The organism is Halospina denitrificans (genome assembly GCF_004364635.1).
GTDB classification, from domain to species: Bacteria; Pseudomonadota; Gammaproteobacteria; order Pseudomonadales; family Oleiphilaceae; genus Halospina; species Halospina denitrificans.
Genome location: NZ_SOAX01000007.1, coordinates 172,439 through 228,901, shown reverse-complemented (window position 1 = coordinate 228,901; position 56,463 = coordinate 172,439). Strand labels below are relative to the sequence as shown.

Annotated in this window: 57 protein-coding genes (1 of these 57 running past the window's edge); 48 read left to right on the top strand and 9 right to left on the bottom strand. The window is 61.2% G+C overall.

Translation table 11 applies throughout. The features are described from left to right. The first annotated feature begins 305 nt into the window (after positions 1-305). The 16 genes from mraZ to lpxC all read left to right on the top strand — a co-directional run bounded on the left by mraZ (position 306) and on the right by lpxC (position 18,141). Positions 306-755 (top strand): division/cell wall cluster transcriptional repressor MraZ, encoded by a 450-nt coding sequence (gene mraZ / locus DES49_RS14110; RefSeq protein WP_133737076.1) that lies wholly within the window; start codon positions 306-308, stop codon positions 753-755. Positions 756-777: 22 nt separating this feature from the next. Then, a complete protein-coding gene (gene rsmH / locus DES49_RS14105) occupies positions 778-1,698 on the top strand; it encodes a 16S rRNA (cytosine(1402)-N(4))-methyltransferase RsmH (protein ID WP_133737075.1) in 921 nt (306 codons plus the stop codon). 9 nt (positions 1,699-1,707) lie between these two features. Then, positions 1,708-2,085 carry a cell division protein FtsL gene (gene ftsL / locus DES49_RS14100; RefSeq protein WP_133737074.1) on the top strand — a complete coding sequence of 126 codons (378 nt, stop codon included), beginning with the start codon at positions 1,708-1,710 and terminating at the stop codon, positions 2,083-2,085. 22 nt (positions 2,086-2,107) lie between these two features. Continuing rightward, positions 2,108-3,850, top strand: coding sequence for a peptidoglycan D,D-transpeptidase FtsI family protein (locus DES49_RS14095; protein WP_133737073.1), 1,743 nt, complete (start codon positions 2,108-2,110; stop codon positions 3,848-3,850). Continuing rightward, entirely contained in the window at positions 3,847-5,337 is a 1,491-nt protein-coding gene (locus DES49_RS14090; RefSeq protein ID WP_133737072.1) for a UDP-N-acetylmuramoyl-L-alanyl-D-glutamate--2,6-diaminopimelate ligase, read from the top strand. Before DES49_RS14095 ends, DES49_RS14090 begins: the two co-directional genes overlap by 4 nt. Then, a complete protein-coding gene (locus DES49_RS14085) occupies positions 5,334-6,713 on the top strand; it encodes a UDP-N-acetylmuramoyl-tripeptide--D-alanyl-D-alanine ligase (protein ID WP_133737071.1) in 1,380 nt (459 codons plus the stop codon). Before DES49_RS14090 ends, DES49_RS14085 begins: the two co-directional genes overlap by 4 nt. Next, positions 6,698-7,783: a phospho-N-acetylmuramoyl-pentapeptide-transferase gene (mraY, locus tag DES49_RS14080; RefSeq protein ID WP_133737070.1), complete on the top strand. Its 1,086-nt coding sequence runs from the start codon at positions 6,698-6,700 to the stop codon at positions 7,781-7,783. Before DES49_RS14085 ends, mraY begins: the two co-directional genes overlap by 16 nt. A 10-nt stretch (positions 7,784-7,793) precedes the next feature. Then, the gene (gene murD, locus DES49_RS14075; RefSeq protein WP_133737069.1) at positions 7,794-9,134 is read left to right on the top strand and encodes a UDP-N-acetylmuramoyl-L-alanine--D-glutamate ligase; all 1,341 of its coding nucleotides are present in this window, start codon (positions 7,794-7,796) and stop codon (positions 9,132-9,134) included. Beyond that, positions 9,131-10,291 carry a putative lipid II flippase FtsW gene (ftsW, locus tag DES49_RS14070; RefSeq protein WP_133737068.1) on the top strand — a complete coding sequence of 387 codons (1,161 nt, stop codon included), beginning with the start codon at positions 9,131-9,133 and terminating at the stop codon, positions 10,289-10,291. The genes murD and ftsW overlap by 4 nt, the downstream gene beginning before the upstream one ends. Continuing rightward, the gene (gene murG, locus DES49_RS14065) at positions 10,281-11,360 is read left to right on the top strand and encodes an undecaprenyldiphospho-muramoylpentapeptide beta-N-acetylglucosaminyltransferase (RefSeq protein WP_133737067.1); all 1,080 of its coding nucleotides are present in this window, start codon (positions 10,281-10,283) and stop codon (positions 11,358-11,360) included. The genes ftsW and murG overlap by 11 nt, the downstream gene beginning before the upstream one ends. Next, on the top strand, positions 11,353-12,804 hold the full coding sequence (murC, locus tag DES49_RS14060; protein WP_133737066.1) for a UDP-N-acetylmuramate--L-alanine ligase: 1,452 nt from the start codon (positions 11,353-11,355) through the stop codon (positions 12,802-12,804). Before murG ends, murC begins: the two co-directional genes overlap by 8 nt. After that, a complete protein-coding gene (locus DES49_RS14055) occupies positions 12,794-13,753 on the top strand; it encodes a D-alanine--D-alanine ligase (protein WP_133737065.1) in 960 nt (319 codons plus the stop codon). Before murC ends, DES49_RS14055 begins: the two co-directional genes overlap by 11 nt. Then, positions 13,750-14,583, top strand: a complete 834-nt coding sequence (locus DES49_RS14050; RefSeq protein ID WP_133737064.1) for a cell division protein FtsQ/DivIB — start codon at positions 13,750-13,752, stop codon at positions 14,581-14,583. The genes DES49_RS14055 and DES49_RS14050 overlap by 4 nt, the downstream gene beginning before the upstream one ends. 17 nt (positions 14,584-14,600) lie before the next feature. Next, positions 14,601-15,836: a cell division protein FtsA gene (ftsA, locus tag DES49_RS14045; RefSeq protein WP_133737063.1), complete on the top strand. Its 1,236-nt coding sequence runs from the start codon at positions 14,601-14,603 to the stop codon at positions 15,834-15,836. 66 nt (positions 15,837-15,902) lie between these two features. Next, entirely contained in the window at positions 15,903-17,066 is a 1,164-nt protein-coding gene (ftsZ, locus tag DES49_RS14040) for a cell division protein FtsZ (RefSeq protein WP_133737062.1), read from the top strand. A gap of 157 nt (positions 17,067-17,223) precedes the next feature. Further along, positions 17,224-18,141, top strand: coding sequence for a UDP-3-O-acyl-N-acetylglucosamine deacetylase (gene lpxC, locus DES49_RS14035; protein WP_133737061.1), 918 nt, complete (start codon positions 17,224-17,226; stop codon positions 18,139-18,141). A gap of 9 nt (positions 18,142-18,150) precedes the next feature. Here lpxC and DES49_RS14030 read toward each other — a convergent pair whose 3' ends face one another. Then, positions 18,151-18,594 (bottom strand): DciA family protein, encoded by a 444-nt coding sequence (locus DES49_RS14030; protein ID WP_133737060.1) that lies wholly within the window; start codon positions 18,592-18,594, stop codon positions 18,151-18,153. 160 nt (positions 18,595-18,754) lie between these two features. Between DES49_RS14030 and DES49_RS15725 the strand changes: the two genes are divergently transcribed. The 6 genes from DES49_RS15725 (at position 18,755) to ribA (ending at position 25,998) form a co-directional block, all read left to right on the top strand. After that, entirely contained in the window at positions 18,755-19,678 is a 924-nt protein-coding gene (locus DES49_RS15725; protein WP_133737059.1) for a M23 family metallopeptidase, read from the top strand. A gap of 191 nt (positions 19,679-19,869) precedes the next feature. Next, on the top strand, positions 19,870-22,620 hold the full coding sequence (secA, locus tag DES49_RS14020) for a preprotein translocase subunit SecA (RefSeq protein ID WP_133737058.1): 2,751 nt from the start codon (positions 19,870-19,872) through the stop codon (positions 22,618-22,620). A 5-nt stretch (positions 22,621-22,625) separates the two neighbouring features. Continuing rightward, entirely contained in the window at positions 22,626-23,843 is a 1,218-nt protein-coding gene (argJ, locus tag DES49_RS14015) for a bifunctional glutamate N-acetyltransferase/amino-acid acetyltransferase ArgJ (protein WP_133737057.1), read from the top strand. 3 nt (positions 23,844-23,846) lie between these two features. Further along, on the top strand, positions 23,847-24,824 hold the full coding sequence (locus tag DES49_RS14010) for a Nudix family hydrolase (protein WP_133737056.1): 978 nt from the start codon (positions 23,847-23,849) through the stop codon (positions 24,822-24,824). Continuing rightward, positions 24,821-25,306: a cyclic pyranopterin monophosphate synthase MoaC gene (moaC, locus tag DES49_RS14005; RefSeq protein WP_133737055.1), complete on the top strand. Its 486-nt coding sequence runs from the start codon at positions 24,821-24,823 to the stop codon at positions 25,304-25,306. Before DES49_RS14010 ends, moaC begins: the two co-directional genes overlap by 4 nt. Positions 25,307-25,377: 71 nt before the next feature. Then, positions 25,378-25,998: a GTP cyclohydrolase II gene (ribA, locus tag DES49_RS14000; RefSeq protein WP_133737054.1), complete on the top strand. Its 621-nt coding sequence runs from the start codon at positions 25,378-25,380 to the stop codon at positions 25,996-25,998. 9 nt (positions 25,999-26,007) lie between these two features. Here ribA and dxs read toward each other — a convergent pair whose 3' ends face one another. The 4 genes from dxs to DES49_RS13980 form a co-directional block, all read right to left on the bottom strand. Further along, positions 26,008-27,939 (bottom strand): 1-deoxy-D-xylulose-5-phosphate synthase, encoded by a 1,932-nt coding sequence (dxs, locus tag DES49_RS13995; RefSeq protein WP_133737053.1) that lies wholly within the window; start codon positions 27,937-27,939, stop codon positions 26,008-26,010. Between the two features lie 128 nt (positions 27,940-28,067). Next, positions 28,068-28,946: a polyprenyl synthetase family protein gene (locus tag DES49_RS13990; RefSeq protein ID WP_133737052.1), complete on the bottom strand. Its 879-nt coding sequence runs from the start codon at positions 28,944-28,946 to the stop codon at positions 28,068-28,070. Beyond that, positions 28,943-29,203, bottom strand: a complete 261-nt coding sequence (locus DES49_RS13985; protein ID WP_133737051.1) for an exodeoxyribonuclease VII small subunit — start codon at positions 29,201-29,203, stop codon at positions 28,943-28,945. The genes DES49_RS13990 and DES49_RS13985 overlap by 4 nt, the downstream gene beginning before the upstream one ends. 38 nt (positions 29,204-29,241) lie before the next feature. Next, positions 29,242-30,036 carry an NRDE family protein gene (locus tag DES49_RS13980; RefSeq protein ID WP_166646096.1) on the bottom strand — a complete coding sequence of 265 codons (795 nt, stop codon included), beginning with the start codon at positions 30,034-30,036 and terminating at the stop codon, positions 29,242-29,244. A gap of 36 nt (positions 30,037-30,072) precedes the next feature. Here DES49_RS13980 and DES49_RS13975 point away from each other — a divergent pair, with 36 nt between their 5' ends. Genes DES49_RS13975 through DES49_RS13950 form a run of 6 tightly spaced genes read left to right on the top strand, consistent with a single transcriptional unit; the run spans position 30,073 to position 34,725 of the window. Beyond that, the gene (locus tag DES49_RS13975) at positions 30,073-30,873 is read left to right on the top strand and encodes a sulfite exporter TauE/SafE family protein (RefSeq protein WP_133737049.1); all 801 of its coding nucleotides are present in this window, start codon (positions 30,073-30,075) and stop codon (positions 30,871-30,873) included. 15 nt (positions 30,874-30,888) lie between these two features. Beyond that, complete coding sequence (gene lgt, locus DES49_RS13970) at positions 30,889-31,683, top strand: prolipoprotein diacylglyceryl transferase (protein ID WP_133737048.1); 795 nt, start codon at positions 30,889-30,891, stop codon at positions 31,681-31,683. Then, complete coding sequence (locus tag DES49_RS13965; protein ID WP_133737047.1) at positions 31,684-32,523, top strand: thymidylate synthase; 840 nt, start codon at positions 31,684-31,686, stop codon at positions 32,521-32,523. 9 nt (positions 32,524-32,532) lie between these two features. Beyond that, positions 32,533-33,045 carry a dihydrofolate reductase gene (locus DES49_RS13960; protein ID WP_133737046.1) on the top strand — a complete coding sequence of 171 codons (513 nt, stop codon included), beginning with the start codon at positions 32,533-32,535 and terminating at the stop codon, positions 33,043-33,045. Continuing rightward, positions 33,046-33,834: an acyl-CoA thioesterase gene (locus DES49_RS13955; RefSeq protein ID WP_133737045.1), complete on the top strand. Its 789-nt coding sequence runs from the start codon at positions 33,046-33,048 to the stop codon at positions 33,832-33,834. Between the two features lie 3 nt (positions 33,835-33,837). Then, entirely contained in the window at positions 33,838-34,725 is an 888-nt protein-coding gene (locus tag DES49_RS13950; RefSeq protein ID WP_133737044.1) for a DMT family transporter, read from the top strand. Here DES49_RS13950 and DES49_RS13945 read toward each other — a convergent pair. Beyond that, complete coding sequence (locus DES49_RS13945) at positions 34,719-35,057, bottom strand: hypothetical protein (protein ID WP_243865057.1); 339 nt, start codon at positions 35,055-35,057, stop codon at positions 34,719-34,721. The two genes, DES49_RS13950 and DES49_RS13945, sit on opposite strands and share 7 nt — an antisense overlap. Positions 35,058-35,198: 141 nt before the next feature. Here DES49_RS13945 and DES49_RS13940 point away from each other — a divergent pair, with 141 nt between their 5' ends. The 4 genes from DES49_RS13940 (at position 35,199) to DES49_RS13925 (ending at position 39,321) form a co-directional block, all read left to right on the top strand. Next, a complete protein-coding gene (locus DES49_RS13940) occupies positions 35,199-35,663 on the top strand; it encodes a (2Fe-2S)-binding protein (protein WP_133737043.1) in 465 nt (154 codons plus the stop codon). Further along, positions 35,660-38,005 (top strand): xanthine dehydrogenase family protein molybdopterin-binding subunit, encoded by a 2,346-nt coding sequence (locus DES49_RS13935; RefSeq protein WP_133737042.1) that lies wholly within the window; start codon positions 35,660-35,662, stop codon positions 38,003-38,005. The genes DES49_RS13940 and DES49_RS13935 overlap by 4 nt, the downstream gene beginning before the upstream one ends. A gap of 92 nt (positions 38,006-38,097) precedes the next feature. Then, positions 38,098-38,721, top strand: a complete 624-nt coding sequence (locus DES49_RS13930) for a class I SAM-dependent methyltransferase (RefSeq protein WP_133737041.1) — start codon at positions 38,098-38,100, stop codon at positions 38,719-38,721. A 24-nt stretch (positions 38,722-38,745) separates the two neighbouring features. Continuing rightward, positions 38,746-39,321: an LON peptidase substrate-binding domain-containing protein gene (locus DES49_RS13925; protein WP_133737040.1), complete on the top strand. Its 576-nt coding sequence runs from the start codon at positions 38,746-38,748 to the stop codon at positions 39,319-39,321. On the opposite strand, the gene DES49_RS13920 is transcribed toward DES49_RS13925, so the two are convergent. Together DES49_RS13920 and DES49_RS13915 are read right to left on the bottom strand one after the other, a co-directional pair. Next, positions 39,246-40,304, bottom strand: a complete 1,059-nt coding sequence (locus tag DES49_RS13920) for a GGDEF domain-containing protein (RefSeq protein WP_166646095.1) — start codon at positions 40,302-40,304, stop codon at positions 39,246-39,248. The genes DES49_RS13925 and DES49_RS13920 overlap by 76 nt on opposite strands. Beyond that, the gene (locus DES49_RS13915) at positions 40,297-41,280 is read right to left on the bottom strand and encodes a GGDEF domain-containing protein (RefSeq protein ID WP_133737038.1); all 984 of its coding nucleotides are present in this window, start codon (positions 41,278-41,280) and stop codon (positions 40,297-40,299) included. The genes DES49_RS13920 and DES49_RS13915 overlap by 8 nt, the downstream gene beginning before the upstream one ends. 118 nt (positions 41,281-41,398) lie before the next feature. Here DES49_RS13915 and DES49_RS13910 point away from each other — a divergent pair, with 118 nt between their 5' ends. The 14 genes from DES49_RS13910 to DES49_RS13845 are packed head-to-tail and all read left to right on the top strand — an operon-like array spanning position 41,399 to position 53,041. Further along, positions 41,399-42,655, top strand: a complete 1,257-nt coding sequence (locus tag DES49_RS13910) for a glutamate-5-semialdehyde dehydrogenase (protein ID WP_133737037.1) — start codon at positions 41,399-41,401, stop codon at positions 42,653-42,655. Positions 42,656-42,668: 13 nt separating this feature from the next. Further along, the gene (nadD, locus tag DES49_RS13905; RefSeq protein ID WP_133737036.1) at positions 42,669-43,313 is read left to right on the top strand and encodes a nicotinate-nucleotide adenylyltransferase; all 645 of its coding nucleotides are present in this window, start codon (positions 42,669-42,671) and stop codon (positions 43,311-43,313) included. Between the two features lie 2 nt (positions 43,314-43,315). Next, positions 43,316-43,669, top strand: a complete 354-nt coding sequence (gene rsfS / locus DES49_RS13900; protein ID WP_133737035.1) for a ribosome silencing factor — start codon at positions 43,316-43,318, stop codon at positions 43,667-43,669. Positions 43,670-43,671: 2 nt separating this feature from the next. Continuing rightward, positions 43,672-44,145 (top strand): 23S rRNA (pseudouridine(1915)-N(3))-methyltransferase RlmH, encoded by a 474-nt coding sequence (gene rlmH, locus DES49_RS13895; protein ID WP_133737034.1) that lies wholly within the window; start codon positions 43,672-43,674, stop codon positions 44,143-44,145. A gap of 3 nt (positions 44,146-44,148) precedes the next feature. Beyond that, positions 44,149-46,050 (top strand): penicillin-binding protein 2, encoded by a 1,902-nt coding sequence (gene mrdA / locus DES49_RS13890; protein WP_133737033.1) that lies wholly within the window; start codon positions 44,149-44,151, stop codon positions 46,048-46,050. Continuing rightward, positions 46,043-47,188 carry a rod shape-determining protein RodA gene (gene rodA / locus DES49_RS13885; protein WP_133737032.1) on the top strand — a complete coding sequence of 382 codons (1,146 nt, stop codon included), beginning with the start codon at positions 46,043-46,045 and terminating at the stop codon, positions 47,186-47,188. Before mrdA ends, rodA begins: the two co-directional genes overlap by 8 nt. Before the next feature lie 7 nt (positions 47,189-47,195). Continuing rightward, the gene (gene mltB, locus DES49_RS13880) at positions 47,196-48,089 is read left to right on the top strand and encodes a lytic murein transglycosylase B (RefSeq protein WP_133737031.1); all 894 of its coding nucleotides are present in this window, start codon (positions 47,196-47,198) and stop codon (positions 48,087-48,089) included. Between the two features lie 43 nt (positions 48,090-48,132). After that, complete coding sequence (locus DES49_RS13875; protein ID WP_243865060.1) at positions 48,133-48,984, top strand: septal ring lytic transglycosylase RlpA family protein; 852 nt, start codon at positions 48,133-48,135, stop codon at positions 48,982-48,984. Positions 48,985-49,011: 27 nt separating this feature from the next. Further along, complete coding sequence (locus DES49_RS13870; protein ID WP_133737029.1) at positions 49,012-50,166, top strand: D-alanyl-D-alanine carboxypeptidase family protein; 1,155 nt, start codon at positions 49,012-49,014, stop codon at positions 50,164-50,166. 10 nt (positions 50,167-50,176) lie between these two features. Then, on the top strand, positions 50,177-50,446 hold the full coding sequence (locus DES49_RS13865; protein ID WP_133737028.1) for an HP0495 family protein: 270 nt from the start codon (positions 50,177-50,179) through the stop codon (positions 50,444-50,446). Further along, positions 50,446-51,090 (top strand): lipoyl(octanoyl) transferase LipB, encoded by a 645-nt coding sequence (lipB, locus tag DES49_RS13860; RefSeq protein ID WP_133737027.1) that lies wholly within the window; start codon positions 50,446-50,448, stop codon positions 51,088-51,090. Before DES49_RS13865 ends, lipB begins: the two co-directional genes overlap by 1 nt. A gap of 11 nt (positions 51,091-51,101) precedes the next feature. Continuing rightward, complete coding sequence (locus DES49_RS13855) at positions 51,102-52,538, top strand: ABC1 kinase family protein (protein WP_133737026.1); 1,437 nt, start codon at positions 51,102-51,104, stop codon at positions 52,536-52,538. Between the two features lie 39 nt (positions 52,539-52,577). Further along, positions 52,578-52,832: a GrxA family glutaredoxin gene (locus DES49_RS13850; protein ID WP_133737025.1), complete on the top strand. Its 255-nt coding sequence runs from the start codon at positions 52,578-52,580 to the stop codon at positions 52,830-52,832. Between the two features lie 17 nt (positions 52,833-52,849). Beyond that, positions 52,850-53,041, top strand: coding sequence for a hypothetical protein (locus DES49_RS13845; protein WP_133737024.1), 192 nt, complete (start codon positions 52,850-52,852; stop codon positions 53,039-53,041). 11 nt (positions 53,042-53,052) lie between these two features. Here the strand turns inward: DES49_RS13845 and DES49_RS13840 are convergent, their stop codons facing one another. After that, the gene (locus DES49_RS13840; protein ID WP_133737023.1) at positions 53,053-54,315 is read right to left on the bottom strand and encodes a 6-phosphofructokinase; all 1,263 of its coding nucleotides are present in this window, start codon (positions 54,313-54,315) and stop codon (positions 53,053-53,055) included. Positions 54,316-54,470: 155 nt separating this feature from the next. On the opposite strand from DES49_RS13840, the gene mpl reads away from it, so the two are divergent. Continuing rightward, entirely contained in the window at positions 54,471-55,844 is a 1,374-nt protein-coding gene (gene mpl / locus DES49_RS13835) for a UDP-N-acetylmuramate:L-alanyl-gamma-D-glutamyl-meso-diaminopimelate ligase (protein ID WP_133737022.1), read from the top strand. 22 nt (positions 55,845-55,866) lie between these two features. Further along, a protein-coding gene (locus DES49_RS13830; protein WP_133737100.1) for a flavin prenyltransferase UbiX crosses the window boundary here: on the top strand, positions 55,867-56,463 show its 5' portion. It continues 36 nt past the right edge of the window; the window shows 597 of its 633 coding nt (coding positions 1-597); the start codon lies at positions 55,867-55,869; its stop codon lies beyond the right edge, outside the window.

Below are 56,463 nucleotides of genomic sequence, written 5' to 3'. Positions count from 1 at the left end.
GACGTTTTTATAACAAAAAAATCTTGACCTTCATGTGACTTATTGAATTTGTTTGCAGTTTCTTGATCTTGCTCGATTTGTGTATGCCCGCCTTTTCCCTTTTCTGATATCTGGTCGCTAAATCCCTGTCTGAGCGGCAATTTTAATGGTTCCCGGTCACCAGTCCTTCCTTGCATTGGCATGGGACTCTTCTTATAGTGTCGGCAAGTGGTAAAAAGTGGCATCAAGTGGTGTTTTGTGGTTTTCAAGTGGGGTGAGTGGCAGAAAGTGGTAGTGCCACCACAAATCGGGGTAGCGAATCGGACATGACAAATTTTCTCGGTAGTCATGCGATCAATATGGACGCCAAGGGGCGCCTGGCGATTCCTGCCCGTGTGCGGGAAGACCTGGAAACCCTCTGTGATGGCCGTATTGTGCTGACTGCCCACACCGAGGAGCGCTGCCTCCTGGTCTATCCCGAACCCCAGTGGGAAGAACTCCTGCCGAAGGTTGAGGAGCTGCCAAGCATCAACAAAGCGGTCCGCCGCATGCAGCGGCTGCTCATCGGGCATGCGACGCCGCTGGAACTCGATGGCGCCGGGCGCATTCTTGTGCCACAGACGCTGCGCGATTATGCCGGTCTTGAGAAGAAGCTCTACCTGATCGGCCAGGGTCGGAAACTTGAGCTCTGGAGCGAGGATCGCTGGCTGCAGTGGCTTGAGGAAGATGATGGCGACGAGGAAATTCCCGAGGAAATGAAGTCCCTGTCGCTTTAGCGCGGGGCACGGGAGAAGCGTGATGGTGCACGAATCAGTGTTACAGCATGAAGCGGTGGAGGCGCTGGTCACGACGCCATCGGGGCACTACGTGGATGCCACCTTTGGGCGTGGCGGACACAGCCGCGCGCTGCTTTCCGCGCTGGATTCGGACGCACGGCTGCTGGTGATTGACCGCGATCCGGAAGCAATCCGTGTGGCCAGGGAGCTCGCCGACGAGGATGAACGGGTATCCGTAGTTTATGCGCCCTTTGCTCAGCTCCATGCGGCGCTGGCCTCAGTTGGGTGGGAGCAGGTGCACGGCATCCTGCTCGATCTGGGGGTTTCCTCGCCCCAGCTTGATGAGCCGGAGCGGGGCTTCAGTTTCAGGAACGACGGCCCCCTTGATATGCGGATGGACCCGGAATCCGGTGAGAGTGCCGCCCAGTGGCTTGCACGCGCCGAGGAGGGTGAGATCCGCCGTGTGCTCAAGGAGTACGGCGAGGAGCGCTTTGCCAAACGCATCGCTCACAGCATTGTGACGACACGTGCCGAAGAGCCCCTCACCCGTACTGTCCAGCTCGCGGATTTGATTGACCATGCCGTGCCCTTCAGGGACAAGCACAAGCATCCGGCGACCCGCAGTTTTCAGGCGATCCGGATCCATATCAACGAGGAGCTGCAGGAACTGGACTCAGTCCTGGAGCAGGCGGTGGACGCCCTGGCGCCGGGCGGTCGGCTGGTGGTGATCAGTTTCCACTCGCTGGAAGATCGGCGTGTCAAACGGTTCATGCGGGACCAGAGCCGTGGACCGGCTATTCCGAAAGGCGTACCCGTGACGGCGGAGCAGGAGCAGTCACGGTTTCGGGTTGTCGGCAAGGCATCCCAGGCGACCGCCAGGGAGCGGGACGAAAACGTGCGTTCGCGCAGCGCGGTCATGCGGATTCTGGAGTGTCTTCACTGAGGGGGCGTCATGGGTGCGGTACGGATTGAGGGTGAAACAGGGAATCGGGCGCTGCGCTGGCGGATGGTGCTGGACAGCGCGGCTCGCGTTTCGAGGCGGATCTTTCGCAACCTGTGGCGATCGGATGTCCTGCTCACACTGGCGATGGTTGGCCTGCTTCTGGGTTCCGCGTTGGCCGTTGCCTACTCGTCCCATCTCAACCGATCGCTGTACAGCGATCTCGCCAGTCTTCAGGAGGAGCGGGACGGTTATCAGCGACAGTGGACGCAGCTTCTGCTGGAACAGAGTGCACTGAGTGCACACAGTCATGTGGAAAGCCGGGCAGCACGGGAACTCGATATGCAGGTTCCCTCCCGGGAAGACATAGTCGTTCTTCAAACGCAGTAAAACGGTAAGCCGGGTACAGGCAATGGCAGCAAAAAAACAACAATCAGCCGAAGAACGCCGTTTCCTGGGCTCGCTGCAGGAGAAATGGCGGTACCTGGCCGTTACCGGGGGTGTTTTCCTGGTGGCGGCCACGATCGGTGTGCGCCTGGTTGAGCTGCATGTCCTGGATCAGGAGTTTCTGCGCAGTCAGGGTGAACAGCGCACCCTTCGTACCGAGCCCATTGACGCCAATCGGGGTGTAATCCGTGATCGCAATGGCGAACCCCTTGCCGTAAGTACACCGGTTGCGACGCTCTGGGCCAATCCATCCACGCTGTCTCCGGACCATCCGCGGCTTGACGAACTGGCCAATCTGCTCGACAGGGATCCAGGGAAGCTTCAAAAGCGCCTCGCTGACAATCAGGAGCGCCAATTCCTGTACCTGCGCCGCAAGGTGCAGCCATCGCTGGCAGAGCAGGCGCTGAGTCTGAATATTCCCGGCATTCACAGTCGTCGCGAATATCGGCGCTATTACCCGGCGGGGGAGGTTGCCTCCCACGTGGTTGGTTTTACCAATATCGATGAAGCCGGGCAGGAAGGTCTGGAGCTGTCCTTCAATCATTGGTTGAGTGGTGAGAATGGGAGCAAACGGGTACTTCGGGACAACCATGGGCGCACCGTCCGCGATATTGCTCTGGTCAAGGAAGCCAAGCCTGGCAGCGACCTGCAGCTGAGCCTTGATCTAAGGCTTCAGTATCTGGCTTACCGCGAACTCAAGGCCGCCGTTGAAGCCCACGATGCGCGCGGTGGAACAATTGTCATGCTGGATACACGCAATGGCGAAATTCTGGCCATGGCCAACCAGCCTTCGTTCAATCCCAATGACCGCGACCAGTTTGATCCGTCGCGCCTGAGGAACCGGGCCATTACCGATCTCTTTGAACCAGGGTCCACCATCAAGCCGTTCTCGGCGGCCGCAGCGCTTGAGTCCGGTGATTTCCGCCCTGGCACCAAGGTCAATACCAGCCCGGGTTATCGGCGCATGGGTGATTACACCATTCGTGACAACCACGACTACGGAGAGCTCTCCCTTTCCGAAATTGTGACCTACTCAAGCAATGTGGGAATCAGCAAGGTTGCGTCGGCACTATCCGGTGAACGCCTGCAGGATCTGTTCTATCGCGTGGGCTTTGGTCAGTCCACCGGCATTGGCTTCCCCGGGGAGGCGGTCGGCATCCTGCCCGCGAACGTGAGCTGGCGTCCAGTTGAAGTCGCGGCATTGTCCTACGGCTACGGCATGAGCGTGAACGCGCTCCAGCTTGCCCAGGCCTATATGGTACTGGCGAACGGTGGAACGCATTACCCGGTGAGCCTGCTCACGAACAATGAAAAGCCCCGGGGGCGGCGTGTGATGTCCTCTGAAACGGCGGCCAAGGTTCGCAGGATGCTGGTGTCAGTGGTTGAGGACGGCACGGGTACTCGGGCCAACAGTGATATCTACAGGTTGGCCGGCAAAACCGGGACGGTCCACCTGGTGGGCGCAAACGGTTATGAAAAGGATCAGTACAAGGCGCTTTTCGCTGGAATGGCGCCCGCCGATGATCCGCGGATTGTAACGGTTGTGACGGTTGATGCGCCTTCGAGGAGCGAATATTACGGGGGAGAGGTGGCGGCGCCGGTGTTTGGCCGCGTCATGTCCGACGCGTTGCGACTCCTCAACGTGGAGCCTTCCGGCAGGCCGGAGATGGTCGATGGCACTGCGCAGCAGCAGGGAGGTCGGGGATGACGTCAGTCTGCCACAGCCTCAAGGGCCTGCTTCGCGATCTGGTGGATGTGCCCTCGGTGCTCGATACATGGCTTTACGGATTGACCGCCGACAGTCGCCGGGTAAGGCCGGGTATGGCGTTTCTGGCACTTGCCGGTGAAACGGCGGGGTCCTGGACCCATGTTCCCGATGCCGTGGCGCGAGGCGCTTCCGCGGTGCTTCTGGATTCCGACAGGACGGAACAGGCCTACGAGTACGGCAACTCTGTTGTCGTCCCGGTTCAGTCACTGCGCACCCGCGCGGCCGAACTTGCCGACCATTTCTATGATCACCCCTCATCCCGCCTGTCGGTAGTGGGGGTGACGGGAACCAACGGCAAGAGTTCGGTAACCACCTTTCTTGCGCAGCTGCTCAATCGTTGCGGCGTTCCGGCCGCGACCATCGGCACGCTCGGCTACGGTTTTGCGCCCACGCTGGAGGAAGCCAGCCATACCACACCGGATGTGGTCCGCGTGCATGAGCTGCTTGGTCGCTTTTGTTCCGAAGGGGCCAGGGCCGTGGTGATGGAGGTTTCCTCCCATGCCCTGGATCAGGGCAGGGTGAATCGGGTGCGTTTTGCTGGTGGTATCTTCACCAACCTGTCCAGTGAGCACCTGGATTATCACGGAACCATGGAGCATTACGGCAACGCCAAGGCTCAGCTCTTCGAAATCTTTGAGCCGGAATTTGCCGTGATCAATGTGGATGATGCGTTCGGTGTTGAGCTCTCGGAGCGCCTGAGCGCGGATGTGCGACTTCTGCGCTATGGCATGACCGCGCGTTCACCCGAGCTCTTTATCCACGAACCAAACGCCGGAAGTAACGGTATGGAAGCCACGGTGGATACGCCATTGGGCAAGCTTGAATTGAATACCCGCCTGATGGGTGCTTTCAATATCAGCAACATGACGGCAGCGGCGGGTGCGGCCCTGGCCATGGGTATTCCCGTCGCTGATATCCAGGCGGCTGCGCCCACGGTTACGGCACCGCCCGGAAGGCTCGAAGCTTATCGGGCTCCCAGCGGTCTTCGGGTTGTTATCGATTATGCCCACACCGAGCATGCGCTGGAGACGGCGCTGACGGCGTTGCGACCCCATGCCGAGGAGGCGGTCTGGTGTGTCTTCGGATGCGGCGGCAACCGTGATACCGCCAAACGCCCCGCAATGGGAGGCGTGGCGGAGCGCCTGGCGGACCGGGTGGTGGTGACTGATGATAATCCACGGGATGAGGCTCCGGCGGCGATTGTTGAACAGATTCTGGCGGGCATGAATCGGCCGGATGAGGTGCGTGTTATCCATGACCGCCTTGAAGCCATTACCACCGTTATTGCCGAAGCCGGGGGCCAGGACCTGATCCTGATTGCCGGCAAGGGGCATGAACGCGTTCAGGAACGGGCTGGTGAACGCATCCCGTTCAGTGACGTGGACGTGGTCCGGGAACTTCTTGGGTACGAGGGGGACGCAGCATGATGCACGCCATGTCTCTCGCCGGTGTAACGCCGCTGATCCGGGGCACGCTGAAGGGGAACGACGTCTTCTTCAGCCGCGTCAGCATTGATACGCGGACCCTGGAACCGGGTGATCTCTATATTGCGCTGGCTGGAGAGCGGTTCGATGGCCACGATTTCATTCCGGATGCCGTGCGCGCCGGCGCCTGTGCCGTCATTGCCGAACGCCCCATGGAGCTTGAGGTTCCCCTGGTCCAGGTCGAGAACAGCCGCCGCGCACTGGGACTGCTGGCCGCCGTCAATCGGGAGGCATTCGAGGGCCGCGTTATTGCCGTAACCGGAAGCTCCGGCAAGACCACGACGCGGTCCATGCTGGCGACAGTATTCGCCGGTGCAGGGCCGGTTGTTTCGAGTCAGGGTAATCTGAACAACGAGATCGGCGCACCGCTGACGCTGTTCCGCCTATCACCGGGCGCGGATTTCGCGATCATTGAACTGGGCGCCAGCGGCCTGGGCGAGATCGCCTGGACCGGCAGCCTGACCGCTCCCGATGTCGGAATTATCACCAATGCCAGCGAAGCCCATCTTTCAGGCTTTGGCAGCCTCGAGAATATCGTCATCGCCAAGGGCGAGTTGATTGACGCTGTGGTACCGGGTGGAACCGTTGTACTGAACCAGGATGACCCCGCCTTTGATCGTTGGCGGGCGAGGGCGGGGAATCGCCGTGTGCTCAGTATCTCTGCCGAGGGCGACGGGAATGCGGCTTTCCATGCCCATGACATACAGGAAGACGCCGATGGCGTTAGGTTCCGGATGGAGTCGGGTGTCTGGGAGCCGGTGCAGGCGCGTATCCCCTTGCCCGGCAGGCATAACGTATCCAACGCCCTGTTAACAGCGGCGGCCGCGTATGCGCAGGGCCTTGGTCCCGAGACGGTGGTCGCCGGGTTGGCCCGGATGACTTCCGTGGCTGGCCGTCTCGAGCCAATTGCGCTTCGACCGGACGTGACGGTTCTCAATGACAGTTACAACGCCAACCCTGCCTCCATGAGCTCGGCCTTGCACACGCTTTCCCGCATGCCGGGTCGGCGTGTCGCCATGCTGGGCGACATGGCGGAGCTTGGCGATGACGCCGAAGACCGGCATGAAGCCGTGGGGGCGCGAGCGAGGGAACTGGGGATTGATCTTTTGATGGCCACGGGGAGTTACGCCCGGGCCTATGGCCGTGGTTTTGGTGAACCGACCATGATTGCCGATACACCCGAGATGCTGGCGGATCAGCTCTGGGACCAGCTGGATGGAGCAACCTCCATCCTCGTGAAGGGATCCCGGAGTGCCGGTATGGACCGTGCCGTTGCGCACCTCAGGAAAAGGAACGATAACGAATGCTTCTCTGGCTGACAGAATTTCTGGCCCAATACATTGGCGGGTTTACTGTATTCCAGTACCTGACCCTGCGCGGCATCCTCGGGGTGCTCACGGCGCTGGTGCTCTCCCTTTTGATCGGCCCCGCGATGATCCGCCATCTGGCCCAGTACCAGATCGGCCAGGCGGTTCGGGATGATGGCCCTGAAACCCACCTGAGCAAGGCAGGAACCCCGACCATGGGCGGCGCCCTGATTCTGGTCTCGGTGGCGGTCAGCACACTGCTCTGGGCGGATCTCACCAATCGTTATGTCTGGGTCGCGGTGGGGGTCACCCTGGCTTTCGGCGCCATTGGCTGGGTGGATGATTACCGCAAGGTTGTGGAACGCGACGCGCGCGGTCTTCCGGCACGCTGGAAATACTTCTGGCAGTCCCTGATCGGCGTGGTGGCTGCGGCCATTCTCTATTACAGCGCCAGCCTCCCCGAAGAGACCACCATGATCGTTCCGTTTTTCAAGGATGTCGGCATCATGCTCGGGCCGATCAGCTTTATTCTCCTGTCCTACTTCGTGGTGGTGGGCAGCAGCAATGCCGTGAATCTCACCGATGGTCTCGACGGGCTTGCCATCATGCCGACCGTGATGGTCGGCGGTGCCCTCGGCATCTTTGCCTACGCCTCGGGGCACGCAAATTTCGCGGAGTATCTCCAGATTCCGAATCTGCCGGGCACCGGTGAGTTGATCGTGTTCTGCGGGGCCATCGTCGGCTCGGGCCTGGGCTTTCTCTGGTTCAATACCTACCCCGCCCAGGTGTTCATGGGCGACGTCGGCGCGCTCGCGCTCGGCGCTGCCCTGGGCATCGTGGCCGTGATTGTCCGCCAGGAAATCGTGCTTTTCATCATGGGTGGCATCTTCGTTGTGGAGACCCTGTCGGTGATGATTCAGGTGGCCTCATTCCGGCTTACGGGGCGTCGGGTTTTTCGCATGGCGCCGCTGCATCATCACTTTGAACTCAAGGGGTGGCCTGAACCGCGGGTGATTGTCCGGTTCTGGGTGATCACCGTCATTCTTGTTCTGGTGGGTCTCGCGACCCTCAAGCTGAGGTAGGAAAGGCCGTATGGCACTGATTGCATCGGATCGTCGCACACTGATCGTAGGGCTGGGTGAAACCGGCCTTGCCTGCGTGCGTCACTGCCACGGCCTCGGGCGCTCCGTGTCCGTAGTGGACAGCCGCAATCAGCCGCCGGCGCTGGCACGGCTGGAACAGGAATTCCCGGACGTTGCGGTGCGCACCGGCGCCTTTGATCCGGATTACTTCCGCGGTTTTGATGAATTGATCGTCAGCCCCGGCGTCAGCCTTGAGGAACCAGCCATCACGGCGGCAGCTGAAGCCGGCGCAGTCATCTCCGGGGATATCGACCTGTTCCGGGAAGCGGCGAATGCACCGATCGTTGCTATTACCGGCTCCAACGGCAAGAGTACGGTGACCACACTGGTGGGGCTGATGGCCGCTGAAGCTGGCGTCAACGTGGCCGTCGGCGGCAATCTTGGAACGCCGGCGCTGGAACTCCTTTCCCCGGAGGTCGAGCTCTATGTCCTCGAGCTGTCGAGCTTCCAGTTAGAGGCCGCGACGGACCTGCGGCCCGAGGTGGCAACCGTGCTCAATATCTCGGATGACCATATGGATCGCTATCCGGATCGGATGAGCTATTTCCGTGCCAAGCACCGAATCTTCCAGGGGGCACGTCACGCGGTCATCAATCTTGATGATCCTCTCAGTCAGCCCCTCTTGAACGAGGGCATGGTGCCCCATTTCTTTGGCGCTCATCGGGTGGATCTGGACGTCTTCAGCACACGGGAGGATGAAACCGGCCTCTGGCTTACCCATGGGCTGGATAACCTGATGCATGCGTCTGAGCTCCAGGTCGCCGGAGATCACAACATTGCCAATGTGCTCGCGGCGCTGGCCATCGGCCAGGCAGCTGGACTCCCCATGGAGCCCATGCTCGAGGCCGCGCGTCATTTCACGGGGCTGCCGCATCGTTCCCAGACGGTGCGCGTTCATGAAGGGGTCGCCTGGATCAATGACTCCAAGGCGACCAACGTCGGCGCGACCCGTGCGGCGATCGAGAGCCTGGCGCCCCGTGAGGGTCGGATTGTGTTGATCGCCGGTGGCGATGGTAAGGGCGCGGACTTCAGCGAACTCCGCAGCGTGATCTCCGGCAGGGTTCGGTGCCTGGTGGTGCTTGGTAAAGACGGACAGCGCCTGATCGACGAACTGGGCTCCGAGGTGGAGGCCGTTAAGGCCAGCGATATGAGCGAGGCGGTAAAAACAGCTGCCGCGATCGCCGAGCCTGGCGACCGGGTGTTGCTGTCGCCCGCCTGCTCGAGTCTGGACCAGTATGCCAACTATGAAGCGCGCGGCGATGCCTTTATCCAGGCAGTGGAGGCGTTATGACGGCGGCTGCGATGCAACTTCAGGGAACCAGGGGGCGGGAGCTTCCGGTGCTGCTGTTGAGCGCGGGGCTGCTCCTTGTCGTCGGACTCGTGCTGATCGCCTCCGCCTCAATGGAGGTGGCCGCAGACCATTATGGCAATCCCTTCCATTTCGTGCTGCGTCAGATGGTTTTTGCGGTTGCCGCCAGCCTGGCCGGAGTGGCGGTCGCCAATGTGCCCCTGGCCTGGTGGCTCAGGGGGGCCTGGGTATGGCTCTTCACCGCTTTCGCCCTGTTGATTATCGTGCTTTCGCCGCTCGGCATTACCGTGAACGGCAGTACCCGCTGGGTATCGCTTGGCGTGGTCAATCTCCAGGTTTCGGAAATCGCCAAGTGGCTGCTGATCATCTACCTGGCGGGTTACGTAGTGCGCCGTCGTGCCGAGCTTATCGGTACCTGGATGGGTTTCCTGAAGCCGGTTCTGGTGCTCGCCGCGGCGGCACTGTTGCTGCTCATACAGCCCGACTTCGGCGCGATCGTCGTGCTCATGACGGCAGCGCTGGGCATGATTTTTCTCAGTGGTGTGCGCCTCACCCGGTTCACACCCCTGATCCTTCTTTGCACCGTACTTGGGGCTCTTCTTATCGTAACCCAGCCGTACCGGCTCAAGCGGGTGGTGGCGTATCTCGATCCCTGGAACGATCAGTTTGATACCGGTTACCAGCTGACCCAGTCGCTGATTGCATTTGGGCGTGGTGAGTGGATTGGGGAAGGTCTGGGTAACTCCGTTCAGAAGCTCTTCTACCTTCCGGAGGCGCACACTGATTTTATCTATGCCATTGCCGCGGAAGAGTTTGGCCTGATGGGCGCGCTTCTCATCCTGCTGGCGTTTACAACATTGATCTGGATGGGGCTGCGTATTGCGCGCAGAGCGGAACAGGATGGACTGGAATTCGGCGCCTGCCTGGCATACGGCATGACACTGCTGATCGCACTCCAGGCATTCATCAACATGGCGGTCAATACCGGGCTTCTGCCCACCAAGGGACTGACGCTGCCCCTCGTCAGTTACGGGGGCTCCAGCCTGATCGTGACCTGCGTTTCGATTGGTGTCATCGCACGGGTGGAAATGGAGCGCCAGGATCAGTTGGAACAGGGAGGAGCAGCCAATGGCGGGTAAGCGCTTTATGATCATGGCGGGCGGAACCGGCGGGCACGTCTTCCCCGCCCTTGCCACGGCGCGCCAGCTTCAGTCGATGGGCCATGAAGTGAGCTGGCTTGGTTCCCGTGGCGGGATGGAAGTTGACCTGATTGGGGGGACGGATATCCCGCTCGAGCTGATTGCGGTATCGGGTCTGCGGGGTAAGGGAGGCCTGACACGGTTCCTGGCTCCGCTGAGACTGGCGCGGGCCCTTCTTCAGGCCTGGCAGGTGCTGCGTCGGGTTCAGCCGGATTGCGTTGTTGGAATGGGTGGCTTTGTTTCCGGGCCGGGCGGGGTCGTGGCCTGGTTGATGCGCAGGCCACTGGTTATTCATGAACAGAACGCCATTGCCGGTATGACCAACCGTTGGCTGTCCCGCTTCGCACAGATCACGCTGGAAGCCTTCCCGGGTGCTTTCGGACCGGAGACCGTTACCCGCTGCACTGGCAACCCCGTCCGGCAGGATCTTTTGGAGCTCCCCGACCCGTCACAGCGCATTGGCGTGGAGCAGCGGATGCGGATACTGGTGCTCGGTGGCAGTCGGGGAGCCAGGGTTATCAATGAACGTGTTGCGGTGGCGATCGCCGCGCTACCGGGGAGCAACCGTCCGTCGGTCACTCATCAATGCGGTCGTGATCACCTTGAGTCCACCCGGGAGGCCTACCGGTCGGCGGGAGTTGAGGCGGAGGTGGTGCCGTTCATCGAGGATATGGCGCAGGCCTACCGGAATGCGGACCTTGTGATCTGTCGCGCGGGCGCGCTGACGCTCGCGGAACTCTGCGTAGTGGGGGTTGGCGCCATCCTGGTGCCGTTCCCCTACGCCGTGGATGACCATCAGACCGCCAATGCCCGCCATTTGAGTGAGAACGGCGCGGCGAGGCTTATCCCCCAGCCGGAGTTTGAGGCAGCAGGTCTGGCGGCCCAGATCCAGGCGTTGGATGAGGATCGGGGCGCGCTGCTGAAAATGGCGCAGGCCGCCCGTTCGCTGGCGGTTCCCGACGCCACGGAGCGGGTTGTGAATTATTGTGTGGAGGCTGCTCATGGCTGAGCGAAACGACAAGCCCCTGGTTTACGAAGTCCCGGAGATGCGCCGGATTCGACGGATCCATTTCGTCGGTATCGGGGGCGCCGGTATGAGTGGTATCGCGGAAGTGCTGTATAACCAGGGCTATGAAGTCGTGGGCTCGGATATTCGCGACAGCGCCACCACGGAGCATCTCAGGGCGTTAGGGATTGCTGTTGCCATAGGGCACCGGCGCGAGAATGCCGAAGCCGCGGATGTGGTCGTCACATCCAGTGCCGTGGACGAGAGTAACCCGGAGGTGGCTGCTGCCCGGGAGAACCGCATTCCCGTGGTCCCACGGGCTGAAATGCTCGCGGAAATAATGCGCTACCGCCATGGTATTGCGGTTGCCGGTACCCATGGCAAGACAACGACAACCAGCCTGATTGCCTCGATCCTTGGCGAGGCCGGGCTGGATCCGACCTTCGTGATCGGCGGCAAGCTCAACAGTGCCGGAACCAATGCCCAACTGGGCGGATCCCGCTATCTGGTCGCGGAAGCTGATGAAAGCGATGCGTCTTTTCTGCATCTGACACCGGTGGTCAGCGTGGTCACCAATATCGATGCGGACCACATGCACACCTACGGCGGTGACTTCGAGAAACTCAAGCAGACGTTCGTCGAGTTCCTGCACAGCCTTCCGTTCTACGGGGTGGCGATCATGTGCTGTGACGACGAACGGGTTCGGGAGGTGGCGTTGACGATCTCCCGGGCGGTGATTACCTACGGGTTCAGTTCCGATGCCGACTATCGGGGTCACGATGTAACCACGGACGGGATGAGCACGCATTTCCGTGTCTCCCGCCCGGAAGGCCACAAGGAACTGGAGATCCGGCTTGCCATGCCCGGTCGACACAACGTGCTCAATGCCCTGGCTGCCATTGCGGTGGCAACGGATGAGGGCGTCGAGGACGAGGATATCGTCAGGGCCCTGAGCGGATTTACCGGCGTTGGTCGCCGTTTCCAGGTTTATGGCGATTATCCGGTCAATGGTGGGGTGGTAACCCTGGTCGATGACTACGGGCACCACCCGAGAGAGGTGGAGGCGGTGATTAACGGCATTCGTGATGCCTGGCCGGGCCGCCGTCTTGTCATGATCTATCAGCCGCACCGGTACAGCCGCACCAGCGATCTGTACGACGATTTTGTGCCCGTCCTGTCGGAGGTCGACGTACTTCTGATGCTGGATGTGTATTCCGCCGGGGAGCAGCCGATCCCGGGGGCGGACAGCCGGAGCCTGTGCCGCAGTATCAGGCAGAGGGGCAGGCTTGATCCGGTGTTTGTCGAGGATCAAACCAAGGTTGAGTCCCTGCTGGGGAACATCCTCCAGGACGGAGATCTACTGATTACTCAGGGAGCGGGAGACATCGGCGGACTGGCCGCGCGCCTGGCCGCCAATGGCCTGACAGGAGGTGGTTATGAATCCTGATGCCGATTACCGGGTTGATGCCTCCGAGGCCAGGGCCTTTGGTCGCGTTGCCGTGCTGATGGGCGGTGATTCCGCCGAAAGGCCCATTTCCCTGAAGAGCGGCGCGGCCGTGGCCGAGGCGCTTCAGCAGGCGGGTGTTGATGCAGAGGCTGTGGATGTCCAGGGCAAGGACCTGCTCCGCGTTGCCGCCGAAAACCGTTATGACCGTTGCTTTATCGCGCTGCATGGGCGCGGGGGCGAGGATGGCACGGCTCAGGCGATCCTGGACCAGGCGGGCATTCCCTACACGGGCAGCGGCGTGCTGGCCTCGGCGCTGGCCATGGACAAGTTGCGCACCAAGTACGTGTTTGCCGGCGCCGGTCTGCCGACGCCGGCGTTCCGGATGATGACCGATGCGTCCCAGGCTGAGGCCATTATTGCATCACTCCGGGCACCGCTTGGCGTCAAGCCGGCCCGGGAAGGTTCCAGTATCGGGATCTACAAGGTCGCCGATGAGGCTGAGCTGCGCGATGCCTATCACAAGGCCTGCGAGCACGATCCGCTGGTGCTGGTCGAGGAATGGGTATCCGGCGGGGAATACACGGTCAGTGTCCTGGGCGATGACACCCTCCCGGTGATTGGTCTGTCCACCGAACACACGTTTTACGATTTCGAGGCCAAGTACCTCTCGGATGATACGAATTACCTGCTCCCGAGCGGGCTTTCATCCGAAGAGGAGGACTACCTCAAGGCATTGTCGCTGGATGCGTTCCGGGTTCTGGATGCACGCCACTGGGGGCGTGTTGACATCATGCAGGACGCGGATGGCCATTTCTGGCTGCTGGAGGTCAACACCATACCGGGGATGACCGATCACAGCCTGGTGCCGATGGCGGCCAAAGCCGTGGGAATCGGCTTCCAGGAGCTTTCGGTGCGGATACTGCGCGAGTCACTGGAGGTGGCGTCATGATGCGGTTGCCCCTCATCCCCGTGCCTTCAGTGCGCGATACACGCACTGCCAATGGGCGGGCCCGTGGCGCCAGTCGACGGCAGGCGGAGCCGAGCGCGCTGGCGTTGGCATCCCGGATGCTCGGGGCAGGCCTGGCCCGGGTTCCATGGCGCCAGGCCTGCCTGGGCGTTGTCGTGGCAGCGGTGGCCGGGGTGATGCCCTGGGCTCTGGCCGAGGGCATCAGCATGCTGGATCGGGATTTCACTGATCTTCGGGTCGAGAACAACCCGCAACACACGACGTCGGAAGCGCTGCAGGGTCACCTGGAGCCCCTGTTTGGCGCCAGCTATTTCGCGACGGACCTCTCCCGGGTCAAGGCGCGGATAGAGATGCTCCCCTGGGTTCGCAGCGCAGCGGTCGGGCGCGAGTGGCCGGGGACTTTGACGGTGAGCGTGCTTGAGCATGAACCGGTAGCCCACTGGAATGGCGAGTCTCTGGTCAGTCAGGAGGGGGTTGTCTTTTCGCCCGCCCAGGGGTCCCTGGAGGGACTTCCCGGCCTGCATGGCCCTCAGGGAAAGGCCGGGGAAGTGCTTGAGCGGGCGCGGGCCTTTTCCGGCGACCTTGAGTCCCTGGATCTCGGGCTTGAATCCCTGCGCCTGGAGGCCCGTGGCGCCTGGACGCTTCTGTTGAATAACGGAATACGCGTCTCGCTTGGTCGCGACCGGGTGGATGAGCGGTTCCAGCGGTTCATGACGGTTTACGAATCCCGGCTGGCGCCAATCGCCGCCAGTATCAACGGGGTGGATGCGCGCTATGGCAACGGTGTTGCCGTGCGCTGGAGAGATTCTTGAAAAACAGGGTTCAGTCAATGTCAGCGGCAGACACAGAGAACATGATCGTCGGGCTCGATATCGGTACGTCGAAGATAGTCGCCCTTGTCGGTAAGCAGAACCCCGATGGCACCATCGAGGTGGCCGGCATCGGCTCCCATCCATCACGGGGGCTGAAGCGGGGTGTGGTCGTCAATATCGAAACCACGGTCCAGGCGATCCAGCGTGCGGTTGAAGAGGCGGAGCTCATGGCGGGCTGTCGTATTCATTCGGTCTACGCCGGCATCGCCGGAAGCCATATCCGCAGCATGAACTCCCACGGCATCGTTGCGATCCGTGACCGGGAGGTTACCCAGGCGGATATGGACCGGGTCATTGATGCCGCCCAGGCCGTGGCCATCCCTGCTGACCAGAAGATTCTCCATATCCTGCCCCAGGAATTCGTAATCGACAGCCAGGAGGGCATCAAGGAACCCCTGGGCATGTCGGGTGTTCGTCTTGAGGCCAAGGTGCACCTGGTGACCTGTGCCGTGAATGCGGTCCAGAACATCGACAAGTGCGTTCGTCGCTGCGGGCTGGAGGTGGATGACATCATCCTCGAGCAGCTTGCCTCCAGCTATTCCGTGCTCACCGACGATGAGAAGGAACTCGGTGTCTGCATGGTCGATATTGGCGGGGGCACCACGGATATCGCCATTTTCACGGGCGGTGCCATCCGGCATACCGCTGTCATCCCGATCGCGGGGGACCAGGTGACCAATGACATCGCCATGGCGCTGCGAACCCCCACCCAGAATGCCGAAGAGATCAAGACCCGTTATGCCTGCGCACTGACCCAGCTGGCGGGCGCCGACGAGACCATCAAGGTGCCCGGCGTGGGTGATCGCGCCCCCCGGGACCTGTCCCGTGCCGCCCTGGCGGAGGTGGTCGAGCCCCGCTATGAAGAGCTTTTCGCGCTGGTGCAGTCGGAACTGCGCCGCAGTGGCTTCGAGGACCTCATTCCGGCGGGCATCGTGCTCACCGGAGGCTCGTCGATGATGGAAGGGGTCGTTGAGCTGGCCGAGGAGATTTTCCATGCCCCGGTCAGGCTCGCTTCACCCACCGGCATTACGGGTATGAGTGATGTGGTCAGCAACCCGGTCTACGCCACTGGCGCGGGCCTGCTGATGTATGGCTTCAAACAGATTGAGCTGGGACAGGGGCGTGAGTCCCGCCCGGCTTCCGAGAATACGCTCCTGGCGCGAATCAAGAACTGGTTCACCGGGAATTTCTGAAACACGAGTGTCTCAACACGAGAAAATTGCGGCTGCGGGCCGCTCTAAACCGAAGGAGAAGGGAAAATGTTCGAACTTGTAGACAACGTCGAGCAGAGCGCGGTCATCAAAGTGGTCGGTGTTGGCGGCGGTGGTGGTAACGCCGTGCGCCACATGCTGTCCAGTGACATTGAGGGGGTGGAATTCCTGTGTGCGAACACGGATGCCCAGGCCCTCAAGGATCTGGATAACAAGTCACTGATCCAGCTTGGTGGCAACATCACCAAAGGCCTTGGAGCCGGCGCCAATCCGGAGATCGGCCGCCAGTCCGCCATGGAGGACCGGGATCGCATCGCGGATGCGCTCAAGGGGGCCGACATGGTCTTTATTACGGCCGGCATGGGCGGTGGTACCGGCACTGGTGCGGCTCCCATCGTTGCGGAGGTTGCCCGTGAAATGGGAATCCTGACGGTTGCCGTCGTCACCAAGCCGTTCAGCTTTGAGGGCGGCAAGCGCATGAAGGTGGCGGATGCCGGTCTCCGGGCTCTTGAGGAGAGTGTTGATTCGCTCATCACCATCCCCAACGAACGCCTGCTGACCGTGATGGGCAAGAACACCAGTCTTCTGGATGCGTTTGCTTCGGCCAATGACGTCCTTCTTGGTGCGGTCCAGGGCATTGCCGACCTGATTACGCGTAACGGCATGATCAACGTGGATTTTGCCGACGTTAAGACGGTCATGTCCGAGATGGGTAATGCCATGATGGGCACAGCCCGCGCCACCGGCGAAGAAAGGGCGCGCGAGGCGGCCGAGGGTGCGATCCGCAGTCCGCTGCTGGATGACATCAACCTGCAGGGCGCTCGCGGCATCCTGGTGAACATTACCGCCGGCATGGACCTGAACCTGGGCGAATTTACCGAAGTGGGTGATATCGTTCGGGAGTTTGCCTCCGAATCCGCCACGGTCGTCGTGGGTACCGTGATTGACCCGGAGATGGAAAGTGAACTCAAGGTGACCGTTGTGGCAACGGGGTTGAACGCAGAAGCGGAAGCCCCTACAAAGGTGGTCGACAATACCCGGAACCTGGATGGCAAGACGGACTATAACCAGCTGGACCGTCCGGCCGTGCTGCGTCGCCGCGCTGTCTCCAGTAATGGCAATGCCGCCGTGGACCAGCAGAGCCAGGGTGAGTCCGATGCCAATGTGGACTACCTTGATATTCCGGCGTTTCTGCGCCGTCAGGCGGACTGACGTACTGTTACAAAAACGGGACAAAAAGCCTGTCATTCAGGCCAATGTTTCGGTTTACGGTGGGCTGTGCAAATGGCGCTCAGCGGCGGCATCTGATACAGTACATGCAAACTGCCGGCGGCATTGTACGGCGATAATATGACGGAACGATGAACCCATGATTAGACAGCGCACCTTGAAAAATACCATTCGGGCCACCGGTGTGGGGCTTCACTCCGGTGAAAAGGTATTCCTGACACTCAAACCGGCACCGGTGAATACCGGCATCGTTTTCCGACGGGTGGATCTGGACCCGGTGGTGGAAGTAGAGGCCAAGGCGGAATACGTGGGCGAGACCATGCTCTCCACCACACTGGTCAAGGATGGGGTCCGGGTGGCCACGGTGGAGCACCTGATGTCCGCGATGGCCGGGTTGGGGCTGGATAACTGCTACGTTGAGCTCAGTGCGGCTGAAGTCCCCATTATGGATGGCAGTGCCGGCCCCTTTGTCTTTCTGCTGCAGTCCGCGGGTATTGCGGAGCAGGAAGCGGCCAAGCGCTTTACCCGTATCAAGCGGGAAGTGACCGTCGAGGAGGAAGGTAAGTGGGCAACCTTCACGCCGTTCGAAGGCTTCAAGGTGAGTTTTACGATCGAGTTCAATCATCCGGTCTTTGATGGGCGTTCACAGAATGCCACCGTGGATTTTTCGAGCACTTCGTTCGTCAAGGAAGTGAGCCGCGCGCGGACTTTTGGTTTCATGCGCGATATTGAAGCCCTGCGCTCGATGAATCTGGCGCTGGGCGGCAGTGTTGATAATGCTATCGTCGTAGACGACTACCGGATCCTGAACGAGGACGGGCTGCGTTACGATGATGAGTTTGTACGCCATAAGATGCTGGACGCCATCGGGGATCTGTATCTGATGGGCTCGAGCCTTATCGGCGAGTTCCGTGGCTTCAAGTCGGGCCACGATCTCAACAACAAGCTGTTGCGGAAGTTGATTGCGGAAGAGGATGCCTGGGAAGTGGTGACCTTTGACGATGAGGCCAAGGCTCCGATTTCCTACTTCAAGCCCTCGCTCGCAGCGACGGGCTGAAATTCCGCGTTACCGGGTGTGAGAGGAAAGCCTCAGCAGTACATCCCTCAGCGCCTCATCCTCAGTGTGCTCGGCCTCTTCCCTGAGGAGGCGGGCATTGTCCTCGCTAAGTCGGGGCGGTGGTGTCGACCGTCGCGGCGCCGGTGAAAACCAGGGCTGGACCCGTATACGAATGCGCCAGACCTGAGAAAAACGTTCATCCTCCCTCAATGCCCGCAGCATCGCCCGTTGCTGAAACCGAACTTGGCTTGCGCGCGTGCTGTCGGGTACGAGTAGCGTCATCTCGCCGTTTTTGCAGCCGGCAAACCGACAGCATTCCGCCAGCGTCGGCGGCAAAGCCCTCATTACGATTGATTCAAGCCACTGGTGTTGGTCGGCCCGGTTGAGTAGGGTCTCGAGCGGCCCTTTGGGTGCGTTCCGGAACGGATTGGTCGGGTGGTTCTCTCGCGACATTCTGAAAAGGCCCGCAGCCTGCGCTTTAGCAATTGAAAGGATCAGTTACATTACTAAATAGAGTATGGGGTGGGACGTGTCTATACTCAATAGACCATTAAAAACGGCTAATGCGTCGGACGATCATGACAGAGGCGCAACAAAGGATTCAGGTGGGTCTATGAATATTCTGTTGGTAGGACGCCATCACGGCAGGGCCAGGATGCTGGTCCCGGGAAAACAGGCGGTAGTGGCGGTCGTAATCGCTTTGGCCAGTGCCGTCGGTGGTGCTGCCTGGGGTGGTTACCAGCTTGCCCTGCAGCAGGTTGCTGAAGGTGATGCCGAGACCGAAAGCCATCTGGTCAGCCGCTGGCGCACCCGGCTTGTGGAAACCCGGGAAAGGCTTGCCAATGTTGAAGAGCGCGCCGAGCACGAGATCGATGCCTTGACGCGGCGCCTTGGAGAAATTCAGGCGCGGGCGCTGCGCGTTGATGCGCTTGGCCAGAATCTTGTTGCGGCGGCAGACATGGGCGACCAGGAGTTCAATTTCGACGCAGCTCCCGCCATGGGTGGGCCGGAAGCTGAGCTTTCCGGTGAAAACCAGAGCCTGGCGGATCTTGAGGATCAGATTGACGCGCTGGACAGTCGCTTGCGCTCACGTGAAAAACAGCTTGCCCTTCTTGACCGGCTGATTGCCAATCGTGAAATCAATAACCAGAGGGAACCGGACGGTCGGCCAGTGAGTTGGGGCTGGACTTCATCCCCCTATGGCTACCGTACTGACCCTTTTACCGGTCGACGCGCCTGGCATACAGGGGTCGACGTGGCCGGTCGTGATGGCGGGGATGTTGTCGCAGTTGGCGCCGGCGTTGTGACCGCAGCCAAGCAGAAGGGTGGCTATGGGTATTTCGTCGAGATCGATCATGGCGACGGACTTCAGACCCGCTATGCTCACGCGAAGGAGCTTCTGGTGAGCAAGGGAGACATTGTGGAAAAGGGCCAGCAGATTGCCGTGATGGGCTCCACCGGCCGTTCTACGGGTCCCCATGTGCATTTTGAAGTAGTCAGGAACGGAAACCGCCAGGACCCCAAAGACTTCATGTAGCCGCATGGGCCCTCCGGGCCCTGCGCTTCTGCTTCTCCCTCCCTGTCTGCAGTCGCTTTTATCCGCCGCTCAATTAGCGTTAGAATGCTCTGCTTCAAAGTGTCCCGGATACGCCGAGAGATGAATCCGCCCTGCCGGACTCCGGCGCCTGTTATCCGGCGCAGGGCTTCCATGGAAATGAATGGCTTATTATGTTTGCACAGCTGGCAACGCGCTTATTCGGTAGCAAAAATGCCCGTGAAATCAAGCGGATGCAAAAACTGGTCGACAAGGTTAACCAGTTTGACCCGGAACTGTCTCAGCTCTCGGACGAGGCGTTGCAGGGCAAGACCACAGAGCTGAAGGAAAAGCTCGCCAACGGCGCCGAGCTGGATGACCTGTTGCCGGAAGCCTTTGCGGTGGTGCGCGAGGCCAGCGGCCGGGTGCTGGGAATGCGCCACTTCGACGTGCAGCTGATCGGCGGTATTACGCTGCATGAAGGCCATATTGCCGAGATGCGCACCGGTGAGGGTAAGACCCTGGTGGCGACCCTCGCCATCTATCTGAATGCGCTCACGGGCAAGGGGGCGCACCTCGTCACCGTGAACGACTACCTGGCCAGCCGTGACGCGGCCTGGATGGGTAAACTCTACAACTTCCTCGGACTCGACGTGGGGGTCATCTATTCCGGCCAGCCTTCGGAGGAGAAGCGCGAGGCCTACGCCGCGGACATTACCTACGGGACCAACAACGAGTTCGGTTTCGATTACCTGCGCGACAACATGGCCTTCAGTATTGAGGACAAGGTGCAGCGCGGGTTGCACTTCGCCATTGTCGACGAAGTGGACTCCATCCTGATCGACGAAGCGAGGACACCACTGGTCATCTCCGGTGCCGCTGAGAGCAATGTCGACATCTACAACAGCATCGACCGCCTGATCCCCCAGCTTGAGAAGTCGTCGCCGGATGCGGAGGAAGAGCCGGACGGGGACTTCACCATCGACGAGAAATCCCGCTCGGTGGAGCTGACGGAACGGGGCCATGAGAAGGTCGAGCAGCTTCTGCGCGAGGCCGGGCTCCTTGACGAGGACTCGAGCCTCTACTCGGCCGCCAACCTGTCGCTGCTCCACCATGTGCACTCCGGTCTGCGTGCCCATCACCTGTTCCACCGCAATGTGGACTACATCATCCAGGACGGTGATGTGGTCATCGTGGATGAGCACACCGGCCGCACCATGCCGGGCCGCCGCTGGAGTGAAGGGCTCCACCAGGCGGTGGAAGCCAAGGAAGGGGTCGAGATCAAGGCCGAGAGCCAGACGCTGGCCTCAACCACCTTCCAGAATTTCTTCCGGATCTACGACAAGCTCGCGGGCATGACCGGCACGGCGGATACCGAAGCCTTTGAGTTCCGCCAGATCTACGGCCTGGACGTCGTCTGTATCCCCACCAACAAGCCGGTTAACCGGACTGACTACAACGACCTGATCTACCTGACCCAGGAGGAAAAGTACCAGGCCATCATTGACGAGATCCGCGACGAGGTTGCGGCGGGGCGGCCGGTGCTTGTGGGCACGGCCTCCATCGATACCTCCGAAGTTATGTCGCGGCTGCTCAAGGAAGCGGACATTCCCCATAACGTGCTCAACGCCAAACAGCATGAGAAAGAAGCCCATGTCATTGCCCAGGCCGGTAAGCCTGGCACCGTGACCATCGCCACCAACATGGCGGGCCGGGGCACCGATATCGTGCTTGGCGGGAACCTGGACGCCGAGCTGGCGGATCTGGACAACCCCACCGAGGAGCAGAAAGAGGCCCTGCGCGCGGACTGGCAGAAGCGCCACGACGCTGTGGTTGAGGCGGGCGGCCTGCACATCATTGGCACCGAGCGCCATGAATCACGGCGTATCGACAATCAGCTCCGCGGGCGTTCCGGCCGCCAGGGCGACCCGGGTTCCTCGCGTTTCTTCCTGTCCCTGGAAGACGACCTGATGCGCATCTTCGCCCCGGACCGGGTCAAGAACCTCATGCAGGCGCTGGGCATGCAGAAAGGCGAGGCCATTGAGCACCGCATGGTGACCAACTCCATCGAGAAGGCGCAGCGCAAGGTTGAGGGCCGCAACTTCGACATGCGCAAGCAGCTTCTCGAGTATGACGATGTGGCCAACGACCAGCGCCGCGTGGTCTATGAGCAGCGTAACGAAGTGATGGCATCCGAGGACATCTCGGACATCATCGGCCAGATCCGTGAGGACGTGGTCGATTCCGCCATCAGCCAGTACATTCCGCCCCAGAGCATTCCCGAGCAGTGGGACGTGCCCGGCCTTGAAAAGCATCTCGAGTCGGAACTCGGTCTCAAGCTGCCGGTCCGGGACTGGCTCGAGGAAGAGGGGATGTACGAGGAAAAGCTCAGGGAGCGGATCCTGCAGGAGCACATCAACACCTATCAGGAGAAGGAAGACATCGTCGGCGCCGCCACGATGCGGCGCTTCGAGAAGCAGATCTTCCTGCAGACCCTCGATACGCTCTGGAAAGAGCACCTGTCGAACATGGATCACCTGCGCCGCGGTATCCATCTGCGTGGCTACGCCCAGCGCAACCCCAAGCAGGAATACAAGAGAGAGGCGTTCAACCTCTTCCAGAATATGCTGGAATCCATCAAGTTCGATGTGGTCCGGGTGCTCTCCCATGTGCGCGTGCAGCGTCAGGAAGAGCTTGAGGAACTGGAGCGCCAGCGTCGCCAGGAACTCGAGAGGGAGCTGGCCTCGGCCCAGACCAAGCATGAATCCCAGCCCCAGGGGGCCGCGGCACGGGATGATGCCGGGGGTGACCAGGAGCAGAAGGACGACGAGGGCGGCATTGGTCAGCAGCCTTTCGTTCGCGACGGCCGTAAGGTCGGACGCAACGAGCCCTGCTACTGCGGTTCGGGCAAGAAATACAAGCATTGCCATGGCAAGGTGGAGTAAACGCCGTGGCCGTGAATCCGTTACCCCTTCCTGATTTCCAGGCCATTGATGGTATCCGGCTCGGGGTTGCCCGGGCGGGTATCAAGTCCCCGGACCGGGATGACCTGGTGGTGATGGAAATCGCCGAGGGTTCTGAAGCCGCCGCGGTCTTCACCCGCAACGCCTTTCGCGCGGCGCCCGTGATCCTGGCGGAGCGCTCACTGGCCAACAGCCGGCCACGTTACCTGCTGATCAACACAGGCAATGCCAATGCCGGTACCGGCCAACAGGGCATGGCGGACGCGGAAAGCTGCTGCCGCGCGCTGTCCGATGCTGGTGGTGCGCAGCCCGATCAGGTGCTTCCTTTCTCCACCGGGGTTATCGGGGAGCCGCTTCCAGTGGAACGCATCCAGAACGCCATTCCCGAAGCGCTGTCGGCGCTGAGTCCATCGGGATGGCAGCGGGCCGCTTCCGCCATCATGACCACGGATACTCTGCCCAAGGGTGCCACAAGGAAGCTGGTCATCGACGGCGACCCCGTAAGCATCTCCGGTATCAGCAAGGGTGCCGGGATGATCCGCCCCAATATGGCGACCATGCTCGCGTTCATGGCCACCGACGCCGCCGTTCCCCGTGATCAGTTCCAGTCCCTGGTGGCCGAGGCGGCAGAAGCAAGTTTCAACCGGATTACCGTCGACGGCGACACCTCCACCAATGACGCCTGTGTCGGCGTGGCGACGGGGCAGAGTCACGCCAGGGTCCTGGATGGCAAGGACCGGGTTATTCCAGCACTGCGCGACGCCATCCATGACGTGTTCCGTGAGCTGGCGCAGGCAATTGTGCGCGACGCCGAGGGCGCTACGCGCTTTGTCACTGTCCGTGTTGAACGGGCGCGCACAGAGGCTGAAGCCCTGAAGGTGGCTTTTGCGGTGGCCGAGTCACCCCTCGTCAAGACGGCCCTTTATGCCGCCGACCCCAACTGGGGCCGGATACTGGCGGCCGTGGGCCGCGCCGGTCTCGAGGACCTGGATGTCAGCCGTATTGATGTGTTCCTGGATGATGTCTGTATCGTACAGGATGGCGGACGCTCTCCCACCTATACGGAAGCCGACGGCCAGGCGGTGATGGATGGCGCCGAACCCTGTATCCGTATCGTTCTTGGACGCGGTCAGGCCGCCGAGCGGGTCTGGACCTGCGACTTTTCCCACGAGTACGTCACCATAAACGCGGAATACCGGACCTGAGCCATGGCCGTGGTGCATGTGGCGCTGGGGGTTGTTCTGGATACCGGTTCGGGCAGGAGGCGTGCCCTGGTGGCTCATCGTTCGGCTGACCAGCACCAGGGCGGTCTCCTTGAGTTTCCTGGCGGCAAGGTGGATGCGGGGGAAACGGCTCGGGAAGGGCTGTGCCGGGAACTGAGGGAAGAGGTCGGATTATCGGTCGATCCGGGTGCGCCGGAATTCCTGATGCGTGTTGAGCATGATTACGGCGATCGCCGAGTCCGGCTCGAGGTTTTTACGATAACCCGCTATACCGGCCATCCTGCCAGCCGTGAAGGCCAGACACTGGGCTGGCGGGAACTGGAAGGCCTGGAGCCCGGTGAATTTCCAGCGGCAAACCGTGTGATCCTGCAGGCGCTTCAGCAGCCGGACTTTATTCTCATTACGGGCACTGAACCGCCGGTATCGGATCTGCCCCCCGGCGCGCTGCGTGATTGGCTGTCGGGATGGGCGGGCAGCGACTGTGTTCTCCGCGCACCCGGGCGCTCTGCGACTGATTACCGGCGTGATTTTGAATGCCTGAACGGGGCGGCCGGTGATGCGGATGTCCGCGTTCTGGTCCATGGTGGCCCGGAGGTTCTGGAACAGTGCCCCGAGGCCGTCGGCCTCCACCTGCCATGGGCGGTGGCTGCCCGCCATTCCGCCCGCCCGGTATCCGGGGCCCATCGCCTGGGGGTATCCTGCCACGACGAGGTAGCATTAAGGCACGCTGAGCAGCTGGGCGCGGATTATGCCTTCCTGTCACCCGTGCGGCCGACGCGGACCCATTCGGGCCAACCGGCCATAGGGTGGGACCGTTTCCATGCCATGGCGGAATCGGTGTCTCTGCCCGTGTATGGCCTGGGTGGACTGGGTCCGGATGATCTGGAACAGGTACGGGCCCGGGGCGGCTGCGGCGTTGCCGGTATCCGTTTCTGGTGGGACACCAAGGGGGAATTCTCATGAGCAAACTGAGTCACGTGGATGAGTCCGGCGCTGCCAACATGGTGGATGTGGGCGACAAGCCCGTTACCCAGCGCGAGGCCAGGGCCGCGGGCACCATCCGGATGGCACCGGAAACCCTGGACATGATCCTGGCCGGCGAACACCCCAAGGGGGATGTGCTCGCTACGGCGCGTATCGCGGGGATCATGGCGGCCAAGAAAACCCATGAGCTGATTCCGCTCTGTCATTCCCTCAACCTGTCCTCAGTGAAGGTATGGCTTACGCCACGCGCGGATCGGGACGGCATTGATATCGAGAGCCGATGTCGCCTCTCCGCCAACACGGGTGTGGAGATGGAAGCTCTGACGGCGGTTTCGGTGGCGGCGCTCACGCTCTATGACATGTGCAAGGCGGTGGACCGGGGCATGGTTATTGACAACACCCGCCTGCTTGAAAAGCAGGGCGGTCGCTCCGGTCACTGGCAATCGTCGGAGGCTCAGTAGTCTCCGCGTATTCAGCGGTTGGGCGCCTTCTGTTACACTTGCATCCCTTTAATTTCTGAGAGGTCGGTCCCTTGGTCGTTCGCTTTATCGAAAGCTGTCGCTTGCCGACGCCATTTGGCGTTTTCGATATGCACGGCTTTGAGGAAATCAGTACCGGACAGGAGCACATTGCCCTGAGCCTTGGGGATGTTGCCGATGGTGAGCCGGTGCTGGCGCGGACCCACTCCGAATGCCTTACCGGCGATGCCCTTTACAGCATGCGTTGTGACTGTGGCTATCAACTCGAAGAGGCGCTTCGCAGTATTGCCATTGAAGGGCGCGGGCTTCTGCTCTACCTGCGCCAGGAAGGGCGTGGTATCGGTCTTCTCAACAAGATCCGGGCCTACAATCTCCAGGACCAGGGCGCGGATACTGTTGAAGCCAATGAACGCCTTGGATTTGCTGCCGATCTACGCGATTACAGCATGTGCCTGGATATGCTGTCCCATCTGGGAATCGCAAAGCTGCGGTTGATGACGAACAATCCGCGCAAGGTGGATGCCCTCAGGGAGCTCGGGATTGAGGTGGTGGAACGGGTCCCGCTCCAGGTCGGGCGCAACCCCCATAATGAAACCTACCTGGATACCAAGCGCTCACGGATGGGGCACTGGTTCACTACCCACCAGGACGACGACCCGCCCCTCGAGGACTGAGCCCCGGGGTCAGGAGTGCTGGACGGCCGCGAGCCGCCCATTGTCGAGCTGTGCCAGCCGCTCCTGGATGGACTGCTGGATACTGTCCACATCCAAACCACAGTCGGCAAGCTGTTCAGCGGGCTTGCCATGGTCAATAAAGCGGTCCGGCAATCCCAGCTGCAGTAGATCCACTGCAATTCCCGCCGAGTGCAGGTGCTCGGAAACCGCGCTGCCGGCACCCCCGGCAACCACGTTCTCCTCGATGGTCACCAGCAGGTCATGGCTTTCAGCAAGACGCTCCACCAGTTCGGTGTCCAGAGGTTTCACAAAGCGCATGTCGGCAACAGTCGCACCGAGCGAGTTCGCCACTTCCAGTGACGGCTGCACCATGGATCCGAAGGCCAGTATGGCGACGCGCTGGCCTTCGCGCCGGAGACGCCCCTTGCCGATGGGCAGTGCCGTCATTTCCTCGTTGATTTCAACCCCCGGACCCGTGCCCCTGGGGTAGCGAACGGCGGCCGGTCCCTGATGGCAATGGCCGGTGTAGAGCAGCTGCCGGGTCTCGTCCTCGTCCGACGGAGCCATCACCACCATGTTGGGTACACAGCGCAGGTAGGTCAGGTCGAAGGCGCCGGCGTGGGTCGGGCCATCCTCGCCCACCTGGCCGGCGCGGTCGATGGCAAAAAGCACATCCAGGTTTTGAAGCGCGACGTCATGGATCAGCTGGTCGTAGGCGCGTTGCAGGAAGGTGGAGTAGATGGCCACCACCGGCTTGGCGCCGTCGCAGGCCATACCTGCGGCCAGGGTAACAGCGTGCTGTTCGGCAATGGCCACGTCGAAATAGCGTTCCGGGAAGCGTTCGGAGAAGGCAACCAGATCGGAGCCTTCGCGCATTGCCGGGGTGATGCCGATAACGCGCTCATCCTGCGCGGCCATGTCACAGAGCCATTGGCCGAACACATTCGAGTATTTCGGCTTTTTGGGGGCGTCCGCCGGCTGGACCGGAGGCGCCGGTTCGATCTTGTTGATGGCGTGATAGCCCACGGGGTCCGATTCGGCGGGCCCAAAGCCCTTGCCCTTGGTGGTCACCACATGCAGGAACTGGGGGCCTTCCAGGGAGCGGATGTTTTCCAGTACCTCAAGCAGCCGGGGCAAATCGTGGCCGTCGATGGGGCCGATGTAGTTGAAGCCCATCTCCTCGAAGAGGGTGCCCGGGGCCAGCATGCCCTTGAGGTGTTCCTCGGAGCGGCGGATCAGGGCCTTGAGGCCGGGGGTGTTGGCCAGGAACCGCTTGCTGCCGTCGCGGACCTGGTGATAGGTGCGGCTCGCCAGGATCCGGGCAAAGTAGTTGGAAAGCCCGCCCACGTTGTGGGAAATGGACATATCGTTGTCGTTGAGTACCACCAGCAGGTTGGCACGCTCGTCCGCCGCGTGGGTCAGGGCCTCAAACGCCATGCCGGCGGTCATGGCCCCGTCGCCCATGACGGCGATGCTCTTGCGGGGCTTTCCCTGGATGCGTGCTGCCAGGGCCATGCCCAGCGCGGCGCTGATGGAGGTACTCGAGTGGCCAACGCCAAAGGTATCGTAGGGACTTTCGTCGCGATTGGGGAAGGCGGCGAGGCCGTCCTTTTTGCGGATGCTCCTGAGTTGCTCGCGGCGTTGGGTCAAAATCTTGTGGGGATAGGCCTGGTGACCCACGTCCCAGACAAGCCGGTCATCCGGGGTGTTGAACACATAGTGCAGGGCCAGGGTCAGCTCGATCACGCCAAGCCCGCCGCCGAAATGCCCTCCGGACTGGCCCACGGACCATAGCAGGAAGGCGCGCAGTTCACGCGCCAGGGGTACGAGCTGATCGCGCCGGATGACCTCGCGCAGCTGCTCGGGGGTCTCGACCCGGTCCAGCAAGGGGGTATCCGGCCGTTGGTCGGGGATGGTATTGAAAACGGTGTTATCGTGCATCCGGAAGTTGCTGCCCCTGCGGTTCCTTAACGGTAAGCCCGCATTATAGTGAAATTCGATCCCGAGTTCAGCGTCTGTGGTAAGGGCTACAATAAGGGTGCGCTACCGGCGCTGACAACAGGGCTGGATCAGTGATCGCGCTGGACGATGAATCGTGCCAGTGCCCTGAGCAGCTCCGTATTCCCCGTTACCCCCTCCAATGCCTCATTGGCGCTCTCGCTCAGTGACTCAAGACGCTGGCGTGCCCCCTCGATACCCAGGAGCGACGTATAGGTTGCCTTGTTCTGGTTGCTGTCCGAGCCCTGTGGTTTACCGGTTTTCTCGGCACTGCCCTCGACATCGAGAATGTCGTCCTGGACCTGGAAGGCGAGGCCGATGGCGCGTCCGAATTGTCGCAGCGCGCCGATGCTTGTCTCGCTGGCGCCTGCTGCCAGTGCCCCCAGGACCAGTGATGCCTCGATGAGTGCTCCAGTCTTGCGCCGATGCATCGTCTCGAGCGCCTCGATCGATGGATGCCCGCCCGTGGCGTCGAGATCCAGTGCCTGGCCCCCGGCCATGCCCTGATGCCCGCTGGCCTCCGCGAGAACCCGCATCATTTCCAGGACCTGACCGGGGGCGGCCTGTGTTGTGCCCAGACCTTCAAAGGCGAGCGTCTGCAGGGCGTCCCCAGCGAGTATGGCGGTCGCTTCGTCAAAGGCAATATGACAGGTGGGCCGACCACGGCGCAGCTCATCGTTGTCCATGGCGGGCAGGTCATCATGGACCAGAGAATAGGCGTGAATAAGTTCCACGGCCACCGCCGCCGGCATGGCCGTATCCGTTGAGCCTCCACAGCACTGGCTGGTTGCAAGTACCAATGCCGGCCTCAGCCGCTTGCCGCCCCCAAGAACAGCATGGCGCATGGCCTTGTGCAGGCGACGGGGTTCCCGGTCCGCTGCCGGCAGGGATGTCTCCAGGGCCGACTCAAGGCGTTCGCGGGTGTCGCTCAGGAAGCTGTCCGGGCTCATGACTCCGAGTCGTCCGGGTAGGGCCGGCTTTCCAGTTCGCCATCGCTGTTCTCGATGACCTGCTCGACACGCTGTTCAGCGGCGCGCAGGGACTGCTGGCAGGAGCGGGTCAGCTGCACGCCGCGCTCAAAGGCCTTGAGGGATTCCTCCAGAGGCATCTCGCCCTGCTCCAGTTTGCGCACGAGGCTCTCCAGTTCCTGGATGCTGGATTCGAAGCTGGACAGGTTGTTTTCGTTATTCCCGTTTTCGTCAGTCATATCGTGCTGTGTTCCCGGAAGGTTGAAAGTCGGCCGGTTCAGGATTGTGGCGATAGTGTACCAAAACGGAAGTGTTGCAGGCTTCCCCTGGCACCATTAGGGCCGTAGGTCTGTTCGCTGACCTCCGCGATGCCGTCATGGGTGATGCTGACCACGGTGGTGGCACGGGTGCCGTAATGGCTGCCATGGATGAAAACCGGAGACAGGGCCCGTTCCAGCTCCAGACCCACGCCCGTGTCGGGGAGCTCTGGATCCGGGGCGGGGGCCGTATCGGCGAAGCGCTGGATCAGCTGGTCGTGCAGGTCTGGTGCCGGTGTGAGGGCACCATCCAGGATCTCGCTCAGCCAGTGGCGCGCGAGCTGGAGTTTGGGCCAGGGCGTGTCGAGGAGGTGATTGCTGATGCCGTGGATGCCATCGCGCAGGGTGACAAAACCCTCGGTGGCTTCACTGCTGATGCAGTGTACGGCCTCCCTGTCGTAACCAATCAGGTTGAAGGCGCCATAGTGTTCCTGCGTCTTGTGGATCTGGGCCGCAGCCCCGGGCATGGAGTCGGCGCGGAGCAGTTCCAGGGGCAGCTGACCCCGCGACCGGGGAGCGTTCGGCAGCTGCGGGGCACGGTAATTGGTTACGGCGCTGACGCGTCCGTCGGGCATGATGCCCAGCCAGGTTCCGCCGGACTTCTCATCACGCCCGGCGAGCGGCCCCTGTTCCGACCACCAGTGCATGGCACTTGTCGGGCGCTGGTGGAACTCGTCCCGGTTGGCCACCAGTACGAAGCGGTAATGGGCGTCGGGATTAAGGGCGAAGACAATGAGGCACATGGCCGGTATCATAGCATCCATTTTTCGGGAAGGACGCAGCGGAGCATCATGGGGTTTCTGGAAGCATTCGCACTCTACCTGGCCCTGGGCGCTGCCGCGGGCACGCTGGCAGGGCTTTTTGGTATCGGTGGCGGGCTCATCATCGTACCGGTGCTGTTGGTGGCGCTGGAGATCCAGGGCGTGAGCGCTGCTGTGTCGGCGCATCTTGCCGTGGGCACCTCACTGGCTACGGTTGTTTTTACCTCTCTCAGTTCGATACAGACCCACCACTCCAAGCGGGCGGTGCGCTGGGACCTGTTCCGGCCCATGGCGGTGGGCATTCTTGTGGGGGCCGCCCTGGGCGCGACAACGGCCGGGGCCTTGAGTGGTGAGATGCTCCAGCGCATCATCGGTGTTTTCGTGGTGCTGGCGGCGATCAAGATGGCCAGTGGCTGGTCGCCGAAGGCGGGGGAGCGCCTGCCCCATCGCGCTGAGCTGGGTGGCGTCGGCGGCGGAATCGGTTGGCTCTCGGCCATTGTCGGCATTGGCGGGGGCACACTCACGGTTCCGTACCTGACCTGGGTAGGCACCCGCATGCAGCAGGCGGTGGGCACCTCGGCGGCCTGCGGTTTTCCAATAGCGGTTTCCGGGGCGCTGACGAACGTGGTGGTAGGCTGGGGCAGGGCTGGCCTGCCGGACTACAGTGCTGGTTTCATATATGGCCCGGCCGCGCTCGGCATCGTGATAATGAGTGTTCCCTTTGCGCGACTCGGGGCGCTGCTGGCCCATCGGCTGAATGAATTGGTACTCAAGCGCCTTTTCGCGCTTCTGTTGATCGTGATTGGGATCCGTTTCCTGCTCAATGCTTAATGCCTGAGGAACTTCATGCTTAGACATCCTGAATTCGACCCCGTGGCCATTGCCATCGGACCACTGGAGATCCACTGGTATGGGCTGACCTACCTGGCGGCTTTCCTGGGAGGGTGGGGACTTGCCCGCCTGAGAACCGGGCGTTCCGATTCGCCGGTGAACAACGAGCAGCTGGCCGACCTGATTTTCTACCTGGCGCTGGGGGTGATCCTCGGCGGGCGCTTCGGATATGTGCTTTTCTACCATTTCGAGCGATTCCTGGGTGACCCGCTCTGGCTCTTCCAGATCTGGGAAGGGGGGATGTCCTTCCATGGTGGCCTCATCGGTGTGTTGATCGCGATGTTCCTGTTCGCCCGCAAGCTGGGCTGTCACTTCTTCAATATCGCGGATTTCATTGCCCCGGTTATTCCGGTGGGTCTCGGGCTGGGCCGCCTCGGCAACTTCATCAACGGTGAGCTCTGGGGCCGGCCCACGGATGTACCCTGGGCCATGGTGTTTCCCCAGGCCGGTGATGCCCTGGCCCGACACCCCTCGCAGCTTTATCAGTTTGCGCTGGAAGGCGTGCTTCTGCTTGCGGTGCTCTGGGTCTTCTCCGCGCGTCCGCGTCCTCTTATGGCCGTTTCGGCCCTGTTCCTGCTGGGCTATGGTGTTGTGCGAACCTTTGCGGAGTTCTTTCGGGCGCCGGACCCCCACCTGGGATACGTCGCCTTCGACTGGATGACCATGGGCCAGGTCCTGTCCATTCCCATGGCCCTGGTCGGTGCCGTTATGCTGTGGATGGCGTATCGCAACGAGAAGGGGAACGCCTGAATGGAATCCTACCTGAACCTGATGCGAGACATCCTGGATAATGGCACGGACCGGGGAGACCGCACGGGCGTGGGGACCCGTTCCGTTTTCGGGCGCCAGCTTCGCTTCGACCTTTCCGAAGGGTTTCCGCTGCTGACCACCAAGAAGGTCCACGTGCGCAGCATCATCCACGAGCTCCTGTGGTTCCTGAACGGCTCCACGGATAATAATGAACTCAAGGCCCACAACGTCTCCATCTGGGACGAGTGGGCGCTGGACAACGGCGACCTGGGCCCCATCTATGGCAAGCAGTGGCGCAGCTGGCGGTGCCCGGACGGCAGTACCGTGGACCAGATCAGCGAGGTGCTGGACCAGATCCGGACCCGGCCGGAATCCCGGCGGCTGCTGGTCAGCGCCTGGAACCCGGCGGAGCTGCCCGATGAATCCATGAGCCCCCAGGACAATGTACGCCATGGCCGCATGGCCCTGGCTCCCTGCCACTGCCTGTTCCAGTTCTATGTGGCGGACGGGCGGCTGTCCTGCCAGCTCTACCAGCGCAGTGCGGATCTTTTTCTTGGAGTCCCCTTCAATATCGCATCCTACAGTCTGCTGACCTGCATGATGGCCCAGCAGGCGGATCTCGAACCCGGGGATTTCGTCCATACCTTCGGGGATGTGCACCTGTACCAGAACCACATGACGGACGATATCGTTTATGAGCAGCTGCGCCGCACACCCGGGCCACGTCCGCGTCTGGAACTGGCACGGCGGCCGGCAACCCTGTTTGATTATCGCGAAGAGGATTTCCGGATCCTGGACTATCACCCACAGCCCGGGATCCGGGCTCCCATCGCTGTCTGAGGAGCATCCATGCGTACGGCACTGATTGTGGCCATGTCGCGAAACCGGGTCATCGGGCGCAATAATGCATTGCCCTGGTACCTGCCCGAGGACCTGCGCTACTTCAAGCAGGTGACCTACGGCAAACCCATCATCATGGGCCGGAAAACCCAGGAATCCATCGGTCGACCCCTGCCGGGCCGCCAGAACCTGGTGGTTACCCGGGACCCGCACTGGCAGCGGGATGGGGTTACCGTTGTGAACTCCCTGGATGAAGCGCTCTCCCGGGCCGAGGCACAGGCCTATATTGATGGGGGCGAAGAGCGGGTGGTGATCGGCGGCAGTCAGATCTACGCCGAGGCACTGCCCGTCGCGGACCGCCTCTATATGACGGAAGTGCACGCCGAGGTGGAGGGCGATACCTTCTTTCCGGAAGTGGACTGGGATCAGTGGCACGAGATAGCCCGGGAGGACCATCCCGCGAGCGAGAACAACCCCTTTCCATACAGCCTGGTGACCTACGACCGGGCAGGGAGCCAATGAATGCCTGATTTTGATGAATTGATGCGCCAGGGCCGTGATGGCCATGCCACCATAACCCCGGACTGGGGGCAGGGCCGGGCGACTTTCGGTGGCCTCCTGGGCGCCATGGCCCATGAAGCCATGGTGCGCCGGCTTTCCGACGACCGCCCCCTGCGGTCACTGGCCGTTTCCTTTATCGCGCCGGCTGCGCCGGATGCTGAGGTTACGGTGGAGGCGGAGATCCTGCGCCAGGGCAAGGCGGTTACCCAGGTGGAGAGTCGCCTTTACCAGAATGATCAGGTGGTGCTTGTCGCACTGGGCAGTTTCGGCGTGAGCCGCGACTCGGTTGTAGCGCTCGAGCCGGAACCGGCGCCCGAAGTGAAGGAACCCGAGGCCGGGTATCCGATGCCGCAAATGGAGGGGGTAACACCGGATTTCCTTCGTCATTACGACCTGCGCTTCGCCCTGGGTGGTTTTCCGTTTACGGGGTCCAGCGATCGGACCATGGGAGGCTGGATGCGGTTCCGCGAGCCACCGGAGGCGATCACCGCTTCCCACCTCGTGGCCCTGATTGATACCTGGCCGCCGGCCCTGCTCCCCCATCTTCCCAAACCGGCTCCGGCGAGCACACTCAGCTGGACCATGGAACTGGTCCATCCGTTGCCGGCAATCGCCCCCGACGACTGGTTGCTCTACAAAGCCACCATCGACCAGGCCAGGGACGGTTATGGCTATACCCAGGCAGGTATATGGACCGCCTCGGGGGAGCTGGTGGCGCTGAGCCGCCAGACAGTTACGGTGTTTGCCTGATCGATGAAAGACCAGCGTCAGGCCATGCTGCTGGGGTTGGCTACCGTGCTGCTGTGGTCCACCGCAGCCACCGCTTTCAAGGTATCACTGGCGTATCTGTCGCCGATTGCGCTGATGTTCTGGGCCAGCAGCTTCTCCATCCTGGTTCTGGTGGGATGGCAGGCCTGGCAGGGTCAGCTGCGTGCCTCCCTTACGCCCGGGCGTCGCGGGATGCTGTTGTCGATCGGCTTCGGGCTGATCAACCCCTGCCTCTACTATCTGCTGCTTTTCGGCGCCTATGACCGCCTTCCCGCCCAAGAGGCGATGGCCATCAATTACACCTGGGCGCTGACGCTGACCTATCTGGCCGTGCCCCTGCTGGGGCATCGCCTGCACCTGAGCGATGGTATTGCGGGCCTTGTATGCTATGGCGGTGTCTTTGTGATTGCCACGCGGGGAGATGTCCTGTCCTTCCAGCTGTCCGATGGGGCCGGCGTGGCCCTGGCGTTGCTCAGTACGCTGGCATGGGCGCTTTACTGGATTTTCAATACCCGTGATACACGGGAACCGGTGGCGGGACTCCTGCTGAACTTTCTGTTCGCCTGGCCGTTGCTGCTCCTGCTCGCTCTTTATGAGGGCTGGCAATGGCCTTCCTGGCAGGGGATGGCGGGGGCCGCATGGGTGGGCGCCTTTGAGATGGGCATCGCCTTCGTGCTCTGGCTTCTCGCGATGAAGAAGGCAACGAATACATCGCGCCTGAGCAACCTGATCTTCCTGTCGCCGCCGTTGTCACTGGTCTTTGTGGCGGTGATTGTGGGGGAGGTGATCCGTCCTTCGACCGTGGTTGGATTGGTGATGGTGGTCGCTGGTCTTTATCTGCAGCAGCGCTACCGGAGCCAGGACGCTCAGTAGCGCTCCACGGGGCGCCGGTTTGACCGGGGATCTTCCCAGTCCAGTTCGCGGGGGTCATACCATCCCAGGGCCTGGCGAACCCTGCGTCGGGACGTTTCGGACAGCGAGGCCCATATGGCCTCGAAGCGCTCCACGGCGTCCTGGCGGGTCCCCTGCCGTCGGCTGTTGAGCTGCTTGCACAGTCTGGGCAGCCCAAGGGCTTCACCCAGCTGTCCAGGCACGAGGCGCTCCTCCCCCAAAACCTTCTTTCGGTGCATACGCCGGGAGAGTACTTTCTGCAGGGCCTGTGCCGCCATCAGGGCGGTTTCTTCATCAAAGTCTTCGTGGTTCAAGGCGGTAACCCGAATTCCCGATCCAAACGTAACTATAACCCGTGGGCGTCAGGACTGTCTGCATTGGCTGCTATGCAGCAGCAATCGTCGTGGCGCATAATACGTTTCAGGCATAAGCGACCAATAAAAAGGAGCGTCATCATGGCAAGCCTCACAATCAACGGCGAGGAGCATGAGCTCAAGGTGCCGGGCGAAATGCCATTGCTCTGGGCACTGCGCGATGTTGTCCAGCTGACGGGCACCAAGTTCGGCTGTGGTATCTCTGAGTGTGGCGCCTGCACGGTGCACGTTGATGGCGAGGCAACACGTTCCTGTGTGACACCCGTATCCGCCGTAGACGGCAAGAAGGTCACCACCATCGAAGCCATGGCCGATGACGCCACCGGCAAGCGGGTTCAGCAGGCCTGGCTGGATCTGGGTGTTGCCCAGTGTGGTTACTGCCAGGGCGGGCAGATTATGGCGGCAACCGCCCTGCTCAAGGAGAATCCGGAGCCCGATGAGGAGCAGATCCGCGAGGCCATGAACGGTAATCTCTGCCGCTGCGGCACCTATAACCGGATCATGGCGGCGATTAAGCGCGCCTCGGGCGGGGAGGAAAAGGCATGAGCCAGGATAGGGAAATGCCAATGATCGCCAATGTCAGCCGCCGCCACTTTCTCAAGGGGCTGGCGGCCAGCAGTGCCCTGGTGGTGGCTGTGCGCTGGGACCCCCTGCTCGCGGAGGAAGAGGAAACACAGTATGGCGCGGCTGCTATGCCCGGCGGTTGGGTCGATAACCCCAATGTCTTCATTCATATTGACGCCGATGGCACCGTGACCGTGGTCAACCATCGTTCCGAGATGGGGCAGGGGATCCGCACCAGCCTGGTAATGGTCGCCGCCGACGAACTGGGTGCTGACTGGGATCGGGTCCGGGTCGAGCAGGCTCCGGCGAACCAGGAGAAATACGGCAACCAGAATACGGATGGCTCCCGCAGCATGCGCCACTGGTTCAGCCCCATGCGCCGTGCCGCCGCCGCTGCCCGGAGCATGCTCGAGCAGGCCGCTGCCAATGAGTGGGGTGTTCCGAAGGAAGAGTGTCGTGCCGGTGTGCATCTGGTTCGACATGAGCCCAGTGGTCGCGAACTCGGCTTTGGCGAGCTGGCTGGCCGTGCCCGGGAGCTGAGTATTCCCGACCGGGAGAGCCTGACCCTCAAGCCGGACAGCGAACTGCGTTACATCAGCCGGGAAACCGGGATGGTCAATGGCGAGCTGCGCGACGACAGCGCGCGGCCACCGGCGATTGACGGCGACGGCATTGTCTCCGGCAGTGCGGTCTTCGGTGGCGACGTCATTTTCGATGACCAGCTTTTCGCGGTGGTTGCACGTCCGCCGGTTTACGGCGCCAACCTTAAAAGCGTGGACGATGCCGAAGCCCTCAAGGTGCCCGGGGTGGTGAAGGTGGTCACCATTGAGGGCGCGGATCCACCCGCGGGTTTTGAGCCACTGGGCGGGGTGGCCGTTGTGGCCGAGAATACCTGGGCGGCGATCGAGGGGCGCCGGGCCCTGTCCATTGAGTGGAACCTGGAGGCGGCCGGTGACAATGCCCGTTATGACACTGAAGCCTATCGCAAGGCGCTGGAGGAGGCCGCGCAGTCGCCCGGCAAGACCATCCGTGAGAGCGGCAACATCGAAGAAGCGCTCGAAAAAGCGGACAGGCGCCTGGACGCTACCTACTATATGCCGCATATGGCCCAGGCGCCCATGGAGCCGCCGGTAGCTGTGGTCCGCTTCAAGGATGGCAAGGGCGAAGCCTGGGCGCCGGTCCAGCATCCGCGCGCCACCCGCGAGGGTGTTGCCGGAAAGCTGGGGCTGGATGTCGAGGATGTCACCGTCAACGTCACCCTGCTTGGCGGCGGCTTTGGCCGTAAATCCAAGCCGGACTTTGTCATGGAAGCGGCCAGCGTTGCCCGCCAGTTTGAAGGGCGCCCCGTACGTGTCCAATGGACCCGGGAAGACGACATCCAGCATACCTATTTCCATGCCAACTCCGTCGATCGTCTTGAGGCAGGGCTCGACGCGGATGGCAAGGCGATCGGTTGGCTGCACCGGACCCTGTCGCCCAGCATCGGCTCCCTGTTTGCCGAGGACCCGGAGCACAAGGGCGGCTTCGAGCTGGGGATGGGCTTCAATACCATGCCTTTTGACATCCCCGCCATCCGCCTGGAAAACCCCAAGGCCTCGGCGCATGTGCGCATCGGCTGGTTCCGATCCGTCTACAACCTGCCCCACGCCTTTGCCATACAGAGCTTTGCGGCGGAAATGGCGGAAGCGGCCGGGCGCGACCACCGGGATTACCTGCTTGAGTTGCTGGGCCCGGCGCGCCGTATTGATCCGGCTACGTTCAACGATGAGTGGAACTACGGGGAAGACCCTGAACGCTACCCCATCAACGTCGGCCGCATGCGAGCGGTCGTCGAACGCGCCACGCAGGAGGCGGGGTGGGGCCGTGAACTGCCACCGGGCCGTGGGCTGGGGCTGGCCATGCATCACAGCTTTGTCTCCTACACGGCGGTGGTCATGGAGGTGGAAGTCCAGGACGATGGTGGCGTGATCGTACATCGCGCAGACATGGCCTTTGACTGCGGTCGCCAGGTCAATCCGGAGCGGATCCGCTCCCAGCTCGAGGGAGCCTGCGTCATGGGGATCGGGATCGCCCTGCACAGTGAGGTGACCCTTAGCGAGGGGGTAGTGGCACAGGACAATTTCCACCAGTATCATATTCCGCGAATGGAGCACGCCCCGCGTGAAGTGCGCGTGCATCTGGTGAACAATGACCCCAATGCGCCGATGGGTGGTGTGGGAGAACCCGGGTTGCCGCCTGTGGCACCGGCGCTCTGCAATGCCATTTATGCGGCGACGGGACAACGCATCCGGCAACTGCCGGTGGCGGATCAGCTCGCGGGCTGATCGGGGGTTTGTTACCGGCTGCAAATCACAGGTGACGAACCCGGGTGCAATTGGTAGGGTATGCCCCTTCTTTTCAGGTAGGAGTGCAGAAATTGGACAACAACAGTATTCGCGGTGCCTATAAGCGTTACGCACCGGTTTATGATTGGGTATTCGGGCTCGTCTTCAGGAACGGTCGTCGCACTGCCCTGAAAACACTGGAATACGAGCCCGGCGATCAGATTCTGGAAGTGGGCGTCGGCACGGGCCTTTCCCTGCCGGAATTTCCGAGTTATACCCATATCACCGGTATCGATCTGTCCCAGGACATGCTGGACAGGGCCCAGAAGCGGGTCGAGAAGCACGGTCTGACGAACACCGACCTCTACTGCATGGACGCGATGGAACTGGACTTCCCGGACAACTCCTTCGACAAGTTGATCGTGCTCTACGTGCTGTCGGTGGTCCCGGATCCCTATAAGCTGATGAAGGAAATCCGTCGTGTCGCCAAGCCGGGCGCGGATGTGATCTTCGTGAATCACTTTGCCAAGGAAAACCCGCTGATCCGCAAGTTTGAATCCAGCCTTTCCAAGTACGCGGCACCGCTCGGCTTCCAGCCGGACTTCCCCATGGAGCCCGTGCTGGAGAATGTCGGCATGGACGTCAAGACCATCAAGCCTGTGAACCTCTTCGGATACTGGACCATGCTGCACGGTAAGTATCTGGATGAGCAGTAATCGGCGGATTCCGGGCCATAGCTGATGATCAGCCCGCTCTTTCCACTGAATTCAGTGGTGCTTCCGGGCGGGCGCCTGCCGCTGCAGCTTTTTGAGCGTCGCTACATCGACATGCTCAGTCGATGTCTCAAACAGGGCGAGGACTTTGTCATCGTCCTGCTTGAGCAGACCGGGCATGACACCCTTCCTGATGCTGCTTTCCATCCGATGGGCTGCGCCGTTCGCGTGGTGGATTTTGAGCCGTTGTCCAATGGCATGCTCGGCGTTACCGCTGAGGGCACCGCCAAGGTATCGGTGAGCCGGAACTGGCGTGAGCAGGATGGACTCAATGTTGGTGAGGTGGTTTTCCTTCCGGAGGAGCCGCACTGCGCCACGCCCATGCTCCACGAGGACCTGGCTAACATCCTCCGGGCTCTGTGCCAGCATCCGTCCGTCCAGTCCCTTGGTCTCGATATTGATTACGAGGACGCGCGCCAGGTCGGGTGGCGGTTGACGGAACTCCTTCCCCTCGACATCAGCAGCCGTCAGTCGCTGCTGGAAATGGACGACCCACTGGAACGGCTGGAGGTGCTCACACGGCTGGTGGAGGAGATGGAGTGATGCGTGCCCGTGTTCAGGTGCCACACCTGGTCGTAGCCACGCCGATGCGCCTCCTCAAGCGCTTCCGTGCAGCGCTGTTTCATATGCTTGACGCTGGTTTCCCCCTCGGTCCTTGTGGTGCAGCCCAGGCTCGCGGTGATGCTTTCCGCAACCGGCCATCGTGATTCGCCCACCAGGCGCCGGATCCGCTCGGCGATGACGCGCAGCCCCTCCTCATGGGTGAAGGGCAGAAGCAGGTAGAAGTGGCCATTCCCAAGGTAGTAGTGGCTGTCTCCTGCACGCATGGCTGCGCCAAGCTGGGTGCTGATGGCCCGGAACAGTTCGGGCAGCTGGGAATCCCCGTGGACATTGCGGAGTTCGTCCAGGTGATCGACGGACAGCAGTGCCAGTGACAGGCAATGCCCTGTTGCTTCGGAGCGGCTGATCTCCTTGGCCAGGGTTTCATCCAGGCAGCGGCGGTTGTAGGCACCGGTTTCCGAATCAATGATGGTGAGTGTATCCACGTAACGCGCGCTGTAGTGGTACCTGAATGCAAACCATGCAGCTGCCCCTGCGAGCAGTAACAGGGCAGTCAGCAGTGACAGCCGCTCATAGGCGGGGACGGGCGCCATAATGACCATCGCCAGGGCGATGATGATGGCGGAGAGCACCAGCGCCTGGCGGATGCGCAGGATCAACAGATTCACCAGCACCAGGGGAAAAAGCCAGATTGATGCCAGTTCCGGTTCAATGGCGATGCAGACCAGGATCGTCAGACCGATGAGCCCCAGCAGGGGCAAATGCGCCTTTGCCGTCAGTTGTTGACGACGCATCATGAAGGTGTATGCGGCGCCGGTTACGCTGATGACCGCAACAATCAGTGCGCCAAAGAAGAGTTCATAGAGGCCATAGAGCAGATTGGCCTGGGCCAGGATCAGGAAGCACAGGCCGGTGACGGCATAACTGCTGATGTGCGTCCGGGTGCGCAGGGCGGTCTCAGTCACGGCCACCTCCAGACTCGGTATGGGTGATGACCCGGTTGCCACCCTGCTTGCGGGCCCGTCGCAGCGCCTCCAGGGCCTTCTGTTCCAGCGCCGTTGTGTCGTCAGCAACATTCATCCCTGCCACTCCGGCGCTCACGCTCAACACAAGCCCTTCACCGGAGAGCATCCGGCGCACCTGTTCGCACAGTGACTCGCCCGTTTGTAGTGCGCCGGCGGTGTCAGTCACGGGGAGTATCAGGAAGAACGTCATCTCCTCAATGCGGTAGTAACTGTCAAAGTCTCTCAGGGTGCGGTGGAGCAGGCGCCCCATGCGGACAATCAGGTTGGTCCGGTCGGCTTTGGGTAGCGGGGGCTCGGGGTCATCAACCTGCAGAGCGACGACAGTGACGGGGGTTCCCTCCCGCTCACCGCGCTGGATTTCCCGGTGCAGGTCGGTCTCCAGGTAATCGTGGGTGGATGCCAGGGTCAGCGAGTCCGTTCGCCTCAGCGGTGCGAGCTGGGCGGCCTTGTATTCACGCAGGTAGACAAAAATGGCGGTCAGGGCCGTGGAAAGAACCAGCATCGGGACCAGCTGGTGACGAATCATGCCCAGGGCAGGGTCCGTGGCCAGCGCCAGCACGGCAATGATGAACAGCGCGCTGGCTCCCAGGGCGACCCAGAGCGGCCAGACCGCAAAGAGAAGGAGCGGAACCAGAAAACTCCAGAACGTCAGCGGCTGCAGGTGGCCCGTAAAGGTCCCGATGGCGACAAGGAACAACAGCAGTGAGGCTGTTCGAAGGGACCAGCGCCCCGCCGTGGGCGCATGCATCGCCAGCCACGGCAGATGCAGCGCGATGGGCAGGGCCAGGGCGGCGGAAACCAGTGCGGAGAGGTGGAACCCCACCGCCAGCGATGACAGGGAGTAGCCAAGAAGAACCAGGATCGACAGGATCAGCAGCGGTGTCGGGATAGGCGGCGTGGTCTGTTCCGTTTCCATAGAAGACTCCTTGGTTGGGGTGGTGCTGTATCACCGGGGCCGCGCACGCGTATAATAGCCTAGTTTCAACATAGTGCTTCGGAAAGCAACCTGATAACAAGCTCCGGTTGGGAGGGGTATGAGCACAGAGGCAATGATGCGTGAACTCGGGCAGCGCGCCCGGGAGGCGGGACGCAGTATGGCGCGGGCCACAACGAGCGCTCGCAATGAGGCCCTGCTGGCAACGGCGCGGGCCCTGGATGCATCCCGGGATAACCTCCGGGAACGCAACGAGCTGGATCTGGAAGCCGGGCGTGAGCGTGGGCTGGATGCGGCCATGCTGGACCGGCTTGAGCTTACGCCTGGCCGCATTGATGCGATGATCGAGGGGCTGCGCCAGGTCGCGACCCTGGCTGATCCGGTGGGAGTGATCTCGGATATGCAGTACCGGCCCTCGGGCATCCAGGTGGGGCGCATGCGGGTGCCGCTCGGGGTTATCGGTATCATCTATGAGTCCCGTCCGAACGTGACCGTGGATGCGGCCAGCCTCTGTATCAAGTCGGGCAATGCCGCCGTACTTCGTGGGGGGTCGGAAGCCATCCATTCGAACCAGGCCATCGCTGACTGTGTCAGACAGGGCCTGAAGGAAGCGGGGCTTTCCGAAAGTGCGGTACAGGTGGTGGAAACCACGGACCGGGAAGCGGTTGGCAACCTGATCCGTATGCCCGAGTACGTTGATGTCATCGTGCCCCGGGGCGGCAAAGGGTTGATCGAACGCATCAGCCGTGAGGCCGAGGTTCCGGTCATCAAGCATCTTGACGGGATCTGCCACAGCTTCCTGGATCGCGATGCCGATCCGGAGAAGGCGCTGGCGGTCACCGTCAATGCCAAGACCCAGCGTTATGGCACCTGCAATACCCTCGAAACCCTCCTTGTGGATCGGGCCGTGGCAGAGGAGATACTGCCGCCCGTTGCCCGGAAATTGGGTGAGATCGGGGTGGAGTTACGCGGTTGCCCGGAAACACTGGCGCTGATTGAGAACGCCATTCCGGCAACGGATGAAGACTGGGAGACGGAATACCTGGCACCGGTGCTGTCGATCCGGGTTGTGGATGGCCTGGATGAGGCGATAGCGCACATCAACCGCTACAGCTCCCAGCATACCGACAGCATCATTACCGAGAACTACACGCGTGCGAGGCGTTTCCTGACAGAGGTGGATTCCAGTTCCGTCATGGTGAACGCCTCCACTCGGTTTGCCGATGGGTTTGAGTACGGTCTGGGGGCGGAAATCGGCATCTCCACGGATAAGCTTCACGCTCGCGGTCCCGTGGGCCTCGAGGGGCTGACGTCCGAGAAGTACATTGTATTCGGCGACGGCCACATCCGCACATGACCGGGAGCCGCTAATGCTTCACGTTTTACTGGGTGGCACCTTTGACCCGGTGCACAACGGCCATCTGCGGATGGCGGTGGAGTTGCATGAGCTGCTGGATGGCGCCCGCATTCACCTGATGCCCTGTCACAGGCCGCCGCATCGGGAGCAGCCGGGGGCGTCGGGGATGGATCGGTTGACGATGCTGAAAGCCGGGGTGGCGTCGGAGCCGGGGCTGTGCGTTGACGAGCGCGAGCTCAGCCAGGACCGGGTTTCCTATACGGCGGAGACGCTTCGCCAGTTTCGCCGCGAGCAGGGGAATGAAGCGCCACTGGCGATTGTAACCGGAAGTGATGCCTTCAACAGCTTCGATCAATGGCGTGAGTGGATGCAAATTCCCCAACTCGCCCATATAATCGTAGTGAACAGACCCGGTTATCCCCTGGCGCCCGGAGAGGGCGCTGCCAAGTTGCTGTCCGAACGCAGTGTGGACTCGCCAGAGGCGCTGCTGACAGCGCCGCACGGAACTATCCTGTCACTTGAGCTACCATTGCTGGATATTGCGGCCACGGATATTCGCAGCCGGGTCTCGAGTGAACACTCAATACGTTATCTGGTGCCGGACCCGGTCTGGCGCCATATTCATGAAACCGGTCTATATGGACCGAACACAGGGTGATTATGGACGCTGAGGCACTGAAAACACTGGCGGTGGATGCCGTCGAATCCCTCAAGGGCCAGGATGTGGTTGTCCTGGATGTGCGTGACCGCACCAGCATGACGGATTACATGGTCATCGCCGCCGGTACTTCGAACCGCCACGTACGCTCACTTGCCGAGGAAGTCGTCCGCCGGGCCAAGGAAGTTGAGGGGACCGGCAAGCCGAAGGTCGAGGGCGGCGAAACGAGTGACTGGGTTCTGGTGGATATGGGAGACGTTGTCGTCCATATCATGCTCCCCGCAACCCGTGAGTTCTACGACCTGGAGCGCTTCTGGCGGGATGCGCCCGGAATCGGGGCAGCGGGCACGGAATAATCATGCATCTGAAGATCATCAGTGCCGGTCAACGTCTCCCGGAATGGGTGAATTCGGGGTTTGAAACCTATCGCAAGCGCTTTCCCCGTGAAATGCGGCTGGAACTGACCGAGGTCCCGCTGGCGGGCAAGTCCGCGCAGGGCGACCCGGATAAAGCACGGCGTATGGAGGGTGATCGCATGCTGGGCGCCCTGAAAGGCAGTGAATACGTTGTTGCACTTGAGATTGATGGCAAGTCCTGGTCGACAGAGAAGCTCTCCAGCCAGCTTGAGAGCTGGCAGATGAACGGGCGCGATACTGCGTTCCTGATTGGAGGGCCGGAAGGGCTTGCCCCGGATTGCCGCAAGCGGGCGGATCAGTGGTGGTCGGTCTCCCCGCTCACGCTGCCCCACCCGCTGGTGCGTGTGCTGGTGGCGGAGCAGCTCTACAGGGCATGGACCATCATCCAGAATCACCCCTACCACAGGGCCGGTTAGACGATGCATTGGGGAACCCTGAGGGACACGGCCCAGGAAAAACGTCTGTTCCAGACGCGCGCCTTTGTCGCCATTCTCGTGGTGGTAGTGATCACCCTGTTACTGCTCGGCCGCTTCTATTACCTTCAGGTTATTGCCCACGAGACCTATACCACTCTGTCTGATCGCAACCGCGTCCAGGTTCAGCCGGTGTCACCGACACGGGGACTGATCTATGACCGCAATGGCATTCTGCTTGCCGAGAACCGGCCCGTCTTCAGTCTGACCATTCTTCCCGAGCGTGTTGATGACATGGAGGCTCTGCTTGCAGACATACAGGAGATTGTGGATGTCCGCGAGGAGGATATCGAGAACTTCCGGCAGCGCCTCAACGAGCGTCGACGGCCCTTTGAGGCGGTAGCGCTGCGTTATCACCTTACCGAGGATGAAATGGCGCGCCTTGCCGTCAATCGCCACCGGCTGCCCGGGGTGGAAACGGATGCCCGCCTGGTTCGGTACTATCCCTACGGAAAACTGACCTCTCATGTGCTGGGGTACGTGGGCCGAATCAATAAACAGGACATGCAGCGACTGGATTCCGTGCGCTATGCGGGCGCCAATTACACGGGTAAGACCGGCCTTGAGCGGGTCTATGAGGATGAGCTGCATGGCGAGGTGGGCTACCAGAATGTGGAAATCAATGCGCGCGGTCGGGTCATGCGCGTCCTGGAGCGGGAAGACCCGGAGCCAGGCGGGGACCTGACAATCAACCTGGATATACGGCTTCAACACATTGCCCAGGAAGCCATGGGCGACAGGCGCGGCGCCATTGTTGCCATTAACCCGGAAACCGGGGGCATTCTGGCGCAGGTCAGCACCCCTGGTTTTGATACCAACAAGTTCGTGACCGGGATCGACCACGAGAGCTATGCCAGCCTGAGAGACTCGAAGGATACGCCCCTTTTCAATCGCGCTACCCGTGGGCAGTATCCACCTGGCTCCACAGTCAAGCCTTTCCTGGCCCTTGCAGGCCTGGACTCGGACACCGTCACGAAATCCCGGGTGGTCCATGATCCGGGCTACTATCAACTGCCAAACAGCAGTCAGGTGTTCCGCAACTGGAAACGGGGAGGGCATGGGGACACCACTCTCGCCGATGCAATCACTCTGTCCAGCGACACCTATTTCTACGACATGGCCCATAACATGGGCGTAGACCTGATGGCGGGCTATCTGCGCCGGTTCGGTTTCGGCTCCGTCACCTCACTGGATGTTCGTGATGAGCGTTCCGGTATTCTGCCAACCCCTGAATGGAAACGGCGGGTTCAGGGTGAGGTCTGGTACCCCGGTGATACGGTGAACATGGGCATTGGTCAGGGGTATTTCCTCGCCACACCCATGCAGTTGGCGGCGGCGACCAGTGTTATGGCCAGTCGGGGTGAACGCCTGGCGCCGCGCCACCTGCGCAGTGTTGGTGGCGAGCTGCCGGGGCGCCATCTTTTGCCGGATGTGGTGAGGCCACCACTGGAGCTTGGCCGTGAGTCGGACTGGGACTATGTGATCGACGCCATGGTGGATGTGGTTCACGGCAGTGAGGGAACAGCGCGGGGCATCAACCGGGGGATGGAGTATAAAATGGCTGGCAAGACCGGGACCTCCCAGGTGTTCAGTCTGGATGGAGGGGAGTACGACGAGGATGAGCTCAAGGAGCGGATGAAGGATCATGGCCTCTTTATTGCGTTCGCCCCGGCGGGTGATCCGCAGATCGCGGTTTCCGTTCTCGTCGAAAATGGGGGCAGTGGCAGCACCTCAGCCGCTCCGGTGGCTCGCCAGGTCATGGACGCATGGATCAACGGGTTCCCCGAGGTAATGACCGAACAGGCCATCCCTGGCGCGATGCAGGAAGCGGAGCTGCCCGATGAGTAAGGAGTTCGTGCGCCAGATGGCGCTTGATCCGGACCACTTCGAGCGGCGACGGGGTGTGATGGCGCGCATGCACCTGGATCCGTGGCTGCTGCTTCTGTTGCTGGGCGTTATGGGATTTGGTCTTGTGGTCCTGTTCAGTGCCAGTGAGAACAGTGCTGCCGCGGTTGAAGCGCAAGTGATCCGGATGGGGGTCGCCTTCGTCATAATGCTGTTTTTCGCCCAGCTTGATCCGCTGCTGTACCGCCGCTGGTCGCCGTTGGTTTATCTGGCGGGGACGCTTGCGCTGGTGGCGGTGATGTTTTTTGGCGAGGAGTCCGGTGGCGCGCAGCGCTGGCTGGATATCCCTGGTGTTACCCGGGTTCAGCCCTCGGAGCTGATGAAAGTGGCGGTTCCGCTCATGGTCGCGTGGTATCTGAGCAGGCAGCACCTTCCCCCAGGGGCCATGGCGATTCTGGTCACGGCGGTGCTGGTAGTCGCCCCCTCCATTCTGATTGCCAACCAGCCCGATCTCGGCACCGCGCTGCTTGTTGCCGCCTCGGGCCTTTTTGTCCTGTTCCTGGCAGGCCTGAGCTGGAAGCTCATTACCACCATGGTCATACTGGCGGCACTGTCCGCTCCGGCTATGTGGCTCTACGTGATGCGTGACTACCAGAAGGAAAGGGTGCTGACGCTGCTGAATCCCGGCAGTGACCCGCTCGGGGCGGGCTGGAATATTACCCAGTCAAAGACCGCCATTGGCTCCGGGGGCTTGTATGGCAAGGGTTGGGAGGAAAGTACCCAGGCCAGCCTGGACTTTCTTCCGGAAAGCCACACGGACTTCATCGTAGCGGTCCTCGCGGAGGAATTCGGGTTTGTCGGCGTCACGATACTGCTGGTTCTGTATGCGCTTATCGTGATCCGCGGCCTTTTCATTGCCTCTGCCGCCCAGTCTTCATTCAGCAGATTGCTGGCTGGTGGTATTACACTCACTTTCTTTATCTATGTGCTTGTGAATGTGTCCATGGTGAGCGGGCTGGTGCCCGTAGTCGGGGTGCCACTGCCGTTGGTCAGTTTCGGGGGAACGTCGATGGTGACCCTGATGCTGGGCTTCGGTATCCTCATGGCGATCCATACCCACCGACGAATGCTGGAGACCTGATCCCCTGATGAAACGATACCTTGTCCTGCTGTTGCTTGTGGCCTGGATAACCACCGGATACGGAGCAGAAAATGAGCACTTTGAGGACTCAGCCGAGGTGGCTGCCTTCATTGATCAAATGGCTGAGAAGGAGGGGGTTGAGCGGGAAACACTGCGGAGCTGGCTGGGTGCCGCCCGACACCAGCAGTTCGTGATTGACCGGATCAGTGCGCCGGCCGAAAAAGTGCTGGAGTGGGGCGAGTATCGTCAGATTTTCCTTACAGACGCGCGTGTGGAGCAGGGGCGTGCTTTCATGGAGCGTCACGCGGATGTCCTGCGCCGTGCCGAGGCGGATTTCGGGGTGCCGCCTGAAATCGTAACCGCCATCATCGGCATCGAAACCTTTTATGGTCGCCATAAGGGCAACGACAGGGTGCTTGATGCGCTTGCCACGCTGGCCTTTGATTATCCACCGCGCGGTGATTTCTTCCGTGACGAACTCAGGCATTACCTGCTCCTGGCCCGGGAGCAGGGCTTTGACCCGGCAAAGCCCGAGGGCTCCTATGCTGGCGCCATGGGCTACGGTCAGTTCATTGCCAGCAGTTATCGCCACTATGCGGTGGATTTCGACGATGATGGCACCGTGGATCTCTTTGATAACCCAACCGACGCCATTGGCAGTGTTGCCAACTACTTCCATGAGCACAACTGGCAACGAGCGCAACCTGTGGCTAGACGCCTTCAGGGGCGGGAAGGCGCGACGCTGGTCTTACCCGCGAGACTGCTCGTATTAAAGGATGGCAATGAAAGGCGGCACTGGCTGGCGTATCATAATTTCGACGTGATTACGCGCTATAATCACAGTGACCTCTACGCCATGGCGGCGTGGCAACTGGCACGCTCGCTGGGACTGGATGAGTAACCCCATGAAGCACCATTTTTCCCCAGGAACTGTGTTGGTATTGGTGGTGTTCACAGCGCTTGTGGCTGGGTGTGCCTCAACCGGGGATGAACGCGTTTCCGACTCCCGCTACACCATGGACCAGGATACGGGGCCGGACCGCCACTTTGACGTATCCACCGTGGTTGAGCCTGAGCCGCGTTATGAACCGCCCACCAGCGCTGGCAATCAATCCCCCTATGAAGTCTGGGGAGAAACCTACGAGGTAATGGATAGCGCACAGGGCTATGAGGCAACGGGAATGGCAAGCTGGTATGGCCGTAAGTTCCATGGGCACAAGACCTCCAATGGGGAAACCTACGACATGTTTGAGCTGACGGCCGCGCACCGAAGCCTGCCGCTGCCAACCTTTCTGAGGGTGACCAACCTGAACAATGACCGCTCAACCATTGTGCGTGTCAATGATCGGGGGCCGTTCCACGGCGATCGCCTGATTGATCTGTCCTATGCTGCCGCCCGCGTTCTGGGTTTCCAGGGGCAGGGCACGGCAAGAGTGCGTGTCGAGGCTGTTGCAACCAGCCCGGGAGGTCGTGACTCTGTTGCGGATGCGGATGCGGATGCGGATGCGGATGCGGATGCGGATGCGGATGCAGAAGGAAAATCAGAAGGCCTCTTTGTTCAGGTGGGGGCATTTGGTAGTTTGTCCGCCGCAACGCAGTTGAGGGACCAGCTTTTTCTGGTTGCCGATTCGAGGGTCCATCTGGTCGAGGCCGCCATTCAGGACGGCACAGTTCACCGTGTCTGGGTCGGTCCGTTTGAAAACCGAAGCGAGGCGGAACAGGAAAAAAGCGTGATTGAACGCAATAACCTGGGCCAGCCGATCATCATCTCCAGACCGTTGGATGCAGCGGGCTGATTCAGTCGATTCATCAGGAGCATTACCATGCAGAGTCTGCTTCGCGCACTCTTCATTCTTATTGTTTTTACCGGAAGCCAGGGAGTGTGGTCCTCTTCAGCACTGATCCCTTCGCCACCGGATCTGGGTGCCGGGTCCTACATCCTGATGGAGGCCCGTAGTGGTCGGGTGCTGGTTGAGCATAATGCGGAAAAACGTATGGAGCCGGCCAGCCTGACCAAGATGATGACGGCCTACATTGCAGACCGGGAAATGGAGGAGGGGCGCCTGACCATGGACGAGGAAGCCCGTGTCAGCGTCAGCGCGTGGCAGACCGGTGGTTCCCGGATGTTCATCCAGGAAGGCAGCACCGTTACCGTCGGGGAACTGATGCGGGGCATTATCATCCAGTCCGGCAATGATGCCAGTGTGGCTCTTGCCGAGCACATATCCGGTAGCGAGAAATCCTTTGCGCAAATGATGAACCAGCAGGCCAGCCAGCTGGGCATGGACAATACGCACTTTACCAATGCGACGGGACTTCCCAACCCGGACATGTACACCACTGCCAAGGATATGGCCCTCCTCTCCATCGCCAAAATCCAGGATTTCCCGGATACCTACGACCTCTATTCCCAGCGGTACTACACCTACAACGGTATCCGTCAGCCCAACCGAAACCGCCTGTTGTGGCGTGATAAATCGGTTGATGGGCTGAAGACAGGGTACACGGAAGACGCCGGCTACTGTCTCGCCGCATCCGCCAAGAAGGATAGCATGCGCCTGGTCGCCGTGGTTATGGCAACGGACAGTGCCGAGGCCCGGGCGAGTGAGGCTCAACAGCTTCTCAACTATGGGTTCCGCTACTATGACACCAGTCGTCTTTACGAGGGCGGTGAGAAGATCACCGGAACACGCGTCTGGAAAGGGGAAGGCGATCAGCTGGATCTTGGTGTGTCGGAAGACCTTTACCTGACGTATCCATCGGGAAGCCGGGACGATCTGGAATCGTCGGTCGAGGTTGATACCATTCTGGAGGCTCCAATACAGCGTGGGGCCGTTCTGGGTAAGCTGACGTTATCACTCGATGGCGAGACCGTGGCCGAGCGTGACCTGGTCGCATTGCACGGAGTTGAGCCGGGCGGCTTTTTCAGTCGACTCTGGGATTCGATCAAGCTTTTCTTCATGAACCTGTTTGGATAATTGTGATTGCATGAGTCAGACCAAGGGCCCTGAAATTGAATTCCCCTGTCACTATCCCATCAAGGTGATCGGGGATCACACCGAGGATTTTGCACACGAGGTGACACGCGTCATCCAGCGCTTTGATCCTGGGTTCGATCCGGCCTCCATGACGGCGCAGCCGAGTCGTAACAGCCGCTTTATTTCCGTCCGCGTGGCCTTCTACGCAGCCAGTGAATCCCAGATCAGGGAGCTGTTCGAGGCACTGAAGGCCACGGGCCGGGTTCATATGGTGGTCTGATGGCAACCACACCCGGCGGAAACAGGGAGCCTCTGGCGTTCCACCGCTACGGCCGGCGGCCCTACAAGCCGGTTTTTGAGGCCATGAAGGCATTCACCGACGCCCGCGACGAAACAACACCGGACCAGTGCTGGCTGCTCGAACACGAGCCGGTCTTCACCCAGGGCCAGGCGGGGCGCGCCGAGCACGTGCTTGCCCCGGGGGATATTCCCGTCGTCCAGGTCGATCGTGGGGGCCAGGTAACCTATCACGGCCCCGGCCAGCTGATGGTCTACCCCTTGATCGATCTTGCGCGGCGGCGCCTGGGCGTTCGTGAATTCGTCACCCTCCTGGAAAGCCTGACGGTGGCAACGCTTGCCCGCTGGGGCATCGAAGCGGCGCCGAGACGGGATGCGCCCGGCGTTTATGTTGAAGGGCGGAAAGTCGCGTCACTGGGCCTGCGGGTAAGGCGTGGCAGGGCTTACCACGGCCTTGCCATCAATGTGGACATGGACCTGGCTCCCTTTCAACGGATTAATCCCTGTGGTTATGCGGGCATGCCGGTAACCCGCCTGAGTGACCTGACCAGTGAGCCGGTGACCCTGGATGGTGTTGCTGAGGTTGTGGAGCAGGAGCTGTGTTATCGTCTCAGTGAGAAGTGTTAGGGGACTGTTGAATGCCATCCGAGAAGAAACCCCGTTCGGTGGACCGGATCAAGACCGGCAGCTTTGAGCGGCGCCTCAGCCTGACCCGCGCTGGCCTCTATGCAGGCACCCGTATGGCGGGCCACTACGCCACAAACTGGTTCGGAAGTCGCGAGCGCCGTGACAAACGCCACAGCAGCATGCTCACCCGCCAGGCTGAATTCCTTGTTGAGGAGCTTGGCCAGCTCAAGGGCAGTGTCGTCAAGATCGGTCAGATCATGGCGTTGTACGGGGAGCATTTCCTGCCGGAAGAGGTCACCGAAGCGCTGCATACCCTGGAAGACAAAACCACCTCGCTGGAATGGCCGGTTATTGAGCGGACCCTCAAGGAGGAACTGGGTGATAAGCGATTCGCGGAGCTGGATGTGGAGCCTGATCCCATAGGTGCGGCGTCACTGGGGCAGGTGCATCGGGCGGTAAGGCGCTCCGATGGAACCTCGATTGTTCTTAAGATCCAATACCCCGGTGTCGCGGAAGCGGTGGATTCCGACCTTAATTCGGTCGCACAGCTTCTGAAAATGGCCCGGGTGGTGTCCTGGGGGCCGGATTTCGACGAGTGGCTCGAAGAAGTCCGGACCATGATGCACCGGGAAGTGGATTACGAACTGGAAGCACGGACCACCGAATCCTTTCGGCTCAAGCTTGAGAACGATTCCCGCTTTGTCGTGCCCCGCATTATTCACGAGTATTCCGCCCCCCATGTGATTGCCTCAACCTTTGAGTCAGGCTACTCGGTTGGCTCGGAGCCGGTACAGTCCCTGTCCCTGGAACGGCGCTCGGAACTGGGCAAGGCCGCCCTTGAACTCTTCCTCAGCGAACTCTTCATCTGGAACGAGATACAGACCGATCCCAACTTTGGCAACTACCGCATCCGTCTGGCGGAGGATACCGGCGACCGGGACCAGATTGTGCTGCTGGATTTCGGCGCCGTACAGCGTTACTCCGATGATTTCCTGGGGCCTGTGCGGGAAATGATCCGGGCGTCGTATGAGCAGGACCTGGAGGCGGTCATACAGGGGGGCATCAAGCTGCGGTTCATGGACCCCGAGTGGCCGAGACCCATACTGGAGCGTTTTGGACGGGTCTGTATGTCCGTTCTGGAGCCGCTCAGTGGCGATATTATGGAGAAACCCGACTACGCCCTTAACGCCAACGGGGAGTATCGCTGGAAACAGAGCGACCTGCCCAATCGAGTGGCCCGTCAGGCAACACGCTCCGCGATCAGTCGCTATTTCCGCATCCCGCCGCGCGAGTTTATTTTCCTCAACCGCAAACTGGTCGGCGTCTATACCTTTATCTCGGTGCTCGAGGCCGAATTCAATGGTGAGCCAATTCTCAGGGAGTACCTTTACGGTGATGCCTCGTCCCACGAGTCGGCGACGGGCATTGAGGAGTCTGGTAAACTCTGAGCGTTTTTGGACTCAAAGCAGTATTGGAGAAGTGGCAGCATGAACAAGGTAACGATTTACGGACGTATGTCCTGCGGTTTCTGTACGAGGGCGCGTCGTCTGTGCGAGGTACGCGGCCTGCCCCATGAATGGGTGGATATGGAGGAAAAGGGCCTGACCAAGGAGGATCTCTCAAAGCTGACTGGCTCTCCCGTCAGGACAGTCCCGCAGATTTTTGTCGATGGAGAGCATGTTGGCGGCTTCGACGAGTTTGCGAATTACGTCGAGACGCATCTGGACGCCCAGACTGGATAATCAAAAGAGAGGTACGCATGGCATCTGATGACAGTGGTATGCCGCGCCCGGAAGATATACCGGAAAAGCGCTGGGAACAGCATCTTGACTGGATGCAGGTGACCGGCAGTACGCTCGACGAACACCTGAAGGAGCACAGGAGCGGCGAGCTCTGGAAGCAGTTCCAGCGCCGCTCAATGACGCGGCGCCGGAGCGACGACGAGTCCTGAGGGGGTGGCCCTCAGGGCGTGAAAGGCTCCTTCAGTCGCTTTTCCACCAGATGGTTTTTCAGTCTGGCCACCTTGGGAAGACCGTTCTCATAGGGGGGGTAGGCTTCGCCCTGGATCAGTGGCTCCAGGTATTCGCGGCAATCCGTCGTGATGCCGAAGCCATCGTCGGTCGTGTAGTGGATGGGCATCTTCTTTTCCTGATTGGCCACTTCGTTGAGCGGCGCCTCACTGATGTGCCAGCGGTAGGGCGATGACGAATCCCGCTTGATCACCGGCATGATCCCGTTACGACCTTCCAGCGCATAGTTGACGGCGGCTTCCCCGACGGCGTAGGCCTGCTCAAGGTCCGTCTGCGAGGCGATGTGGCGGGCGGAGCGCTGCAGGTAGTCGGCAACCGCCCAGTGGTTCTTGTAACCCAGCGACTGCTTCACCATGTTGGCCAGGGTCGGTGCCACCCCGCCGAGCTGAGCGTGACCAAAGACATCACGCGGACCTGCCTCCGACAGAAAACGCCCATCGTCATACTGGGCGCCCTCGGAAGCGACGACCACACAGAAGCCGTGGTCCTTCACGCTCTGGTCCACCTTGGCCAGGAACGCCTCCCGCTCAAACGGATGCTCCGGGAAGATGATGACGTGGGGCGCCGAACCGGGCTCCTTTCCGGCCAGTCCGCCGGCGGCGGCGATCCAGCCCGCATGCCGGCCCATGACCTCGAGGATGAATACCTTGGTGGACGAGTCGCACATGGACTGGACGTCCAGGCTTGCTTCGAGGGTTGAGGTGGCAATGTACTTGGCCACGGAACCAAAGCCCGGGCAGCAGTCGGTGAAGGGCAGGTCGTTGTCCACGGTCTTGGGGACGCCGATGCAGCTGATCGGATAGCCCATCCGCTCGGCCATCTGGGAGACCTTGTAAGCCGTGTCCTGGGAGTCGCCGCCCCCGTTGTAGAAGAAGTAGCCAATGTCATGGGCCCGGAACACCTCGATCAGGCGTTCGTATTCCCGCCGGTTCTCATCAATGTTGCGCAGCTTGTAACGGCAGGAGCCGAAGGCGCCGCCCGGGGTGTGCGTCAGGGCGCGGATGGTGTCGTCATCTTCATGGGCGGTATCGATGAGATCTTCCTTGAGGGCCCCCGTGATGCCGTTTCGCCCCGCCAGTACGGTACCAATACGGTCACTGTTTTTGCGGGCTGTCTCAATGACGCCAGCGGCACTGGCGTTGATGACAGCTGTCACACCACCGGACTGGGCGTAGAAAGCGTTTTTAGGCGCCATGATGATTTGAGCCTCCTGCGATCACGTGAATTGCGCGCATGATACTTGAAAGCGTTGCTCAGTGCATGATCCATGCGACTGCTGATTGGGTTTGAACGGCAATTCCAATACCATACCGGATCAGGTTCACATTAAGGCAGCCAGGCGTACCGATCATGCATATTCATATACTGGGCATCTGTGGCACCTTCATGGGAAGTCTGGCCATTCTTGCCCGCGAGCTCGGGCATACCGTGACCGGCTCGGACGAGAACGTCTACCCGCCCATGAGCACACAGCTCGAGAACGCGGGGATTGAGCTGCACGAGGGGTACAGCCGCGAGGCGCTCAAACCGGCTCCGGATCAGGTCGTGGTCGGCAATGCCCTGGGACGCGGCAATCCGGCGGTGGAGTACGTGCTCAACCGCAACCTCCCTTATGTATCCGGTCCTGAGTGGCTGGCCCGGGAGGTGCTCGGTAATCGCTGGGTGCTGGCGGCCGCCGGGACCCACGGCAAGACCACCACCGCCTCCATGATGCTCTGGATCCTGGACCAGGCCGGTTTTGATCCGGGATACCTGATCGGCGGTGTCCCCAATGACTTTGAGCACTCGGCACGACTGGGCTCCTCCGACTTCTTCGTGATTGAAGCGGACGAGTACGACAGCGCCTTCTTCGACAAACGCTCCAAGTTCATCCATTACCGGCCCCGCACGCTGATCCTCAATAACCTGGAGTTTGACCACGCGGACATCTTTGATTCCATTGAGGACATCGAGAAGCAGTTCCACCACCTGGTGCGAACCGTGCCTGCAACCGGGCTGATCGTGCGTCCGGCGCGTGACCGGCATCTGGATCTGGCCCTTGCGCGCGGCTGCTGGACGCCCATCCAGACCACGTCGGTAGGGGGCGAGTCGGATCTTTCGGCCTGGCGGGCGGAACTCATGGAGAGTGATGGCAGCGATTTCATGGTCATCCACAACAACCAGCCCGTGGCGCGGCTGCGCTGGAACCTGACGGGACACCACAATGTTCGCAACGCGCTGGCGGCCATTGCCGCGTCCAAGCACGTGGGCGTAACGCCGGATCATGCTATTGCGGCCCTCCAGCGTTTTGGCGGCGTGAAACGGCGGATGGAACTGTTGACGGATGTTGGCGGCATTCGCCTGTACGACGATTTTGCCCATCACCCCACGGCCATTGCCACCACGCTTGATGGTCTGCGTGAACAAGTGGGGGATGACAACGTAATAGCGGTCGTTGAGCCGCGCTCCAACACCATGCGCCAGGGCTTCCACGGCGATCGCCTCCTGGAGGCCACGCAGCTGGCCGACCGGGTCATCTGGGTCGACTATGATGCCCAGGAATGGCTTCGGAACATGCTGGCGCAGGCCGGGCCCAACCACAGCAGCCACTCGGTTATGGAGGAACTGGTGATGGATGTATGCCGTGACCTGCCCAGGCCCTGCCATATTGTACTGATGAGCAACGGCGGCATGGGCGGCCTCCGTGAGCAACTGGTAAAGCAGCTGGAGACCTGTTTTGGCTGAATCACGCGTGATCAACCTTGCCATGACCGGCGCTTCGGGCGCCCCCTATGGCCTGCGCCTGCTTGAGGAGATGATTGCGGCAGGCTGTCAGGTACGCTTCATGGTCTCGCGGGCGGCGCAGGTGGTGATCAGCACGGAGACGGACCTGCGCCTGCCGGGCAGCCCGGATGCCATGCAGCAGTACCTCGAAGAGCGCTACGGGGCTGAGCCGGGCCAGCTCCAGGTGTTCGGGCGGGAGGACTGGTTCGCGCCGCCCGCCTCGGGCTCGGGGCCAAAGGCGCCGCTGGTGATCTGCCCCTGCAGCACCGGCACTCTCTCGGCGCTGGCCAACGGTGCCAGCGACAACCTCATTGAACGCGCGGGCGATGTGGCACTCAAGGAGAAGCGCCAGCTGATCCTGGTCCCACGCGAGTCTCCCTATTCAGAAGTCCATCTTGATAACATGCTGCGACTCACGCGCATGGGGGCCATCATCATGCCGGCCAGCCCCGGCTTCTATCACGAGCCGGCCACGGTAGGGGATCTGGTGAACTTCATTGTCGCCCGACTCATGGACCACCTGGATCTGGATCAGTCCCTGGTCGCCCGCTGGGGCGAGGCCCGGGCCGCCATGAAATCC

Excerpts from the sequence above, each read along its gene's own strand:
- lipB (WP_133737027.1), top strand. The coding sequence starts at position 50,446 with ATGGCAACCACACCCGGCGGAAACAGGGAGCCTCTGGCGTTCCACCGC.
- murG (WP_133737067.1), top strand. The coding sequence starts at position 10,281 with ATGGCGGGTAAGCGCTTTATGATCATGGCGGGCGGAACCGGCGGGCAC.
- DES49_RS13855 (WP_133737026.1), top strand. The coding sequence starts at position 51,102 with ATGCCATCCGAGAAGAAACCCCGTTCGGTGGACCGGATCAAGACCGGC.
- mpl (WP_133737022.1), top strand. The coding sequence starts at position 54,471 with ATGCATATTCATATACTGGGCATCTGTGGCACCTTCATGGGAAGTCTG.
- dxs (WP_133737053.1), bottom strand. The coding sequence starts at position 27,939 with ATGCACGATAACACCGTTTTCAATACCATCCCCGACCAACGGCCGGAT.
- DES49_RS14050 (WP_133737064.1), top strand. The coding sequence starts at position 13,750 with ATGATGCGGTTGCCCCTCATCCCCGTGCCTTCAGTGCGCGATACACGC.
- DES49_RS14055 (WP_133737065.1), top strand. The coding sequence starts at position 12,794 with ATGAATCCTGATGCCGATTACCGGGTTGATGCCTCCGAGGCCAGGGCC.
- lgt (WP_133737048.1), top strand. The coding sequence starts at position 30,889 with ATGCTTAGACATCCTGAATTCGACCCCGTGGCCATTGCCATCGGACCA.
- DES49_RS13915 (WP_133737038.1), bottom strand. The coding sequence starts at position 41,280 with ATGGAAACGGAACAGACCACGCCGCCTATCCCGACACCGCTGCTGATC.
- mraZ (WP_133737076.1), top strand. The coding sequence starts at position 306 with ATGACAAATTTTCTCGGTAGTCATGCGATCAATATGGACGCCAAGGGG.
- DES49_RS13870 (WP_133737029.1), top strand. The coding sequence starts at position 49,012 with ATGCAGAGTCTGCTTCGCGCACTCTTCATTCTTATTGTTTTTACCGGA.
- rsfS (WP_133737035.1), top strand. The coding sequence starts at position 43,316 with ATGGACGCTGAGGCACTGAAAACACTGGCGGTGGATGCCGTCGAATCC.
- ftsL (WP_133737074.1), top strand. The coding sequence starts at position 1,708 with ATGGGTGCGGTACGGATTGAGGGTGAAACAGGGAATCGGGCGCTGCGC.
- nadD (WP_133737036.1), top strand. The coding sequence starts at position 42,669 with ATGCTTCACGTTTTACTGGGTGGCACCTTTGACCCGGTGCACAACGGC.
- lpxC (WP_133737061.1), top strand. The coding sequence starts at position 17,224 with ATGATTAGACAGCGCACCTTGAAAAATACCATTCGGGCCACCGGTGTG.
- rsmH (WP_133737075.1), top strand. The coding sequence starts at position 778 with ATGGTGCACGAATCAGTGTTACAGCATGAAGCGGTGGAGGCGCTGGTC.
- DES49_RS13950 (WP_133737044.1), top strand. The coding sequence starts at position 33,838 with ATGAAAGACCAGCGTCAGGCCATGCTGCTGGGGTTGGCTACCGTGCTG.
- murD (WP_133737069.1), top strand. The coding sequence starts at position 7,794 with ATGGCACTGATTGCATCGGATCGTCGCACACTGATCGTAGGGCTGGGT.
- DES49_RS14090 (WP_133737072.1), top strand. The coding sequence starts at position 3,847 with ATGACGTCAGTCTGCCACAGCCTCAAGGGCCTGCTTCGCGATCTGGTG.
- DES49_RS13940 (WP_133737043.1), top strand. The coding sequence starts at position 35,199 with ATGGCAAGCCTCACAATCAACGGCGAGGAGCATGAGCTCAAGGTGCCG.
- DES49_RS13955 (WP_133737045.1), top strand. The coding sequence starts at position 33,046 with ATGCCTGATTTTGATGAATTGATGCGCCAGGGCCGTGATGGCCATGCC.
- DES49_RS13845 (WP_133737024.1), top strand. The coding sequence starts at position 52,850 with ATGGCATCTGATGACAGTGGTATGCCGCGCCCGGAAGATATACCGGAA.
- mraY (WP_133737070.1), top strand. The coding sequence starts at position 6,698 with ATGCTTCTCTGGCTGACAGAATTTCTGGCCCAATACATTGGCGGGTTT.
- ftsA (WP_133737063.1), top strand. The coding sequence starts at position 14,601 with ATGTCAGCGGCAGACACAGAGAACATGATCGTCGGGCTCGATATCGGT.
- DES49_RS13910 (WP_133737037.1), top strand. The coding sequence starts at position 41,399 with ATGAGCACAGAGGCAATGATGCGTGAACTCGGGCAGCGCGCCCGGGAG.
- mrdA (WP_133737033.1), top strand. The coding sequence starts at position 44,149 with ATGCATTGGGGAACCCTGAGGGACACGGCCCAGGAAAAACGTCTGTTC.
- DES49_RS13960 (WP_133737046.1), top strand. The coding sequence starts at position 32,533 with ATGCGTACGGCACTGATTGTGGCCATGTCGCGAAACCGGGTCATCGGG.
- moaC (WP_133737055.1), top strand. The coding sequence starts at position 24,821 with ATGAGCAAACTGAGTCACGTGGATGAGTCCGGCGCTGCCAACATGGTG.
- secA (WP_133737058.1), top strand. The coding sequence starts at position 19,870 with ATGTTTGCACAGCTGGCAACGCGCTTATTCGGTAGCAAAAATGCCCGT.
- DES49_RS14010 (WP_133737056.1), top strand. The coding sequence starts at position 23,847 with ATGGCCGTGGTGCATGTGGCGCTGGGGGTTGTTCTGGATACCGGTTCG.
- DES49_RS13975 (WP_133737049.1), top strand. The coding sequence starts at position 30,073 with ATGGGGTTTCTGGAAGCATTCGCACTCTACCTGGCCCTGGGCGCTGCC.
- ftsW (WP_133737068.1), top strand. The coding sequence starts at position 9,131 with ATGACGGCGGCTGCGATGCAACTTCAGGGAACCAGGGGGCGGGAGCTT.
- DES49_RS13935 (WP_133737042.1), top strand. The coding sequence starts at position 35,660 with ATGAGCCAGGATAGGGAAATGCCAATGATCGCCAATGTCAGCCGCCGC.
- murC (WP_133737066.1), top strand. The coding sequence starts at position 11,353 with ATGGCTGAGCGAAACGACAAGCCCCTGGTTTACGAAGTCCCGGAGATG.
- DES49_RS14095 (WP_133737073.1), top strand. The coding sequence starts at position 2,108 with ATGGCAGCAAAAAAACAACAATCAGCCGAAGAACGCCGTTTCCTGGGC.
- rlmH (WP_133737034.1), top strand. The coding sequence starts at position 43,672 with ATGCATCTGAAGATCATCAGTGCCGGTCAACGTCTCCCGGAATGGGTG.
- DES49_RS13865 (WP_133737028.1), top strand. The coding sequence starts at position 50,177 with ATGAGTCAGACCAAGGGCCCTGAAATTGAATTCCCCTGTCACTATCCC.
- DES49_RS14030 (WP_133737060.1), bottom strand. The coding sequence starts at position 18,594 with ATGTCGCGAGAGAACCACCCGACCAATCCGTTCCGGAACGCACCCAAA.
- DES49_RS13850 (WP_133737025.1), top strand. The coding sequence starts at position 52,578 with ATGAACAAGGTAACGATTTACGGACGTATGTCCTGCGGTTTCTGTACG.
- DES49_RS13990 (WP_133737052.1), bottom strand. The coding sequence starts at position 28,946 with ATGAGCCCGGACAGCTTCCTGAGCGACACCCGCGAACGCCTTGAGTCG.
- DES49_RS13840 (WP_133737023.1), bottom strand. The coding sequence starts at position 54,315 with ATGGCGCCTAAAAACGCTTTCTACGCCCAGTCCGGTGGTGTGACAGCT.
- DES49_RS15725 (WP_133737059.1), top strand. The coding sequence starts at position 18,755 with ATGAATATTCTGTTGGTAGGACGCCATCACGGCAGGGCCAGGATGCTG.
- DES49_RS13980 (WP_166646096.1), bottom strand. The coding sequence starts at position 30,036 with ATGATACCGGCCATGTGCCTCATTGTCTTCGCCCTTAATCCCGACGCC.
- mltB (WP_133737031.1), top strand. The coding sequence starts at position 47,196 with ATGAAACGATACCTTGTCCTGCTGTTGCTTGTGGCCTGGATAACCACC.
- DES49_RS13925 (WP_133737040.1), top strand. The coding sequence starts at position 38,746 with ATGATCAGCCCGCTCTTTCCACTGAATTCAGTGGTGCTTCCGGGCGGG.
- rodA (WP_133737032.1), top strand. The coding sequence starts at position 46,043 with ATGAGTAAGGAGTTCGTGCGCCAGATGGCGCTTGATCCGGACCACTTC.
- ftsZ (WP_133737062.1), top strand. The coding sequence starts at position 15,903 with ATGTTCGAACTTGTAGACAACGTCGAGCAGAGCGCGGTCATCAAAGTG.
- DES49_RS13985 (WP_133737051.1), bottom strand. The coding sequence starts at position 29,203 with ATGACTGACGAAAACGGGAATAACGAAAACAACCTGTCCAGCTTCGAA.
- DES49_RS14085 (WP_133737071.1), top strand. The coding sequence starts at position 5,334 with ATGATGCACGCCATGTCTCTCGCCGGTGTAACGCCGCTGATCCGGGGC.
- DES49_RS13965 (WP_133737047.1), top strand. The coding sequence starts at position 31,684 with ATGGAATCCTACCTGAACCTGATGCGAGACATCCTGGATAATGGCACG.